The following is a 57,671-nucleotide window of genomic DNA, read 5'->3' as shown; positions in this document are numbered from 1 at the left end:
CCCGCGTCACTGGAGCCGTGAGATGCCCGAAGCAGTCATCGTCTCGACCGCCCGTTCCCCGATCGGCCGTGCCGTCAAGGGCTCCCTGAAGGACCTGCGCCCCGACGACCTCACCGCGACGATCATCCAGGCCGCCCTCGCCAAGGTCCCCGAGCTGGACCCGAAGGACATCGACGACCTGATGCTCGGCTGCGGCCTCCCCGGCGGCGAGCAGGGCTACAACCTCGGCCGGATCGTCGCCGTGCAGATGGGCATGGACCACCTGCCCGGCACCACGATCACCCGGTACTGTTCCTCGTCCCTCCAGACCAGCCGCATGGCGCTGCACGCCATCAAGGCCGGCGAGGGCGACGTGTTCATCTCGGCCGGTGTCGAGATGGTCTCCCGGTTCGCCAAGGGCAGCTCGGACGGCCTCCCGGACACCATGAACCCGCTGTTCGCCGAGGCGCAGGCCCGTACCGCCGCCACGGCCGCGTCCGAGGGCTCCACCTGGCACGACCCGCGCGAGGACGGCCTGGTCCCCGACCCGTACATCGCGATGGGCCAGACCGCCGAGAACCTGGCCCGCGCCAAGGGCGTCACCCGCCAGGACATGGACGAGTTCGGCGTCCGCTCCCAGAACCTCGCCGAGGAAGCCATCAAGAACGGCTTCTGGGAGCGCGAGATCACCCCGGTGACCCTCCCCGACGGCACGGTCGTCAGCAAGGACGACGGCCCGCGCGCCGGCGTCACCCTGGAGGCCGTGGCAGGGCTGAAGCCAGTCTTCCGCCCCGACGGCCTGGTCACGGCCGGCAACTGCTGCCCGCTGAACGACGGCGCGGCCGCCGTGATCATCATGTCCGACACCAAGGCCCGCGAGCTCGGCCTCACCCCGCTCGCCCGGATCGTGTCGACCGGCGTCACCGGCCTCTCCCCCGAGATCATGGGCCTCGGCCCGGTGGAGGCCTCGCAGCAGGCCCTGCGCCGCGCCGGCCTGACCATCGACGACATCGACCTGGTCGAGATCAACGAGGCGTTCGCCGCCCAGGTGATCCCCTCCTACCGCGACCTGAACATCCCGCTGGAGAAGCTGAACGTGAACGGCGGCGCCATCGCCGTCGGCCACCCCTTCGGCATGACCGGCGCCCGCATCACCGGCACGCTGATCAACTCCCTCCAGTTCCACGACAAGCAGTTCGGTCTGGAGACGATGTGCGTCGGCGGCGGTCAGGGCATGGCGATGGTCATCGAGCGTCTGAGCTGAGTCACCGTACGGCCCCCGCGTGACCCCTGAGTGACCGTCACGGAACCCACCGTGACGCCACGGCCCGGTGTTCGAGAAAACTCCGAACACCGGGCCGATTTGTGATCCAATCTCCCCCAGGATGTGACCTATCTCCCTCTGGGGGGATATCGCCGCAGGTCAGCATGGTTATCCAGGCGAACCTGGGGGTCAACGTCCTGTCCGTTTCGTGACGTTACGCACTGACAGCTTGATAGTCCACCCTTCAAGCTGATGTAGGAAGTCGGGGGTCGACTTTGAACCGGGAGTACGTCAGTGAGCGCCATGCCGATCGCCTTGCTGCTCATCACGGCCGCCACGGGCGCCGTGGGCGTCGCTGTCCTGCGCACCCTTCTGAAGCTGCGCCGTCAGGTCGCCGAGCTGCATACCCAGCTTGCCCAGAACCAGGCCGCCGCGATGCGCGCCCTGTTGCCGGCCGCCCGCAGCCATGCGGACGCCGAGCAGATACGGGCCGCCGTGGCCGAGGCACTGGCCGAGGAGCGGGAGCGGGAACTGGCCGAGGCGCGGGCCTTCTGGGCCGCGCAGGAGGCGCGTGACGCCACCGACACTCCGTCGCTGCTGGGCCTGGCGGACGGTGAGCCGTTCCTGCCCCGGCCGAGCGACTTCGTGGGCCTGGAGCCGGTCGCCGAGCCGGCCACGGAGGCCGACGACTTCGGCGGGGGCGCCCCCGCCGACTCGCCGGAGCTGGCCGCGGCCCGCCGTCGTCACCCGTCCCATCCGGACTTCGTACCGGTGCAGTCGCCGGTGGTGAACGACCATGAGCGCACGGTCGCGACGCTGGAGCAGCTGGCCGAGTCCCGGGTCGAGCTCTCCGACGTGCGCCCCGGGCCGCTGGGCACGCTGGACGTCTACGTCTTCGCCGACGGCACGACGCTGTGCATGACGCCGGGGCACCGGGAGACGGCGGAACGGCTGGCTGCGGCACTGAGCGCGGGCGAGACGGCGTACCTGCTGGGCGGGTCGGGGATCTCCGGCGCCTACACGCTGACGTTCGCGTGCGGCGAGGAGAACGTGTACATCCTGGCGGACCGGGTCATAGCGTCGCTGTGATCTGTTGAGGGTGCGCGGTCGGGTGCGGGTGCGTGGGGGTTGCTCGCGCGGTTCCCCGCGCCCCTGAAAGCAGGCGTGGCGTGTCCTTACCCAGGGGCGACCCAGGGGCGACCCAGGGGCGCGGGGAACCGCGCGACCAGCCACGACGGCGCCGCGCCCGAAGCCGCGCCTCAGACCCCCGCCCGCTTCTGCGCCTCTTCCACCAGGCGCACCGCATCCCCCACCTCGGCGTCGCTCTCCAGCACCACCGCCAAGTCGTTCCCGGCCACGGTGATTTGGTCGGCGACGGCGAACATCCCCGCGTCCGGCATCTCCCGGGCCGCACCGCCCGGTTCCTCGACGGCTTGCGCCCAGTCGGCCAACTGCCTGGCCAGCGACAGCGCCTCCGCGGCCGCCCCCCTCTGCAACCGACTCTGCGGCGCCGCCCTCAACTTGTCGGCGAAGTGCTCCACGGCACGGGTAAGAGGCGTCGTATCAACCACGCCGTGAGCGTAACGCCTGACGTCGGCTGTCCTGTCCCGACTGTTGCCAACACGCCAACACTCAGGCACGGTGACGTGAAGGACCGGCCACAACCCCCCTTTGCGCACCGGAGGCGCCGATGTCCCAAGTCTTCTCCGAGGAGACCCATCGCAACATGCTCGCCCGTATCCCCCACTGCACCGGTCGTGAAGTGTCCGACTGGCTGCGTACGGTCGCCGAAGGCCCGTCCCTCTTCCGCTTCGAGGAGAAGGTCAGCTGGCTCCGCCACGAGCACAACCTCGCGTACGGCCACGCGAAGGCGTTGATCCACGAGTACGACCTGAGGAGGGCCGCGCGCAAACTTCTCTAGGCGCGCACAGACGACGAAGGGCCCCGGGGTGCCCGGGGCCCTTCTCGGCTCTCTTACGACCGAAGGTCGTTACCGCTGGTCGTTACCGCTGGTAGAACCTGCTGGTCGCTACCGCTAGTCGTTACTGCTGAAGATCGCCACCAGGCGCAGCATCTCGACGTAGATCCACACCAGCGTCAGGGTGAGGCCGAACGCGGCCAGCCAGGCCTCGTTCTTCGGGGCGCCGTACGCGATGCCGTCCTCGATCTGCTTGAAGTCGAGGGTCAGGAAGAACGCGCCGAGCAGGATCGCGATGATGCCGACGATCGCACCGAGCGGACCGAAGCTGCGCAGCCCGCCGTTCTCGGCGACGCCGAACGCGACCAGCAGCAGGTTGACCGCCATGACCAGCACGAAGGCGATGGCGATGGCCATGCCGACGCGGGCGTAGCGGGCGGTGACGCGGATCCAGCCGGCCTTGTAGACCAGCAGGGTCGCGGCCGTGACCGCCATGGTGCCGAGCACCGCCTGGAACGGGGCGCCGCTCCACTGGCTGTTGTACATCTCGCTGATCACGCCGAGGAAGACGCCCTCGAAGGCGGCGTATCCCAGGATCAGCGCGGGCACCGGGGTGCGCTTGAAGCTCTGGATCAGTGCCAGGACCATCGCCACGATCGCGGAGCCGAAGGCCAGGCCGTAGCTGGTGCTGGAGACCGGCAGCAGGGCCCAGGCGAGGGCCGCGCCGACCGCGACCGTGCCCAGCGTCATCGCCGAGCGCAGCACCACGTCGTCCATGGTCATCCGGCCGGTGGTGGCCGGGGCCTGCGGCGGGGCGCCCTGCTGGACGTCCTGCTGGGCGTAGGGGTTGTTCGCGTACGGGTTCTGCGCGTAGGGGTTCCCCTGTGCGTACCCGGCCTGCGGCGCGGTGTTGAAGCCCGCGTAGCCGTTGTCGCGGCTGAACCCCCGTCGCGAGAAGACCGGGTTACTGCTCCTCATTTCGCTCCTCCATGGCCACGGTGCGCGGCCTTGGCGTCAAGAGTAATGGATTGGCAAAAGAACGACCCTCGTACCTGGGGAGGATCTTTCCCTCGTCGTGCTGCGCAACACGCTACGCGGACCCCTCATTCCCGGCCATGGAGGGCTTCATTCCATGACCGGGTCGCTACACGACCGGAACCGGCCGAAGACGCCTCAGACGTCCAGGGGGAAGCCCGTGTACGCCTCCGCCAGGTCGGTCTCGGCCGCCCGGGAGGAGGCGATCCGGCCGAGCCGGGCCAGCTGGAGCCGGGCGTCGAAGGGGGTGTCCTCGGGGCCGCGGTGAAGCAGGGTGGTCATGTCGTACGAGAACCGCTCGGCCTGCCAGACCCGGCGCAGGCAGGTCGCCGAGTAGGTCTCCAGGAGCTCGGGTGAGCCCGTCTCCCGCTCGTGCACGAGGGCGTGGGCGAGGGTGACGACGTCGCCGACGGCGAGGTTCAGCCCCTTGGCGCCGGTCGGCGGCACGATGTGGGCTGCGTCCCCGGCGAGGAAGACCCGGCCGTGCCGCATGGGCTCATGGACGTACGACCGCATGGGCGTGACCGACTTCTGGGTGATCGGGCCGCGCGCGAGGCGCCAGTCGTCGCCGGTCTCGAAGCGGCGTTCCAGCTCGTCCCAGATCGCCTCGTCGGTCCAGTCCTCGGCGTCCGTGTCGGCCGGCACCTGGAGGTAGAGGCGCGAGACGGACGGGGAGCGCATCGACAGGAGGGCGAAGCCGCGGTCGTGGCGGGCGTAGACCAGCTCGTCGTGGGAGGGGGCGACATCGGCGAGGATGCCCAGCCAGGCGTAGGGGTAGGTGCGCTCGAAGACCCGGGAGAGGGACTCGGGAAAGACGCCGCGGGCCACCCCCCAGAAGCCGTCGCAGCCGACCACGTACGCGCACTCCAGCACGTCCTCCCGCCCTTCGTGCCGGAACCGCACCCGCGGCCGCTCGCCCTCGGCGCCCTCCACCGCCAGCGCCTCCGCCTCGAAGAGCAGCGGGCCGCCCTCCTTGAGCTGGAGGGCGATGAGGTCCTTGCAGACCTCGGTCTGGGCGTAGACCGTCACGGACCGCCCGCCGGTGAGTCCGGGGAAGTCCACGCGGTGGCGCTGTGTCGCGAACCGCAGCTCGATGCCGTCGTGACGCAGGCCCTCGCGGTCCATGCGCTCCCCGGCGCCGGCCGCGCGCAGCACGTCCACGGTGCCCTGCTCCAGGATCCCGGCGCGCTGGCGGTGTTCCACGTAGGAGCGGTCGCGGCTCTCCAGGACGACCGAGTCGATGCCGGCGTTGTGCAGCAGCCGGGCGAGCAGGAGCCCGGCGGGTCCGGCTCCGATGATGCCGACGGTGGTACGCATCGGTCGTTCCTTCCGTGGACGGGGCGTCGTCGCCCGCTTCGGAGACCATGGCGTTCACCGTGGCGGTGTTCGCCTGGTGAAAATAGCTTCACTCAGTTCTCCCGAGTTTCCGTCCGGAGGTATCCCCTGTCAATGGACGCGCCCGAGGTCCGCCGGTGCACGCGACCGGCCGCCCGGCCCGCCGGAGGCGGTGGTGGCCGGGCGGCCGGTGCGCGGAGCGGCGGGGCGGGGGTCAGCGGCCCGGCCAGCCGTCCAGGTGGCGGTGCAGGGTGACGTCGGTGCGCGGGTCGCCCTTCGGGGCGCTCGCGACCGCGTCGTGCAGGACGGTGGTGACCTCGGCGGCGAGCCCGTCGGCCTGCGTGCGCAGGTCGGCGGCGGGCAGTGTGGAGCGGCTCAGCTCGTCGAGCCGGCGGTGGATGTCGGCGAGCTTGCCCCGCGCGGTGGCGTCGAGGAGCAGCGGGTTGGGCGTGGAGACCACGAACTGGTAGGCACCGGCCAGGGTCTGGCAGCCCGTGCACTCCTTGTTGGCGGCGTCGCTGAGGTTCACCGCGTTCAGCCGCGTGTGCTCCCCGGCGACGGTGACGATCTGGAAGGACAGCGCGACCGAACGGCAGTGGTCGTCGGCCGAGCAGCCGGCCGAGACGGCGTTGGCCTGGTTGCGTACGGCGGCGGCGTTGACCTTGCCGAACTGACGGACCGTGAACGAGTCCCGGACCTGGGTGTGGTGCCCGCGGTCGGCGTGGCTGAAGACGTGGTCGGAGGCGACCGCGGCGTGCGGCACGGCGGTGGCCGCCTGTGCGGGCAGGGCGGTGGCCGCCCCGGCGACCCCGGCGGCGAACAGGCCGATCCGGACGGCCCGCCGGGTGAGCGGACCTGAGGTGGTGCGTGGTTTTCGGTGACTGCTCATGGATGCTCCAGTGCTCCTGTGCTTCTGCGGTGGGTGGTTCGGTGGCCGTGCGCCGGCCGGCCGCGTGGTGGTGGCCGTGCGCCGGCCGGCCGCGTGGTGGTGGCCGTGCGCCGGCCGGCCGCGTGGTGGTGGCCGGCGGACCGGCCCGCGCGGTGGCCGTACGACGGCCCGGGGCCGCTCGTCAGGACGTGGCCGGGGCCGGGGAGCTGGGCGCGTCGCTGGCCGGCGGCGGGGACGGGCTGGGCGGAGGGGACACCGGGACGCTCTCCGACGGTGAGGGCGACGGCTCGGGCTCCGTGGTGCCGGTGCCGTCGGACGGCGAGGGCACCGGATCGGCGACCGTTCCCCCGCTGGACGGCACCGGCGACCTGGAGGCACCGCCACCGGGGCCGCCGGGCACCGAGGCGGACGGCGACGCCGAGGCGGACGCCCGGCGCGAGGACTCCGTCGGCGAGGGGCCGGCGCCCGCCCCGGCCGAGGCGGCCGGGGCACCGGCCGCCGGGTCCGACGGGCTGCCGGATCCCGTCGGGCGGTCCGGGGTCGTGGCCCGCCGGGCCGGCGGTGCCTCGGTCGGCACCCCCGGCTGGAGGATCGGCGCGATCGGCGGCTGCTTGGGCAGCGGCTTCGGCGTCACCCCGGAGACCCAGGCGTAGCTGAGACCGGTGAGCCCGGCGAGGGCGAGGGCGCAGACCGCGAGCCGCAGCCTCGGCCGGCCGGCCGTGGTGCGCTTCGCGGCCCGGAAGAGCCGGCCGCCGATCTTCACGGACAGATAGACGACTCCGGCCATCGGGCACAGCAGCATCACGCTGCCGATGGTCCCGACCAGCCCCTCGACGATCTTCCCGTCCACGAACGCCGAGCCGGTGCCGACGAGTTGCTCGGTCAGGGAACGGGTCATGGTGGTGAGGATCCGCGGCAGGTTCCACAGCGCGTACCCGAGCTCGCCGATGATCAGCGGGACCATCGTCAGCACCCAGGTGGCGACGATGGCGCGCGCCGACTTCTTCAGTCCGGCGACCTCCTCGCGGGCCTTGTCCCCCCGCGGCCCCGGCACCAGCGCCAGCAGGATCGGTTTGATCTTGCCGTACAGGTCCGGGACCCCGGCCAGGTCGCCGAGGATGTAGTAGCCGTCCAGCCGTACGGCCGGCATCAGCTGTTCCAGGATCTCGAAGTGCCCGAGGTAGACCGTGGCCAGGAAGAACTGCGCCCCGGTGGCGAAGTAGGCGCCGGCCATGGCCAGCATGAAGACGATGTTGAAGTAGACGCCGCCGAGGTCGGTGCGGAGCCGGCCGGCCCGGCCGATCCGGTAGACGTCGGTGACGTCGGTGTACATCGAGGGCCAGATGAGGAAGAGCCCGCACCCGATGCATCCGGGGCGGGCTCCGCCGTATCTGCACGCGGAGGCGTGGCCGAACTCGTGGAAGACGAGGGAGGCCACGGTGAGCACGAAGACGACCAGGATCAGGACCGGCTGGTCGAGGACCTCCAGGACGGGTTCTATCGCCCCGAAGAACCCGAACAGCCAGACGTCCATGCCGACGGCCGAGGCCAGCACCAGTGCGACCACCACCGGCCGGTGCAGCCAGGCCAGCGAACGGGCGATCTTCGCCGTACGCCGCTCGTTGAAGATCACCCGGTGGCCCTTGAGGGCGAGCAGCAGGTCGGAGCGCGGGGCGTCGACCTCGTCGTCCTCCTGGCCCTCCGGGACCGTCACGCCCAGCGGCTCGAGCTTCTTCTCGACGAGGTAGCGGATGTTCTCCCCGCTGACCTCGCGGCCGAAGCGGGCGCTGACCCGGTGGGCGATGGCCTCGGCATCGCGGACGCCGTCGACCGACGACGCCACCAGGTACAGCAGCCTGGACAGCTGCACGACCTGCCCGTCCCCCCGACGGGCGATGTACTTGGGCTCGGTGAATCCCGACCCCTGGTACTCGCCGTGCAGCCGCAGTCCCGCGCTCAGCCTCGGGATCGGCGACGCCGGGTCGACCACCGGCAGGTTGCCCGTCGCGACCTGCTCGTAGGTGACCGGCCAGCCGCCGGGTCCGGGCACCGGGCCCGTGTCGTACAGTGCGGCGGTCCCGTCTCCGAGCACCGTCATGTGTGGTCTCCCCCCGGATCCCGCATGCAGTTCCCCCCTTGGTGCCTGTCCGGCACCGGCCGCGAGCGCCACCGCCGGGGCGACGGCGGTGGCGCTCCCGGGGACTACTGGGTGACGCTGATCGTCTGCGCGGCCTGCGAGGTGGCGGCCGACCACGCCGAGTGGTCGTTCAGGGCGGCGGACTGGTTGGACGCGTCGATGTTGGCGATGTGCTTGGTGACGTTGACGGTCTTGCCGAAGCTGAACTTCAGGCGGCCGAGGGCCTCACGGCCCGGCAGCAGCTCGGCGGACTCGTTCTCCAGCTCGTTCATGTCCATGCTCATGACGGATGTCCTTTCGTTTCGTGTGCGATGAGGTCGAGGTGGGCGCCGGCGCCGTGCGCCGGGGCGGCGTTACTGGGTGACGCTGATGGTCTGGGCGGCGCCGGAGTCGGCCACCGACCACGACGAGTGGTCGTTCAGCGCGGCGGACTCGTTGTGGGCGCTGATGTTCGCGACGTGCTTGGTGACGTTGACCGTCTTGCCGAAGCCGAACTTCAGCCGGCCCAGGGCCTCACGACCCGGCAGCAGCTCCGCGGACTCGGCCTCGAGCTCATGGGCGTCCATCATGATCGCTTCCCCCTCAGGGATAGACATTTCCGATCGGACCGAGTCAGGTTCCCCCCGGACTCTGTCCAATCTGGTCGGACGAGCTGTCCAACGAGATTGGACACTAGGCCCTCGGAGACCCCCTGCGCAACCCGTTCGAGAAATCACCCTCTCGGCCGATCGCGGCGGCGACCGTAGAATCGGCGCGACATGGCGGACTCCGCAGGCGGCGAGCAGGAAGTGACGGTCAGTGGCCAACGCACTGCAGCAGTTGATCCGTGAGCACCTCGACCGCAAGGGCTGGTCCTACGGTGACGTGGCGCGGCGCGGCGGTATCCCCCGCTCCACCGTCCACCACCTGGCCACCGCCGAGCGGGTGGTCCGCATGCCCCAGACGACGACCCTGGAGGGTCTGGCCAAGGGGCTGGAACTCCCGCTGGAGAGCGTGCGCCGGGCCGCCGCCGAGGCCTGCGGGATCCACGTGTACGACACCTCGCCGGACGCCGGCGCGAACGGCGGCGCCGCCGACCCCGAGGTCGCGCTGCTCATCGCGAGCGTCCAGAAACTGTCGGCGGACGACCGCCGCCACGTCACCGCTCTGGTCGAGTCGCTGCTGGACCGTTCCTCCAGACCCACCAAGGAGCAGTGACCGCCCCCGGGACACCGCCGGACCGACTCCGATCCGTCGGGGGACCGCCGGCGGACCGCTCTCCGAACGCTCTCGGACGCTCTTCCGTCAAGTCGGAAAAAGAATCCAACTCCGCACGAAACCGTCAAGATCCAGGGCTAGTCTCTCGTCCTGCCCGGGACGCGAGAGCCGCACGACCACGGGCTCTCAGGGGGAGATGTGTTGTTCGTGCACGGCGGACCGGCGACGGCCGTGGTCCGGGGACCCGACGGTGAGTCCGTCGTCCTGCTGTCCGGGGAACTGCCCGAGGTGCTCACCGACGCCTCGGTCACCGAACTCCTGGACCTGGCCGCCGCCATCCTGGACGCCGGCGAACTCACCCTCTTCGAGGAGTGCCTGCGCGCGCTGCGCCGCAACGGCACGCGCGCGGGCCGCCGTATCGAGGTGGACGGCGCGGTCCTGACCGTCTACGAGGGATGAGCCGACGCTCCGGGGGACGAGCCCCCGCCGCCCCCGAGAGGGCGCGGGAAGTGCCCGGAACCGGACTTGAACCGGTACGCCCGCGAGGGGCAGCGAGGTTTAAGCTCGCCGTGTCTGCATTCCACCATCCGGGCAGGCCATGGGCTCCGCAACGAGATTCCGAGCCTATCGGGAGGCGTCCCCCGAACAGCGGACGGGCGACCCGATGTTGTCTTATTTTATTGACGTCTGAGGGTGCATCAGCCCCCGGAACGAGCCATCCGCACTTGCCAGTAGCGTTACGCGCGGTGGGTGCGCGCGTACGCGGAATGACGGAATTTCACCGTCCGAACAAGGGGGCTCCACCTGTTCTGACGGCTGGGAACGACCGGTTCCCGGATCTGGTCCGTTCGGCATGAGGGTCCGCCGTCATCCCCAGGTATGACACGGCGGGGTCCCGGTCCCCCCTCGGTCGCCCCCCGGAACCGGAACTGCGGCTGACTACACCGGCCCGTACGGCCGAGACGATGGTGCGGTCCCCATGAACGACGTCGTCCCGACAGGAGCGCCCTTCCGTGTCCACCACACCCTCCCCCAGGCTTCGTCCGGGGGTGCCCCCCGCCGACCGGCGGACCACCTCGGTGGCCGCTCGCGCCACGGAGCTCTCGAAGATCTACGGGCAGGGTGAGACGCAGGTCGTCGCCCTGGACCGGGTCACCGTCGAGTTCCGGCAGGCCGAGTTCACCGCGATCATGGGGCCGTCCGGCTCCGGCAAGTCCACGCTGATGCACTGCGTCGCCGGCCTCGACACCTTCTCCTCCGGTTCCGTGCGGATCGGCGACACCGAACTCGGCACCCTGAAGGACAAGCAGCTCACCAAGTTGCGCCGGGACAAGATCGGGTTCATCTTCCAGGCGTTCAACCTGCTGCCGACGCTGACCGCGCTGGAGAACATCACGCTCCCGATGGACATCGCGGGCCGCAAGCCGGACAAGCAGTGGCTCGACAGCGTCATCCAGATGGTGGGTCTGAGGGACCGGCTGAGCCACCGTCCCTCGCAGCTCTCCGGCGGCCAGCAGCAGCGCGTCGCCGTCGCCCGCGCCCTCGCCTCCCGGCCGGAGATCATCTTCGGTGACGAGCCGACCGGAAACCTGGACTCCCGCTCCGGCGCCGAGGTGCTCGGCTTCCTGCGCAACTCGGTGCGGGAGCTGGGCCAGACGGTCGTCATGGTCACCCACGACCCGGTCGCGGCGTCGTACGCGGACCGCGTCGTCTTCCTCGCCGACGGCCGGGTCGTCGACGAGATGTACCGCCCGACGGCCGAGACGGTCCTGGACTTCATGCGGCAGTTTCCTGGGGGCGCTGACACCAGCGGCTCCGCCGCGCGGCCCCAGACCCCTGAGGTCGACGCGAAGGGCCGGACCAGCTGATGTTCCGCACCGCCCTGCGCAACGTCCTCGCGCACAAGGCCCGGCTGCTGATGACCGTCCTCGCCGTGATGCTCGGCGTGGCCTTCGTCTCCGGCACCCTGGTCTTCACCAACACCATCTCGGACGCCTACCAGAACAGCTCCGCCAAGGGCTTCGCGGGTGTCGACGTCGCCGTACAGGCCAAGTACCAGGATTCGAAGGGCGACAAGGTCGGCAAGACGCCCGACCTCACGCAGGCGGTGCTCGACAAGGCGGCGAAGGTTCCCGGGGCCGCCTCCGCGACCGGGGTGGTCACCGGATTCACGGCCATCGCCGACAAGGACGGCAAGCTGATCGGCGGCGGCTGGCAGTCCGAGGGCGGCAACTACTGGGGCACCAAGGACGGCCGTTACCCGCTGGTCGGCGGCCACGCGCCGAGCGGTGCGAACGAGTTGCTGATCGACTCCAAGACCGCCGAGCGGGCCGGCTACCAGGTCGGCGACACCGTGCGCATCTCGGTGAACGGCCCGGTCCTGACGCCCACCGTCGCCGGCATCTTCACCACCGACGACGGCAATGTCGCGGCCGGCGGCAGCCTCGCGCTGTTCGACACGGCGACCGCGCAGCAGCTGTTCGGCAAGACGGGCACGTACGACGAGATCGACGTGACCGCGAAGTCCGGCACCGCCCAGGCCACGCTGAAGTCCCAGCTGGACCAGGCGCTGCCGAAGCAGCTCGTGGAGACCACCACCGGGCACCAGCTCGCCGACGACCAGGCGAAGGCCATCGCCGCCGGCATGAGCGGCCTGCGCCAGGGTCTGCTGGTCTTCGCCGGTATCGCCCTGTTCGTCGGCACGTTCATCATCGCCAACACCTTCACCATGCTGGTCGCCCAGCGCACCAAGGAGCTGGCGCTGCTGCGCGCGGTGGGCGCCTCCCGCCGCCAGGTCACCCGCTCGGTGCTGATCGAGGCGTTCGTGGTCGGCGCGGTGGCCGGGGTGGCCGGTCTGGTCGCCGGTATCGGCATCGGCGCCGGACTGCGCACGCTGATGGGCTCGTTCGGCGCGACCGTCCCGGACGGCCCACTGGTCGTCAGCCCCGGCACGGTGGCCGCCGCCCTCGCCGTCGGCGTCGTCATCACCATGCTGGCCGCCTGGCTGCCCGGCCGCCGGGCCGCGAAGATCCCGCCGGTCGCCGCGATGAGCGCGCTGCACTCGGCGCCGACCACCAAGTCGCTGGTGCTGCGCAACACGATCGGCGCGCTGTTCTCGGCGGCGGGCGTGACGGTGATCCTGGCGGCGACGACGATGGAGGGCTCCGACGGCCAGGCGCCGATGGGCCTGGGCGCGGTCCTCCTGATCATCGGCGTCTTCGTCCTCACCCCGCTCCTGTCCCGTCCGCTGATCGCGGCCGCCGCCCCGCTGCTGCGCGGGTTCGGCGTCTCCGGGAAGCTGGCCCGGCAGAACTCGGTGCGCAACCCGCGCCGTACCGCCGCGACCGCCTCGGCCCTGATGATCGGCCTGACCCTGATCACCGGCATGACGGTGATGGCGGGCAGCCTGCAGAAGTCGATCGACAAGATGGCGAGTTCGGCGGTCCGCGCGGACTACGTCGTCTCGATGGCCAACGGCAACCCGCTCTCCCCCGACGTGGCGAAGAAGGTCGCGACCGCCGAGGGGGTGACCGCCAGCAGCCCGCTGCGCAACGCGGCGTCCCGGATCGACGGCGACACCGAGTACCTGACCGGCGTCAACGGCTCGGCGATCGGCAAGCTGACCGACCTCACGCTCGACAACGGCTCCTTCAAGGTCGGCGGCTCGGACGTGGTCGTGGACGACGACACGGCCACGTCGCACGGCTGGAAGGCCGGTTCGAGCTTCACCGTGCACTACGAGGACGGCAAGGCGCAGAAACTGACGGTCGCGGGGGTCTACGAGGGCAACGAGCTGATCCGCGGGATCATGCTCGACAACACCGTCCTCACCCCGCACCAGACCGACCCCGCCGACATGCAGGTCATGGTCAAGACGGCGGACGGCGCGTCCGGCGCGGCCAAGGACAAGCTGGAGAAGGTCCTCGGCTCCAACCCGGCGATCAAGGTCCAGGACAAGCAGGACCTGTCCGACTCCATCGCCCATGCGTTCACACTGATCCTGAACATGGTCTACGGCCTGCTCGCGATGGCGGTGATCGTCGCGGTCCTCGGTGTCATCAACACCCTGGCCATGTCGGTCTTCGAACGGCAGCAGGAGATCGGCATGCTGCGCGCGATCGGCCTGGACCGCAAGGCGGTCAAGCGGATGGTCCGGCTGGAGTCCCTGGTCATCTCGCTCTTCGGCGGGGTGCTGGGCCTCGGTCTGGGCGTGTTCTTCGGCTGGGCGGCCGGTCAGCTGGTCGGCGCGAGGATGGCGACCTACGAACTGGTCCTGCCCTGGTCCAGGATGGCGCTCTTCCTGGTGCTGGCCGGACTGGTCGGCGTCCTGGCGGCCCTGTGGCCGGCCCGGCGCGCGGCCCGGCTGAACATGCTGGCGGCGATCAAGTCCGAGTAGCCGCGGACACGGCGAAGGGGCCCCGCACGGTGCGTGCGGGGCCCCTTCGCCGTCCTGCTGGTTCCGGTCGTGGGTGCTACCGGTTCCAGGTCCGGGTGCGCAGCGGCAGCCCCGACGCACCCGACTCGGGGGTCTTGACGGCCAGTACCTGGTTGACGCCGATGCGGTTGCGTTCGAAGGCGAGGGCGGAGGCGGCCATGTACAGCAACCAGACGCGGGCCCGGCCGGGGCTGGTGAGCCGTACCGCCCGCGCCCAGTCGGCCTCCAGGTTGACCACCCACTGGCGCAGGGTCCGGGCGTAGTGCTCGCGGATGGACTCCACGTCCCGCACCTCGAACCCGGCCCGCTCGAGCTGGGTGACGGTGGTGCCGATCGGGGCGAGTTCGCCGTCCGGGAAGACATAGGCGTCGATGAACCGGTCGACCTGGTAGGTCTCCTCGTCGCGCCGCGGCCGTCGGGCGATCTGGTGGTTGAGCAGCCGCCCGCCCGGCTTCAGCAGGGCGTACAGATCACTCGCGTAGTCCAGGTACTTCTCCGCGCCCACGTGCTCGGCCATCCCGATCGACGAGATCGCGTCGTACGGCCCGTCCCTGACGTCCCGGTAGTCCTGGACCCTGATCTCCACCCGGTCCGTCAGACCCTCGTCCGCGACCCGTTTACGGGCGTACGCGGCCTGCTCCTGGGAGAGGGTGACCCCGACGACGCTCGCGCCGTGCTCGCGGGCCGCGTGGATCGCCATCGAGCCCCATCCGCAGCCGACGTCCAGCAGCCGCTGACCGGGTCTCAGATCGAGCTTCCGGCAGACGAGTTCGAGCTTGTCGCGCTGGGCGGTCTCCAGGGTGTCCGCATCTTCGACGGCCCCCCAGTACGCGCACGAGTAGACCATCGACGGCCCGAGGACGATCTCGTAGAAGTCGTTCCCCACGTCGTAGTGGTGGCTGATGGCCTGCTTGTCACTGCGGCGGGTGTGCAGATGGCGGCGTCTGCGCACCTCCTCGCGGGGCGGGGCCGGCGGAACGGGCGGTCCGGCGAGCTTCAGCAGCTCCCGGCCGGCGGCCCGCACCTCGGGGTCGCGCAGGGCCTGGGCGAGGGTACGGTCGTCCTCCCCGCGCTCCCAGATCAGTCCGGAGATCACCGCCAGGGCGCTGTACAGGTCGCCCTCGACCTCCAGATCGCCGGCGACCCAGGCCCGGGCCAGGCCCAGTTCCCCCGGCCTGAACAGCATGTAACGCAGGGCACGGCGGTTGCGGATCACGATCGCCGGAGCGTCCGGCGGTCCGGCCTGTGATCCGTCCCAGGCCCGCAGCCGTACCGGGAGCGGAACTCCCAGCACCTGCTCGGCAACACTCCTCAGCCGCGACGCGGCGTCGGCCATGGCGCACACCTCCAAGACGACGATCCCGGATGCCGGTTACCACGTAAACACCGTGAGGGCAGCAGCGCAGTCCCGCAAAGGAGTTACGACTGGGCAAAATAGTTGTAGCTACCATGCAGTTACCGGGTGCCCGGGAACGCCGAAGGACCTCCCGCACCACGGATGGCGGGAGGTCCTTCGGGTGATTCGGTGACCGGCGGCCGAGGCCGTCAGCAGGCCCTGGCCCAGGAGGCCCTGACCTTGACCCAGGAGGCCTTGACCTAGGAGGCCTTGGCCTTCTCCTCGGTCTTCGACTTGGCGACCGGCGCCGGCTTGGCGGCCTCGTAGAACTCCTCGCGGGGGTTCTCCATGGCACCCAGGGACACGACCTCGCGCTTGAGGAACATGCCCAGCGTCCAGTCGGCGAAGATGCGGATCTTGCGGTTCCAGGTCGGCATCGCCAGACCGTGGTAGCCACGGTGCATGTACCAGGCGAGACGGCCCTTGACCTTGATCTTCGTCTTGCCCAGGACGATCATCGCGACGCCCTTGTGCAGGCCGAGACCGGCGACGGCGCCCTTGTTGGCGTGGCTGTACTCCTTCTGCGGGAAGCCCCGCATACCGGAGACCACGTTGTCGCCGAGGACCTTGGCCTGACGGAGCGCGTGCTGCGCGTTCGGCGGGCACCAGGCGTTCTCGACCCCGGCCTTGCGGGCGGCGACGTCCGGTACCTGGGCGTTGTCGCCCGCGGCCCAGATGTAGTCCGTGCCCTGCACCTGGAGGGTGGGGGCGGTGTCCACGTGCCCGCGCGGGCCGAGCGGCAGACCGAAGCGGGAGAGCGCCGGGTTCGGCTTGACGCCGGCGGTCCACACGATCGTGTTGGAGTCGACCTCCAGGCCGTTCTTCAGCACGACGTGGCCGTCCACGCAGGAGTCCATCGAGGTGGAGAGGTAGATCTCCACACCGCGGCTCTCCAGGTGCTCCTTGCCGTACAGGCCGAGCTTGGGGCCCACCTCGGGAAGGATCTTGTCGGCGGCGTCGACGAGGACGAAGCGCATGTCCTCACGGGACACGTTCTTGTAGTACTTCGCCGCGTCGCGGGCCATGTCCTCGACCTCGCCGATGGTCTCCGCGCCCGCGAAGCCGCCGCCGATGAAGACGAAGGTGAGCGCCTTGCGGCGGATCTCCTCGTCGGTCGTGGAGTCGGCCTTGTCCAGCTGCTCCAGGACGTGGTTGCGCAGGCCGATGGACTCCTCGATGCCCTTCATGCCGATGCCCTGTTCGGCGAGGCCGGGGATCGGGAAGGTGCGGGAGACCGCGCCGAGCGCGATGACCAGGTAGTCGAAGGGCAGCTCGTACGCCTCGCCCACGAGGGGGGCGATCGTGGCGACCTTGCGGTCCTGGTCGATGGTGGTGACCCGGCCGGTGAGGACCTCCGCCTTCGGCAGCACGCGTCGCAGCGGGACGACGACGTGCCGAGGGGAGATGCTGCCGGCGGCGGCTTCGGGGAGGAAGGGCTGGTAGGTCATGTACGACCGGGGGTCGACGACCGTGACGGTCGCCTCGCCGTAGCGCATCTTCTTGAGAATGCGCCGAGCTGCGTACAGGCCTACGTACCCACCGCCTACTACGAGGATCCTGGGACGCTCCGTGGTGCTCATGGCATCGAGTATCCACCCGCCTCAGGGGGGCCGCTCGTGCGCCCCTTCACAAGGTTCCACAGGGGTCGTGCTACACTCCGCCGCCCACGTGACACAGGTCATGGTCAGCGGCGGGAACCCACTTCCGATACGACCCGTTGTCAATGCCGTGTGAGCTGCCCGTCCAGGCTTCCGGGGGCACTGCGGGGGCACCGGATGTCACCCTCACGAGCACCCCCCGGAACCCTCCCGGAACGCTCTCCTGAGCACGCGCTCAGGCCTGTTGAGCCCCCGAACGGGCCAACGGGCCCCCCGGGACCCCCCACCTGCGCGGAATTCCTTGTGAAGAACTTCACGAAGTTTCCCGAGGGGGTCTCATGGCACGGCGTGTCACACCCCCGAAACCCCGCTCACCCGACACCCCCACATGCTCATCCGAGGTGGTCGGATGGGGTGGGTGAGGTGGGTCGAGAGGGGGAGCCGCCGGGCCGGAGGGTCAGGCGACGGACCAGGCGATGCCGTCCAGGATGTCGTGTTCGCTCACCACGACCTCCGTCGCACCCACCCGTTCCATGATCGACAGCAGGACGAGCGCGCCGGCTCCGATGACGTCGACGCGCCCGGGGTGCATGGAGGGGATCGCGGCGCGCTCGGCGTGGGTGGAGTCCAGCAGCCGCTCGGTGATCTCGCGCACCCGGGCGTAGGGGATGCGGGAGTGGTGGATGGCGGCGGAGTCGTACTCCGGCAGGTCCTGGTGGATGGCGGAGAGGGTGGTGACCGACCCGGCCAGGCCGACCAGGGTGTGTGCCTCACGCAGCGGCACGGTCCGCTCCGCGAGGTCGAGGGCACGCTCGATGTCGGCCCGCAGGGCGGCGATCTCGGCCTCGGTCGGCGGGTCGCTGACCTGCCCCTCGTGCACCAGGTGCCGCTCGGTCATCCGTACGCAGCCGACGTCCACGGACCGCGCGGCCCGCACCCGCTCGTCCCCGACCACGAACTCGGTGGAACCGCCGCCGATGTCCACGACGAGGAAGGGCTTGGCGAGGTCGTCGCGGCCCGCCAGCTCCTTCGTCGCGCCCGTGAAGGAGAACTCGGCCTCCTGGTCACCGCTGATGACCTCCGGCTCGACACCGAGGATGTCCAGCACCCCGCGCACGAACTCGTCGCGGTTCTCGGCGTCCCGGGAGGCGGAGGTGGCCACGAACCGCAGCCGCTCGGCGCCGTACTCCTTGATGACGGCCGCGTACTCCCGGCAGGCCGCGAACGTCCGCTGCAGCGCCTCCGGCGCCAGCCGCCCGGTCCGGTCGACCCCCTGCCCGAGCCGCACGATCACCATCCGCCGGTCCAGGTCGACGAGCTCGCCGGTCTCCGGGTTCGCGTCGGCGACGAGCAGCCGGATGGAGTTGGTGCCACAGTCGATGGCGGCGACGCGGGTCACTTGTCGTCCTCCTGGGCCGGCCGGAAGGAGAACCATCCCTTGCCGTCCTCCGTCGTCTCCGTCTGCCACCCCGCGCCCGTCGGCGGCCCCGCGGGCGTCACGCAGGCCCCCTTGGCCCACCACTCGGGCAGCATGGCGATCGCCTCGTCGCCCAGCGGGTTCACGCCGGGCCCCGCCGCCAGCGAGTGCGCCACCAGCACGTGGAGGCACTTCACCCGGTCCGGCATCCCGCCGGCGCTCGGGAACCCCGTCAGCTCCTCGATCTCGTCCCGGCGCCGGATGTAGTCCTCGTGCGCGGCCCGGTACGCCGCCGCCAGCTCCGGGTCGCTCTCCAGTCGCGCCGTCATCTCCTTCATCACGCCGTTGGCCTCCAGGGTGCCGATGGCGGACGCGGCCTTGGGGCACGTCAGGTAGTACAGCGTCGGGAACGGCGTGCCGTCCGGCAGCCGCGGCGCGGTCTCCACGACGTCCGGCTGCCCGCACGGGCACCGGTGCGCGATCGCCCGCAACCCGCGCGGCGGCCGCCCGAGCTGCTGCTGGAAGGCCTCGACGTCGGCGTCGGTCGGCTCGGTGCGCGGAGTGGAGGGCGGAGGCGTTTGCATGACTGTGTTCTGTGTGGCTTTCTGTCGGTTCACTGGTCGGACGCGTCGGACTTGTCGACGCCGTCCCAGACGTTCGCGTACCAGGGCCGGTCGGCCGCCCCGAGGTAGGCGTGGGCCTGCTTGGCGGCAGCGGGGTCGATCACGATGTACCCCGTCTCCCCCGGCATCACGTAGTGCAGCCGCTCCCGGATCTGCTGCTCGGCGTACGCGTCGTCCTGCCACCGGGCCTTGACGTCCCGCAGCTGCTCGACCCGCTGCCGGGCCTGCTGCTGCTGGCGTTCCTGGTCGGCGATCTCGGCGCGCTGGGAGACGTACTGCCGCATCGGATACGCGAGCGCGACGATCATCGTGCACAGCACGATCGCGAGCAGCGCGGCGCGGCCGGTGAGCCGGGAGCGACGGGCCTGCCGCTTGGTCTGGGAGCGGTAGACCCGGGCCGCCGTCTGCTCGCCGAGCAGCTTCAGCCTGGTCGCGGTGGAGAACCGGTCCCGGTCCTTCACGGCCATGTCCCCGCCTCCCGTTCACACGCGCGTACGTCCCCGCACACGGTACGGGACCGGTACGGGGACGTACGTACGACTGGCGCAGCCTTGACCCTTAACGGGTCAGCGACCCCTGGGTCAGCCCTTGAAGCGCGGGAAGGCGCTGCGGCCGGCGTACACCGCGGCGTCGTCGAGGATCTCCTCGATGCGCAGCAGCTGGTTGTACTTGGCGACGCGCTCGGAGCGGGCCGGGGCGCCGGTCTTGATCTGGCCGCAGTTGGTGGCGACGGCGAGGTCGGCGATGGTGACGTCCTCGGTCTCGCCGGAGCGGTGCGACATCATGCACTTGAAGCCGTTGCGCTGGGCCAGCTCGACGGCGTCCAGGGTCTCGGTGAGCGAGCCGATCTGGTTCACCTTGACGAGCAGGGCGTTGGCGGCGCCGTCCTCGATGCCGCGGGCGAGGCGCTCCGGGTTGGTGACGAAGAGGTCGTCGCCGACGATCTGCACCTTGTCGCCGAGCTTGTCGGTGAGGACCTTCCAGCCGGCCCAGTCGTCCTCGAACAGCGGGTCCTCGATGGAGACCAGCGGGTAGGAGGCGACGAGCTCCTCGTAGTACTCGGTCATCTCGGCGGCCGAGCGGGACTTGCCCTCGAACTCGTACTTGCCGTCCTTGTAGAACTCGGACGCGGCGACGTCGAGCGCAAGGGCGATCTGCTCACCGGGGACGTAACCGGCCTGCTTGATCGCCTCCAGGATGAGGTCGAGCGCGGCGCGGTTGGACTCCAGGTTCGGGGCGAAGCCGCCCTCGTCGCCGAGGCCGGTGGCCAGGCCCTTGCCCTTCAGGACCTTCTTCAGGGTGTGGTAGACCTCGGCACCCCAGCGCAGCGCCTCGGAGAAGGACTCCGCGCCGATCGGGGCGATCATGAACTCCTGGATGTCGACGTTGGAGTCCGCGTGCGAGCCGCCGTTGAGGATGTTCATCATCGGGACGGGCAGCAGGTGCGCGTTCGGGCCACCGAGGTAGCGGAACAGCGGCAGGTCGGACGCCTCGGAAGCGGCGTGCGCGACGGCGAGGGAGACGCCGAGGATGGCGTTGGCGCCGAGCGAGCCCTTGTTGTCGGTGGCGTCCAGGTCGAACATCGCCTGGTCGATCAGGCGCTGCTCGGTGGCGTCGTAGCCGACCAGCTCCGGGCCGATCTGCTCGATCACGGCGAGGACGGCCTTCTCGACGCCCTTGCCGAGGTAGCGGTTGGGGTCGCCGTCACGGAGTTCGATGGCCTCGAAGGCACCGGTGGAGGCGCCGGACGGGACGGCGGCACGACCCGTGCTGCCGTCGTCGAGGCCGACCTCGACCTCGACCGTGGGGTTGCCTCGGGAGTCCAGGATTTCCCGGGCTACGACGACGTCGATGGACGGCACGAGCATCTCCTTCTTGGGATGTGACGCTGGTTGTGCGGGCGCACGCGAGCCTTGTCGGCCCTTGCTCAGCCTTGCGACTAGAGCCTAACCGTCCCGGGGCCGTCGGCCGGCACGACCGACCGACCCTTGGACACACAGACGGTACTCATTGTTCATGCACGGAACAAAGGGGGGCCCGATGAAGAACGGAAGAAGAGCGGGTCAAGAGGAAGACCGCCGGAGGACGCGCGAGGACCGCGCGAGGACCGCGCGAGGACCGCAAAGAGAAACCCCGCTCCGGTGCGTACGGGGGAGAACGCACCGGAGCGGGGGCCCGTGGGGGACGGGGGGTGACCCTCACGTGCTCCTCAGTATGAGGAGCACGGCTGTGTGGGCGCTGTGGTTCAGCTGGGCGCCACGTATTGCTTCGTACGACTTCGGGAGCGGCCCGTCGCCCTACTTGAGGTGCAGCTGCTGGCCCGGGTAGATGAAGTCGGCGTCGTCGACGATGTCCTTGTTCAGCTTGAACAGCGCCTGCCAGCCGCCCTTGACCTTGCGCTTCTCCGCGATCGAGCTGAGCGTGTCGCCCTTGACAACCTTGTACTCGCCGTCGCCCTTCTTGACCTTCTTGCCGGTCGGGGTGGTGACGGTCTTCTTGGCGGCCGGACGCTCGGCGGAACGGGAGGCGGCCTGGGTGTCGGCGGTACGGCTGCTGGTGCCGCTGCTCGAAGAGGAGCTGGAGGAGCTGGAGCTGGAGGAGCTCCCGGTGTAGGCGGCGCCGGACAGGCCCGTGCCGCAGACCGGCCAGGCGCCCTTGCCCTGCGCGGCGAGGACCTTCTCGGCGATCTCGATCTGCTGCGCCTTGCTGGCCTGGTTGGCCTGCGCGGCGTACTGGGTGCCGCCGTACGCGGCCCAGGTGGAGGCGGAGAACTGCAGACCGCCGTAGTAGCCGTTGCCGGTGTTGATGGCCCAGTTGCCGCCGGACTCGCACTGAGCGACGGTGTCCCACTCGGAGGCGGTGGCGGCGGAGGCGGTGCCGGACGCCATCAGCGGTGCGGCGATGGCGACACCGGTGACACCGGCGAGCGCGGCGACACGGGTGGCCTTGGACGGACGACGGTGCTTGCCCTTGCCGGAAAACAGCATGACGGATCCCCTCACCGACGCCTGCGAGGTGAGCTGTCGGGTTCGGGCCGGTTGAGTTGCCCGGCCGCGCACCTCACGGTGCGCGGCTTCACCCCGAGCCGGACACGGCAGTCTCAACTACCGGTCCCGGCGCTTACCTTGGGTCCCCCGCTCCTGCCTACGGCGCTTGACGCGACGACTGTTCCCGGGCAGCCGCTGGCAGGACTCGGCGTTGCGACGGCCGGGGCTCGTGGTGACGAGCGGCCTTGACCGTAAACAGACGATCAGGTGAATTTCAAAGATGATCAGGGCTTCTGAGACTCATCCCACACTTTCACCAAACCGGACATTTGGCTTCGAAGTAGGGCGGCACGAAGGGCCAACTCCCGCTGCTTCTAGTCCGTTTCGTTGCTGAGTTTCAGGGTCTGACCGGGGGCGATGTCATTCGGGTCGGCGCCGATGTCCGCCTTGTTGGCGGCATAGAGCGCACGCCATCCGCCGTCGAGGTCAAGGGAGTCGGCGATGGAGGCGAGGGTGTCGCCGTCCCGGACGGTGTAGGTGCCGGCGTCCCGGGAGGCGTGACGGCCGGAAGAAGTCACACTCTGACCGTTTGTCACGCTTTCGTCCGCCGAGTCACCGCGGTGCTTGCCGCCGCTGCTGACCGCCCCCGTGTCGACCAGATCCCAAGAGCTGCCCGTCTGCCATGAATTGTCCGAGTCATCGGCTTCGGGCACCACGGGGTTCTCGTTCGCCTTCGAGGCGCCGGAGCCCTTGGATCCCGACGTGTCCGCCTTGGCGGAGTCGGTGGGGGTGCCCGTGCCGGAGTCGTCGCCCGCACTCGGGGACGGGGTGGCGGAGCCTGTGGCACCCGAGGAATCCGACGAGGAGTCGGACAGGCCGGAATCCGAAGAACCGGATGAATCCGAAGAACCAGATGAAGAGGAGGAATCCGACAGCCCGGAGGACGAGTCGGAGGAGCCGGACGTGTCGCCCGAGCCGTCGAGGCCCGTGTCGACGTTCACCGAGGCGTCGTCCGAGGAGAGGCCGGCGATCAGGGCACAGGTCCGCCAGGGCTTGGTGCCCTGGTCGGCGAGGATCTTCTCGGCGACGGCGATCTGCTGCGAACGGCTCGCCTGGTCCGGTGTGTCGGCGTACTCCTGGCCGCCGTACTCGTCCCAGTCGTCCTGGGACATCTGCAGGCCGCCGTAGTAGCCGGTGCCGGTGTCCATGCTCCAGGAGCCGCCGCTCTCGCACTCGGCCACCCTGTCCCAGGTGCTGCCGTCGGCCGCGTTGGCGCTCGCCGCGCCGAGGAGCGGGATGGCGATGGCCGAGCCGGTCACGCCGGCCGCGACGAGAAGAGCCGGAGCCTGACGGGGGCGACGGTGACGACCGTTCCCGGAGAGCATGCGGAAACCTTTCGAGCGACAGCGGTGACCGGCGCGACGGGTCCCGCTGGGGCGCCGCACTGATGGGTGAACGTATAGGCAGACGATCACTTGTCACAAGTTAATGCCGCGCAGATCACGTGAAGATCACAGAGTTGAACGCCGGTCATCTTTGCCGGTGAAGGGCCGTGCGGGGCGCCGGCGGGAGGCCGCGCGGGTGCCGGTGAGGGCCGGCGGGGCTCATCGGCCGCAGGGGCTCATCGGCCGTCGGGGGTGAACTGCACGGGGAGCGTGCGCAGTCCGCGCATGATGAGGCCGCCGCGCCAGCGCAACTCGCTCTCCGGCACCGCGAGTCGCAGGTCCGGGAGACGGGTGAGGAGGGTGGCGAGCGCGGTCTGCCCCTCCAGGCGGGCGAGCGGGGCGCCGAGGCAGTAGTGGATGCCGTGGCCGTAGCCGAGGTGCTGGTTGTCCCGCCGTGCCAGGTCGAGCGTGTCCGGCTCGGCGAACCGCTCCGGGTCCCGGTCCGCGGCGGCGAGTACGACGAGGACCGGGTCACCGGGTGCGATGCGCTGCCCGCCGATGCCGAGCGGCTCGGTGGCGAACCGCCAGGTGGCCAGCTCCACCGGCCCGTCGTAGCGCAGGAGTTCCTCCACACCGGTCTCCAGCAGCCCGCGCTCGCCGGCGGCCAGGGAGTCCTGCAGGCGACGGCGCTGTTCCGGGTGGGTGAGCAGGGCGTACGTCCCGTTCCCGATGAGGTTGACCGTCGTCTCGAAGCCGGCGAACAGCAGGATGAAGGCCATGGCGGCGGCCTCGTTCTCGGTGAGGTGCTCGCCGTGGTCGGAGGCGCGGATGAGCCCGGAGATGAGGTCCTCGCCGGGGGCCGGCTCGGCGGACAGCGCCTCCCGCTTCCGGTGGATCAGCTCGGCCAGATATCCGCGCATCTTCTTCACGGACCGCGCGACCCCGCCCCGCGGCCCTCCGCCGTGCCGGATCATCATGCCGGCCCAGTCCCGGAAGTCGTCCTGGTCCTCGCGCGGGACGCCCAGCAGGTCGCAGATGGCGTAGATGGGGAGCGGGAAGGCGAACTCGTGGATGAGGTCGGCCTCGCCCCGGTCCGCGAACCCGTCGATGAGCCGGTCGGTCAGCTCCTGCACCCGGGGCGCGAACTCGGCCACCCTGCGCGGTGTGAACGCCTTGCTGACCAGCCGCCGCAGCCGGGTGTGGTCCGGCGGGTCGATGTTCAGCAGATGCGTCATCAGCTCGGCCTTGCGCTCCCCGGGGATCCCGGTCTTCCCCTTCGCGTGCGCGGGCTCGTCGTGATGGGCCGGGTTCTTGGACAGCCGGGGGTCGGCGAGCGCCTGCCGGGCGTCGGCGTAGCGGGTGACCAGCCAGGCCTCGACCCCACTGGGAAGCCGGGTGCGGTGCACGGGCGCGTGCTGCCGGAGCCAGGCGTAGGCGGGATAGGGGTCGGCGGCGAACTCCCAGGTGAAGAGGGAGGGGGCGGCGGTGCTGCCGTCGGGGCGGGTGGTGCCGTCGGGGGCGGGCTGGTGGGTCACTCCTTGACGGTATCCGGTGCGTGCCGCGGGGGTACGGTTCGCTCCGCCAAGGTCCTCTCCGCGAGGTAGTGGCCCCGCTCAGCAGCTCTTCGGTACCACTGCAGCGCCTCCTTCTCGGCTCCCCTGCGGGCCAGCAGACCGGCCATCTGAAACGCGGCTTCGCTGCTCCCGAGGGCGTCGGCCTCACGGAAGAGTCTCTCCGCCTCCTGCTCCTGTCCCTTCGCCTTCAGACGGCTTCCGAGGTTCACCCTGGCCCCGACGTACTCTGCCGCGGCGGACCGGCCGAACAGTTCCTCCCATTCGGGGTCGTCCTTGTCCATGCGGTACAGCAGCAGTGCCAGGCCGTTCATCGCACGCGCGTCTCCCTGCTCGACGCCACGCCGGAGCCAGCTCTCGGCGGTCTTGAGGTCGCCTGTGCCGAGGTACAGGTTCGCGAGGTCGAAGGCGGCTTCCTGATGGCCCCTGTCGAACGCCCGGAAGTACCAGTGCCGCGCTTCGGGCCTGTCGCCCCGACCCGTCAGCATCTGCCCCAGCCGATGTGCCGCCGCCCCGTCCCCCGCCTGCGCCGCCCGCCGCAACCACCTCTCCGCGCGGTCCCGGTGCAACCGCCCCGCCTCCCGGGCCGCCGAGACGCTGCCGCCCTCCGCCGCCGCCTCCAGGTGGCGAAGCGCCGCCTCCTCGTCCCCGGCCGCGAGCAGCCGCACAGCCAGTACCTCGGCCGCCTCCGGATGCCCGGCCTCGGCGGCCCGGCGCAGCAGTTCCGCGTTCTCCTCTCCGTCGACCCGGCCGGCGAAGGCGTACATCGCCGCCGTGTCCCCCTCCTCGAACCGCGGCTGCAGTGCGGCCCGGGCCGCGTCGAGGACGGCCCCGCGGTCGAACGGGGCGTCGGCCTCCGCCGCATCCAGCAGCGTCCACCACACCTCGTCCGGCACCGGCTCCAGGTCGCCCGACCTCAGCGCCTCCGCCACCAGCGCCCCGTACGCCCGCCAGGTGCCCTTCTCGTCGCCCTCCACCAGCAGTCCCGAGACACCGAACAGCGGTGCCGTCGCCCAGGCGAACGCCTCCTCGAACGGCTCGCGCTCCTCCGCCGCGTACCGCCGCCGGACCGCCTGGAGCAGTGCGACCGGCACCGCCGCCGTGACCCCGCACCGGGCGAGATCGACCGCCGCCCTGACCAGCAACTGGCCGCCCGGATGCTCCAGTTGGGTGCCGATCCGGCGCCATTCGTCGAAGAGCAGATGCCCGATCGCGAAGTACGAGGCGGCGCCCTCGCGGCCGCTCCACAGGAACGCCGGGTAGGCGCGGGGATCACGCCGGTGCCCCGCCAGCCGCTGCAGTTCTCCCTCGCTCCACTCCCGTGGCACCTCGACGGTGCGCGCCATGGCCACGACCCGGTCGCCGGGTTCGGTCCCGGCCCGGCGCCGGTAGTACTCGTCCGCCGGCATCGTGCCGATGACGACCACGCCGAGGGTCGTGAGCCGCCCCAGCAGCCGCGGGCCGAGCCGCCCGTCACCGAGGTGGTCGGTGAGGTCGTCGAGCCAGACGACGGACCGGCCGTGGCCGCCTTCCGGCTCGGTGAGAAGTACGCGCAGGTCCTCGCCGGGCTCCGGGATGTAGAGCACGGGGTCCGGTAAGGACTGGACGCCGTGCCATGCCGAGTACGACTTGCCGACGTACGGTTCGCCCAGGATCAGTACGAGACCGGGGTGATCCAGTTCGGCGCGCAGCCGCTTGTCGCAGTCGCGCGGGATGTACGGCGGGACCTCCGGCAGGCCCGGCACGCGTCGCGTCGGACGGACCCCGAACTCCAGCGGGGCGACCTCGTCCGCGGGACGCCAGGCGATCGATACGGGCACGCTCCCGTAGTGGTGGTGCTGCACGCCCACTACCTGGTCCTGGAAGGTGGCGCTGCGGAAGTCGACGTGGTCACCCGCGCCCTGCGGGCTGTCGGGGGCGGGTGACGCCGCCGGATCCGTCGGCCCCTCGGAGTCGGCCGCCCCCGTCCCCTCGGGCACGTCCGTATCCGCGTCCGGCCGCCGGCGGTCCTCCTCCAGCGCGGCCCGCAGTCGGGCGGCCCGCAGCGGGTCCGTGTTCAGTTGGTTCCGCAGGCGGTGGAACCAGCCGGTCTCGATCTCGCGCGTCGCCGCGCTGCCGCGGTTTCTGAGCCGGTGCCAGTCCACGACGAGACGCCCCTCGATCCTGCTGCCTCCCGGAGCGTCGAGAAGGCAGAGCAGAAAAGGGAAGTCCGCCATCGCCGGGGGCCGCGAGCCCTCCTTGAGCACCGCCAGGCCCCGGACAACCGTCCGCGCGCCCGCCCACGCCACATCGTCGACCCCGGTATCCACCGCGTCCCCCTTTGAGCCCGAGCGTCGCCGCTGGATCCACGGTACTCACCCGCGGCCGCTCCCCGTGCGGACGGGACGATCTCAGTGGCCCTCCGTCTCCCTGATCGCGTCCCGGTAGGCGCGGCCCGCCGCCCGCAGTGCCGCCTCCGGGTCGACGCCTTCCGCCTCGGCCCGTACCGCCAGCGCGAGCAGGTCGTACCCGATGCCCTCCACTTTGGGCAGCGGTACCTCCAGCCCGGCCGTCCGCACCCGGGAGGAGAGCTTCGCCGCCAGCGCGAGGCCCGGCTGGCCGAGAGGTATCCCGTCGGTCACCGAGTCGCGGCGCTTCTCCGCCGCCTTCGTGCGCAGCCAGTGCTCCTTGACCTCCTCCGGCGTCGAGGCGCTCTCGTCGCCGAAGACGTGCGGGTGGCGGCGGATGAGCTTCGCGACGATGCCGCCCGCCACGTCGTCGATCGAGAAGGGAGCGTCCGGGTCCTCCTCGGCGATGCGGGCGTGGAAGACCACCTGGAGCAGGACGTCCCCCAGTTCTTCCCGCAGATCGTCGCGGTCGCCGTCCTCGATCGCCTCGACCAGTTCGTACGCCTCCTCGATGGCGTACTTCGCCAGTCCCTCATGGGTCTTCCGGGAGGACCAGGGGCACTCGGCGCGGATGCGGTCCATGACCTGGACGAGGTCGAGGAGGCGGGCGCCGGGCAGGTCGTAGGAGGCGGGGAGCAGCTCCAGGTCGGGCATGGCGACACGGCCGGAGCCGGCGAGGCGGGCCAGGCCGTCGGTGAGGGCCGGCTCGCCCTCGCCCGTCGCCACGACCACCACCGTCCGGCCGCCGGCGCACGCGTCGACCAGTTCCTGGGCGGTGGGGGCGGCCTCGTCCACGGCTGTCCCGGCCTCTCGCAGGTACGGCAGCTGCGGATGCGCGCCGTCCGCGCACAGCACGCGGTCCGCCGAGCGCAGCGCCTGCCAGGCGGGCCAGGACAGCAGGCCGGGGGCGACGCGGTGGCTGGTGGTGAGGAGGATGATCCGGCCGGTGTCGGGGGCGGTAGGAGCGGGAGGTTCCGGGCTGGTGGTGTTCACGATCCGAACGTAACGCACTCGCCCCGCCGGCCTCGGGCGTTGTCCACAGGGCGGGGATGATCAAGTGATCGTATGACCGCTCGCGTCAGCCTCGCCTGCCTCACTCCGCCCGTCGAGCCGGCCTGCACCACGCCGTGCGCTGCCCTGCGCCGTGGCCCGCCCCCCGCCGTCCCCCGCCCTACGCCGTCGCCTGGGTCCCCGCCGACGTGACCTCCCGCACCCACGGCGTCTTCGCGTCCACCCGGCTGCTCTTCTGGACGTCCCAGGCGCCGTAGCGCGGGTTGAGGTCGACGTGGAGTTCCTGGGACGCCTTGGACAGGGCCTTCCAGAAGGCGGGCTGGGTGGTGTCGGTGCCGAGCTGCTGGGCGAGTTTCTGGGCCTCCAGCTGGAGGCGGAGGTTGTCGTCCAGGCGCTTGGGGGCGATGCCGTACTTCTGGAGCCAGGCATCCTGGAGCCCCTTGGAGCCGCCGGCCTGCTGTTCGAGGCCGGTGCGCATCCGCTGGATCTCCTTGCGGGTGACGCTGATGCCCGCGTCCTGGGCGGCCCGGTGCAGCACCTGGTCGAGGACCATGTTGTGCAGGGTGTCCCGGGTGAGGCTGCTGGTGGCGGCGAGGACCTGCTGGTACTGCTGCTCGTCCGGCACCGCGGAACGCTGCGCCTGGCGCACCTCGTTCACCCGGGTCTCCAGCTGGGCGACGGTGATCCGCTGGCCGCCCACCACGGCCGCCGCGCCCGGGTGCGCGTCGCTTCCGCAGGCGGTGAGGAAGGGGACCGCGGTGGCGATCGCGGCGGACAGGACGAGCGCGGTGCGACGGCGGCGGTGCAAGGATGCCTCCCGAGGAGATTGTGCGACGGTGCACAAAGTCTTGCGGTGATCGATGGTAGGCAGTGGGCAAGCTCTGGCCAACCCATTCGACCAACGATTCACACGCGCATCCGGCACCGCCGCGCCACCCTCCGCAAGGGTTTGCGGCTCGGTCCGCGGGTTTTCGCGGGGCGCCCCGCGCTCAGCCCGTGATCGCCACCGGGGCGTCCCACGCGTCACGGTCCACCGTGATCGTGTAACCGCCGCGCGTCTCCTTGCTGTTCACCATGTACTGGTGCGCCCGGCTGTGCCCGGTGAACTGGGTCGCGCCGAACGGCCAGTCCGCGGTGGTGGTGTTGTTCTTGTCCCACAGCGCGTACCAGAGGTTGCCCGGCAGGTCCGTCTTGTCCTTGGCGTTCGCGATCGCCTTGGCGCTGGAGCTGGTGAAGCCGTAGAAGCCCGCACGGTAGGTCTTCGCGTGCAGCTGCTTGTCGAAGGCGCGCACATAGGTGAGCACGGCGTTGTTGCACGCCGTGTTCGTCGTGTCGTACGCCTCCATGTCCAGGTAGACCGGGCTGCCCGCCTTCATGCCGAGGGCGGCGGCCTTGGCGACCGCGTCGGTGGCGTCGCTCGTGCCGAGGGAGGCGGCGTTGGCGGTGGTCATCTTCTCCGGGTTGGAGCCGCTCTGGCAGGACGGCTGGGCGCCGACGTAGAGCGGGATGAGCTTCCAGCCGACCGCGGAGACGGACTTGACCCAGGAGGCGGTGAGGTTGGGCTGGGCACAGCCGCGGTTCTTGCCGCCTATGTAGACGGCGGCGGCGCCGTAGAGGCCGCCGTGCCAGGCCTTCATCGCGGCCAGCGAGGGCGCGGTGCAGGTGTCGAAGGCGCGGCCGGTGTACGTCTTCTGCGCGGGCCAGGTGGTGGCCGCCATGGAGGCCTGCGCGGCGATCCCGGCCCCGGCGACGACCGCGGCCCCCGCGACGCCCCAGGCGATGTATCTGCGCTTCTTCGACTGCCGATGGCTGGACATGCGGAACCCCACCCTTGTGTGTGCGCTGTCAAGAAGAGACATTGTGCAAGAAGAATCGAGGAGGCCCGACCACGGTCTGCCGGACGCGAGGGCTAACGCCGCACCTGCCCCAGCCACTGCAGCGTCCGCCGGACCTCGCCCGCCATGGGGTGGCCGGGCCCGTGCAGCCGTTCCACGTCGAACAGCAGCCGGGTGAGTGTGTCCTGCGCGGCCGGCCGGTCGCCGAGCGCGAGCAGCAGATGCCCCATCCGGCGGCGCACGTCGTGCGCGAGCTGCGGATCCCCGGCCACGTACTGGTTCTCGTAGTACGGCAGCAGCGCGCGGTACTCGGCGAGCGCCGCGGCCGGTTCACCGAGCTGTTCCAGGCACTGGGCGGTGTCGTAGCGGAAGCGCAGGGACTGCGGGTCGGCCTGGCCGGCCTCGGCGGCGCGTTCGTCGGCGAGCCGGCGCAGTTCGGGCAGCGCGCGCCGGTACTGGCCGTCGTCCATGAGGGTGGCCGCGTACTGCTTGCGCAGGGTGCGCACGACCGTGGAGCGCTCGCCGTGCTGGTCGGCGGCGACCGGCAGGATCGCGCCCAGGATGTCGACGGCCTGGGTGATGCGCCCCTCCCCGAGCAGCCGCTTGACCTCGTCGACGGCCGCGGCGACCTCGGGTCTTTCCGGTACGGCGGCCACGGGGGCGGCGGGCTGGGGCGCGGGCATCCGCGCGCGGTCCGGCCAGGGGGCGTGCGGGCGCAGGAAGGGGCGCGTGGGGTCCAAGGGCGCCCCGGTGTGCATGCCACGCGCGGGCAGCAGCGGGACGAGGTTCTCGTACACGTCCTGCGCCGAGGCGGGCCGGTGCTGCGGGTCCTTGGCGAGCAGCCGCAGCACGAGCGCCTCCAGCGGCTCGGGCACCTCGGGGCGGACTCGCCGCACCGGCACCGGCTGCTCGTACAGATGCCGGTGCAGCACGCCGAGCGAGGTGGAGCCGGCGAACGGCACCTCCCCGCTGAGCAGTTCGTGCAGCAGCACCCCGAGCGCGTACAGGTCCGTGTACGGCCCGACCGCGCCGCCCATCGCCTGCTCGGGCGCCATGTAGGCGGGCGAGCCGATGGGTGTTCCGGTGTGGGTGAGGCGGGTGGTGTCGGTGTCCATCACGGAGGCGACACCGAGGTCCAGGACGGTGATGGTGCCGTCCTGCTTGACCATCAGGTTGCGCGGCTTGAGGTCGCGGTGGACGATCGGCACGGCGTGCACGGCGCTCAGCACGGCGCACAGTTGCGCGGCCACCGATACCGCCCACGGCCACGGGTACGGATCGTGCTCCGCGAGGTGCCCGGCGAGGTCGGTGCCGTCCACGTACTGCATGACGAGGAACAGTTCCTCGCCCTCGGTGCCCGCGTCGTGCACGGTGACCAGGCCGGGATGGTCGACCTGCGCGGTCACCCGGCACTCCCGCAGGAACCGGCGGCGCAGTTCGTCGGCGTCCGCGCCCGCCACCTTGTCGGGGCGCAGCAGCTTCACCGCCACGCGCCGGTCGAGCCGCTGGTCGTAAGCCGTCCAGACCTGGCCCATGCCGCCCTGCCCGATGAGCGTGGACAGCTGGTAGCGGTCGGCGACGACCCGTCCTGTCGCCACGGTCACCTTCCGCCCTCGTTGCGGCCGTCGTGCTGGCGCAGATAGTCACTGAGTTCGTCGAGCTCGGCACGCACCTGCTCGATCCGCGCGGGCGCCGGACGCTGGGGCGGCGCGGGTATCGGGGGCTGGGCGAGCGGCGGCCGGGGAACCGGGGGCACGGTGTGCGGGGGCGGGGTGCCCAGGGGCGTCGTCGCCGTGGTGTACGGGGAGGCGGGGGGCGGGTAGCCGTACCTCTGCGCTGCCGTCTGCGCCGCGTACGCCTCGCGCTGCCGCTGGAAGTGGCGTATGTCGGCGGCGAGGTAGTAGACGACCGCGGCCAGGAGCGTGCCGAACAGCAGCGTGACCCCCAGATAGCCGCCGGGCGTGTGCACGTCGTCGCCGGGTTCGGTGGCCAGCAGCACGATGCTGAGGACGTCGGCCGCGGCCCCCGCCACCAGCAGACCGTAGTCCGCCGATCTGCGGGTCACCGTGGCCAGCCGCAGCAACATCACCCAGGCCAGGAAGCCGGCACTGAACACCCCCATCGCCACGAACACCACGCGCAACAGGACCAGTACTGCGTCGTGCGGCGGCCGCTGCACCGGCTGCGCATGGCCCTGGCCTTGCATGATCGCTCCTGTATTGCCTGAAATAGGGCGTACGTGCCCGCCCGGTGCGTCCGCTTGCGGACACACCGGGCGGGCGGTGGTCGCTTCGAGCATATGGCCCGACACCGACGCGCGGTCCGGGTTGTATCGAACCGTTGTGTGCCGAGCGCGGAGCGCGGACGCCCACGCCCCGGCGCGGGCCGTCGAAAATGAATCAGTGGGCCTGGAACCGGGACGGCGCCTTGGTCGGATTGCCGCCCGCGGGGAGCTTCTGGCCGGGGCAGGTGGCGAGGACCTTCTTCATCGCGGACTTCTCGGCGGCGGTGACCCACAGGCCGTACTTCTTCTTCACGGCCACCTGCGCGGCGACGTAGGTGCAGCGGTAGGCCTTGTCGGGCGGCAGCCAGGTGGCCGTGTCGCCGTCGCCCTTGCCGCGGTTGGCGCTCGCGTCGACGGCCAGCAGGTTGAGCGGGTCGTTGGCCAGGGCTATGCGCTTGCTGGCGTCCCAGTACTTGGCGCCCTTCTGCCAGGCGTCCGAGAGGGCTACGAGGTGGTCGATGTCGACCAGGCTGCGGCCGCGCTTGTAGGTGACGTCCTTGCCGGAGTAGGGGTCCGGGTCCAGCACGCCGGAGGAGACCTTGCAGTCCCCGTCGGTGAACTTCACCTCCTTGAGGTCGCGCTTGAGTATGTCGTCCCGGGTGTCGCAGGAATTGGAGTCGGTGTCCGCCCAGGCGGAGCCGAACTTCTCCCGGGTGTAACCGGTCTTCGGTGCCCGGCCCTTGACGGTCAGCGCGTCGGCGGCGGTCAGCGCCGCTCCCCCGCCGCCCGCGCCCTGGGCTCCCGGACTCCCCTTGTCCTGCAGGTCCTTGCAGCCGGTCACGGCGAAGATCACGACGACAGCGATGACCGCCCCGTCCCTCAGACGCGCCACGTGCGCCCCCTCTTCTTTTTTTCCGCCTCCACGTGGGCGGATCTCTCCTGGCTCACGGTAGCCGTCGCACGGTTCACGCCGAATGGGATCGAAAAGGGCGAATAATAACCAACTCGCTCTTATCGAAACCACTTTGACGTAGCGGGAGAAGCCCGAGCGGTACGCCTTCGCGCCCGCTCACACCACGCCGCAGCCGTACGCCGTACCGCACGCCTTGCCGGTCCGCGGCGCGCCAAACCGCCTGAAGCGGGCGCCGTGCCGCGTCAGTGCGGGAGCGGCGGTCCGAAGGTCGCGGTGGCGGTCGCGTCGACGGCGAGGTCCGGTGTGCAGGGGCTGTTGACGCCGGTGCAGGCGCTCGGCCACCCCTTCAGGAGAAACCGGCGTCGGTGATGGCCGCGGTCAGGGACAACTCCTCGGCCGTGTCGTCGAACTCGCGGTTCCACGCTCCCGGGACCGAGGGTCCTACGAGCCCAGCACCGACGCCAGGAACTCGCCGACCCAGCTCAGCAACTCCCGCCCCACCAGCGGCTTTCCGCCCACCTTCGCGGTCTTCGGCCGGGGCACCAGCACCTGGTGGGCGGCCGGCTTGATGACGGTCCCCGGGTACAGGCGCTTGAGCCGCAACTCCTGCGATTCGCGCAACTCGACCGGAGCGAAACGGATGTTGGTCCCCTGGAGCACGATCTCGCCGACCCCGCACGCGCGGGCGAGCATCCGCAGCCCGGCGACGAGGAGCAGGTTCTCCACCGGCTCGGGCAGCTTGCCGTAGCGGTCGGTGAGTTCCTCGCGGACCGCCTTGATGTCCTCCTCGGAGTTGGCGGAGGCGATGGACCGGTAGGCCTGCAAGCGCAGCCGCTCGCCGGGCGCGTAGTCGTGCGGGACGTGCGCGTCGACGGGTAGCTCGATCTTGACATCCAGCGACGGCTCTTCCTCGATCTCCCCGGTCTCCAGCTGCCGCCGGTAGTCCGCGACCGCCTCGCCGACCATCCGGACGTACAGGTCGAAGCCGACGCCCGCGATGTGACCGGACTGCTCGCCGCCGAGCAGGTTGCCGGCGCCCCGGATCTCCAGGTCCTTCATCGCCACGTACATGCCGGCGCCCATCTCGGTGTGCTGGGCGATGGTGGCCAGCCGCTCGTGCGCGGTCTCGGTGAGCGGCTTCTCCGGCGGGTACAGGAAGTACGCGTACCCGCGCTCCCGCCCTCGGCCGACCCGCCCGCGCAGCTGGTGCAGCTGGGAGAGGCCGAAGGTGTCGCCGCGTTCGACGATCAGGGTGTTGGCGTTGGAGATGTCGATGCCGGACTCGACGATCGTCGTGGAGACGAGGACGTCGAACTTCTTCTCCCAGAAGTCGACGACGACCTGTTCCAGCGCCGACTCCGACATCTGGCCGTGGGCGGTGGCGATCCGCGCCTCGGGGACGATCTCGCGGAGGCGGGAGGCCGCGCGGTCGATGGACTCGACCCGGTTGTGGATGTAGAAGACCTGGCCCTCGCGCAGCAGTTCGCGGCGGATGGCGGCGCCGATCTGCTTCTCCTCGTACGGCCCGACGAAGGTGAGCACCGGGTGCCGTTCCTCCGGCGGGGTGGTGATCGTGGACATCTCGCGGATACCGGTGACCGCCATCTCCAGGGTGCGCGGGATCGGGGTCGCGGACATGGTCAGCACGTCGACGTTGGCGCGGAGCTTCTTCAGCTGCTCCTTGTGCTCGACGCCGAAGCGCTGCTCCTCGTCGACGATGACCAGCCCGAGGTCCTTGAACTTGGTCTCCGCGGAGAACAGCCGGTGGGTGCCGATGACGACGTCGACCGCGCCCTCCTTGAGGCCCTCCAGGGTGGCCTTGGCGTCGGTGTCGGTCTGGAAGCGGGAGAGCGCCTTCACGCTCACCGGGAACTGCGAGTACCGCTCGGAGAACGTCCCGAAGTGCTGCTGCACCAGCAGGGTGGTGGGCACGAGGACGGCGACCTGCTTGCCGTCCTGTACGGCCTTGAAGGCGGCCCGGACCGCGATCTCGGTCTTGCCGTAGCCGACGTCGCCGCAGATCAGGCGGTCCATGGGGATCGACTTCTCCATGTCCTCCTTGACCTCGGCGATGGTGGTCAGCTGGTCGGGGGTCTCCGCGTACGGAAAGGCGTCCTCCAGCTCGCGCTGCCAGGGCGAGTCGCCGGCGAAGGCGTGGCCGGGGGCGGCCATCCGCGCGCTGTAGAGCTTGATCAGGTCGGCGGCGATCTCCTTGACTGCCTTCTTGGCGCGCGCCTTGGTCTTCGTCCAGTCCGCGCCGCCCAGGCGGTGCAGGGTGGGGGCCTCGCCGCCGACGTACTTGGTGATCTGCTCCAGCTGGTCGGTGGGGATGTAGAGCCGGTCGCCGGGCTGGCCGCGCTTCGCGGGGGCGTACTCCACGACCAGGTACTCGCGGGTGGCGCCCTGCACGGTGCGCTGCACCATCTCGATGTAGCGGCCGACGCCGTGCTGCTCGTGGACGATGTAGTCGCCCGCCTCCAGGGTGAGCGGGTCGATGGTCTTGCGGCGGCGGGCCGGCATCCGGGCGCCGTCCTTGCCGGCCGCCTTCTGCCCTGACAGGTCGGTCTCGGTGAGGACGGCGATTCTGAGCGCCGGGTCGACGAAGCCGTAGTCGATCGAGCCGCAGGAGACATGCACGACCGAGGGGGTCAGCTCGCCCAGGTCGACGTCCAGCCGGGCCGCGATGCCCTCGCTGCCGAGCACCTCGACGGTGCGGGAGGCGGGGCCGTGGCCCTCGGTGACGTACACCGTGCGCCAGCCGTCGGCGAGCCAGCCCTTGGTGTCGGCCAGGGCCTTGGCGGTGTCGCCGCGGTAGGTCTCCGGGGCGTGCATGCCGAGCTTGAGGGTGTCGGCGGACCCCGCCGCGTCAGCGGCGTATGTGAACGACTCGTCGGCGGCGAACGGCGACACCGACCACCACATCATGTCCCGCTCGCGCGCGCGGTCGCGGACGTCCGCGATGGACCACAGGGAGGCCGCGTCGACGTCGATGGGCGCCTCGCCGCCGCCCGCGGTGGCCGCCCAGGAGGCCTGCAGGAACTCCTGGCTCGTGGCCACCAGGTCGGCGGCGCGGGTGCGGACCCGCTCCGGGTCGCAGACGACGGCCATCGCGCCCTCGGGCAGTACGTCGAGCAGCAGCTCCATGTCGTCGACCAGGACCGGGGCGAGGGACTCCATGCCCTCGACCGCGATCCCCTCGGCGATCTTGTTCAGCAGCTCGCCCAGCTCCGGGTGCTGTTCGGCGAGGGCACGCGCGCGTGCCCGGACGTCGTCGGTGAGCAGCAGCTCGCGGCAGGGCGGCGCCCACAGGCCGTGCTCGGCGACCTCCAGGGAGCGCTGGTCGGCGACCTTGAAGTAGCGGATCTCCTCGACGTCGTCGCCCCAGAACTCGACGCGCAGGGGGTGTTCCTCGGTGGGCGGGAACACGTCCAGGATGCCGCCGCGCACGGCGAACTCGCCGCGCTTCTCCACGAGCTCCACGCGCGCGTACGCGGCGGCCGCGAGGGCTTCCACGATGTCGTTCAGATCGGCGCTCTGTCCGGTGCGCAGCGCCACCGGCTCCAGCTCGCCGAGGCCCTTGACCTGCGGCTGGAGCACGGACCGCACGGGCGAGACGACGACGGAGACCGGGCCGGTCTCGGGGTCGTCGGGGCTCGGGTGGGCGAGACGGCGCAGCACGGCGAGGCGGCGGCCGACGGTGTCGCTGCGGGGGCTGAGCCGCTCGTGCGGGAGCGTCTCCCAGGAGGGGTACTCCACGACGCCCTCGGAGGGCAGCAGTGTGCGCAGGGCGGCGGCCAGGTCCTCGGCCTCGCGGCCGGTGGCGGTGACCGCGAGCACGGGGCGGCCGGTCTCGCGGGCCAGGGCGGCGACCGCGAAGGGGCGGGCCGCAGGGGGGCCGACCAGGTCGACGTGCATGCGGTTGCCGTCCGCGGCCGCCTTGATCGCTTCCGCGAGTGCGGCGTCCTTGACGACGACGTCGAGCAGACCGTGCAGGCTCATTCAGGGCGGCTTTCGTTGGGGGGGGTGGGCAACGCGAAGTGCCCGGCGCGGGCTGCGACCGGGGGGTCTCCAGCGTACGACGACGCGTCGGCGTGTGCCGGGGCTGTGGATAACCTCCGTCGCCCGGTGCGGCACCGCGCGTCCTGGTGGCCGTACCAGGGGGCTCCGCTCCCGGGCCCCCGAAGCCTGCGCCCGGCCGCCACCCGGCTCGGTCGGTTGAGCGGCGGGCTCGGCAGGACACACACCCGGCGCCGGAGAGTCCCCCAAGACTCTCCGGCGCCGGGCCATCCCCCGCAACCCCCGTATGCGGTGGTCTCTCAGTCGGTCCCGTCGGTCCCGTCGGTCCCCGTGGGTGACGACGGTGCCGTCGGTGACGACGGTGCCGTCAGTCCGTCGCGATCGCGTTCAGGACGTTCATGCGGCCCGCCCGGAACGCCGGGACCAGTGCGGCGAACAGGCCCACGAAGGCCGAGCCGAGGAAGACCCCGATGATCGTCGGCCAGGGGATCTCCAGGACCTTCAGGCCCTGCAGGGCGAGCAGCTTCTGGGCGGTGGCACCCCAGCCCATGCCGAGCCCCAGGCCCAGCAGGGCGCCGAAGAGGGCGATCACGACGGACTCCATGCGGATCATCCGGCGCAGCTGCCGCCGTGACAGACCGATCGCCCGCATCAGGCCGATCTCCCTCGTCCGCTCGACCACCGAGAGCGCCAGGGTGTTCACGACACCGAGGATCGCGACGATGATCGCCAAGGCGAGCAGCCCGTAGATCAGGTTGAGCAGCTGGCCGATCTGGTCCTTCAGCGCGTCCTTGTAGTCGGTCTGGTCACGCACGGTGTACTGCGGGTAGTCGTGCAGTGCGCTCTTGAGCGACTTGTAGGCGCTGTCCTGCTGCCCGTCCTTGGCGGTGGCGAAGACCAGGTCGTCGAGCGGCATCTTGTCGGCCGGCACGTACTTGGCGAGCGTGGCGATCGACATGTACTTGGATCCGGCGTCGATGAGACCGTCGCTGCTAGTGATCGCCCGGACGGTCAGCCGGGCCGTCCGCCCCTCCTTGAACTTGAGGGTGATCTTCGAGCCGAGGTGGATGCCGTGCGCCTTCGCGAACTTCTCGTGCACGGACATCGAGTCCGGCAGATAGGCGTCCGCGAGGTTTCCGGCGACGGTCTTGGTGCGCAGGTCGGTCGCGTACGTCGGGTCGGCCGCCGTGATGTCGGTGTCCTTGAGCGTCTTGCCGTCGGGGGTGGTGTAGTCGGCCTCGGTGACCCGGTACTCGGTGACCCGCGCGAGCCCCTGGGTGTCCTTGACGGCCTTGACCGCCTGCGGGGTGATCCGCTGGCCGCTGTCGGACTGGATGATGAAGTCCGTGCCGACGGTCTTGTCGAGCTGGTCGGTGGCGGAGGCGACCATGGAGGAGCCGACCACCGAGAGGCAGGCGACCAGCGCGAGCCCGATCATGAGGGCGGCGCCCGTCGCACCGGTACGGCGCGGGTTGCGCAGCGCGTTGCGTTCGGCCATACGCCCCACGGGGCCGAACATCCGCAGCAGGACGGCGCCCAGGACCCGTACGACGGCGCCCGCGAGCAGCGGGCCGATGACGACGAACCCGATCAGCGAGAGCACGATGCCGAGGCCCAGCCAGGCGGCGCCCTGCGACGCCTTGTCGGCTTCCGCGGCCAGGTAGAGGCCGAAGCCGCCGCCGGCGGTCAGCAGGAGGCCCAGCAGGGCGCGTACGACGCCTGCCCTGGCGTCGGCGGGGGCGCCCGCGTCGCGCAGCGCGGCCATCGGGGAGACCTTGCCGGCCCGCCGCGCGGGCAGGTAGGCGGCCAGGACGGTGACGACGACCCCGAGGACCAGGCCGAGCACCGGGGTCGTCCAGGCGACCGTCAGATCGCTGGTCGACAGGTGCATGCCTATCGAGCCCATGAGCTTCATCAGCGCGACCGCGATACCGACGCCGGCGCCGACCCCGAGGACCGAGCCGACCACACCGAGCAGCAGCGCCTCGACGAGCACGGACCGGTTGACCTGGCCGCGGCTGGAGCCGATGGCCCGCATCAGGCCGATCTCGCGGGTGCGCTGGGCGACCAGCATCGAGAAGGTGTTGATGATCAGGAAGATGCCGACGAGGAAGGCGATCCCGGCGAAGCCGAGCATCGCGTACCTCATGACGTTCATGAAGCCCTCGACGTCCTTCTGGTTGGCGTCGGCGGTCTCCTTGGCGGTCTGCACCTGGTAGCCGGCGCCGAGTTCGCCGGTCACGTTCTTCTTCAGCTGCGCGTCGGTGACACCGGACGCGGCCGTCACGTTGACGTTCGTGAAGACACCGCTCTGCCCGACGAGCGTGCGCTGCGCGGTCTCCGTGTCCAGGTAGAAGATCGCCGCACCGGGGTTGGTGACGGTGAAGTCGGCGATGCCGGAGATCGTCGCGGTGTGCGTGCCGACCGCGCTGATCACGCCGATCTCGTCGCCGAGCCCGAGGTGATGCTTGTCGGCGGTGTCGGCGTCCACCATGATCTGGCCGGAGTTCGCCGGCGCCGCACCGGAGGTGATCTTCATGGTGCGGGCGTCGTTGGAGTTCCAGCTGCCGACGATGGTCGGCGCCCCGCTGGACGGCGACAGGCTGTCCTTGTCGGCGTCGACGACGGTCACGGACGTGGAGAAGACCGTCCCCTCGGCCGCCTTGACGCCGTCCGCCGCACGGACCTTGGTGACCACCGAGGCCGGCATGACCGGCGGCCTGCCGTTGTCGGAGGTCGTCTCGCCGGTGTCGGAGGCACCCTTGGCGCTGACCGTCACATCGGACGAGGTCGCCGCGAACAGCTTGTCGAAGGTCGTGTTCATCGTGTCGGTGAACACCAGCGTGCCGCACACGAACGCCACCGACAGCAGCACGGCGACCGCGGACAGGGCCATGCGTCCCTTGTGCGCGAAGAAGTTGCGCATGGAGGTCTTCATGACGGTCATGACGTACGCCCCCGCGCGTCGAAGTCCTTCATGCGGTCCAGGACGGTCTCCGCGGTCGGCTTGAACATCTCGTCGACGATCCGGCCGTCGGCGAGGTAGAGCACACGGTCCGCGTAGGAGGCGGCCACCGGGTCGTGCGTGACCATCACGATCGTCTGTCCCAGGTCGTCGACGGAGCGGCGCAGGAAGCCGAGGACCTCCGCGCCCGCACGGGAGTCGAGGTTTCCGGTCGGCTCGTCACCGAAGATGATCTCGGGGCGCGCGGCGAGGGCGCGCGCCACGGCCACGCGCTGTTGCTGACCGCCCGAGAGCTGCGTGGGACGGTGCTTGAGCCGGTCCGCGAGCCCCACGGTGCCGACCACGCGCCCCAGCCACTCCTTGTCGGGCTTGCGCCCGGCGATGTCCATGGGGAGCGTGATGTTCTCCAGCGCGTTGAGCGTCGGCAGCAGGTTGAACGCCTGGAAGATGAACCCGATCCGGTCCCGGCGCAGCTTCGTGAGCTTCTTGTCCTTCAGGCCCGTGATCTCGGTCTCGTCCAGGTAGATCTGACCGCTCGTCACGGTGTCGAGTCCGGCGAGGCAGTGCATCAGGGTGGACTTGCCGGACCCCGAGGGGCCCATGATCGCGGTGAACTGCCCCCGCGCGATGTCCACGTCGACATGGTCGAGAGCGACGACACGGGTCTCTCCGGACCCGTACGCCTTGACGACCTGCCGCGCCCGTGCGGCAACGGCCGTACGCCCTCCAGTACCCCCGTGCCTGGGAATGGTCACAGCCGATGTCACGGTATGTCTCCTAAGTCGGTCAGCGAATGAACGGCGCGGTGCCGCCCTCTGATGCGAAGTGTTTGGAAGCGTTCGGTACGACGACGAGTCTCGCGGTGTGCGGCGTTGCTCCGCGCTGGTGCGAAGCCCCGTCTTTCCCGGGGGGTAAACCCCACCCCCGCCGGTTCCATCAACCGCCCCCCGGCGGCGTAAAGCCAGGTTAAGGACGACAGGGGTGCCGTCTCCTCCTCCGACGGTACGAACCCTCCCCGAGCCGTCGTACGGAGAACCCCCTAGGGGAAGTCCACCGCCGGGTGGAGCCCTTCTCCGGGTCCGGCTCCACCCTCCGGTGCAGTCAGCCTCCCCCCTCTCCTCGCGTGAGGGTCAAGTGGATGCGCACTCCCGCCAGGTCGGGGCGGATGGGAGGCTGTCGCACGCGACATAGATGCAAGGGGAACGCATAGGGAGGGGATCCGGCGTGGAGAACACCAGAGGTGCGATACGCGCGGCCGGACGCGATGCCGGGACGGGCAAGACGATCGGCGCCTCGGTGTTCGGCGCGATCGCCAACGGGGTGCTCGCGGCCCACCTGGGCGGCGCAGGCGACCTCGACTCCGTCACGCGCGCGCTGGACGACGGAACCGCCCCCGAGTGCACCCGCCACGCGATCGCGGACGCGGTCCACGCGGTGTACCTCGGAGCGGCGTGCGCGGCCGCACTGGCGTTTCTCGTCCTGCTGTTCGTGGCACCGCGACGCTTCCCGGTCCTCACGGACTGACACCTGACCCTGCGTCAACACGATCCCCGAGAACCGACTCCCACCCCCCGGTTAACACGGGTAACACCCGAGGTCAGACCCCCTCCCGGCCAGTAAGCGCATACCGGTCGGCCAGTTGGCGAAAAACACCGCGAGTCCCGGCTACTTGCGAGTAGGGTGCGTGACCCCGCTCCCTCCTCTCCCTGCGGTCCGCCGCCACGGACCCGAGCCACGCAAGGAGCACCGGGATGTCCCAGGACCCTTCCCCGCGCGACCCGTCGTACCTCACCTACCCCTGGCAGCCGCTGCCGCCGGAGCCGCCGGCACCCCGTCATCTGCCGCACCGGGAGCCGGTCGGCCACCACAGCGACCTGCGGCTGCTGCGCGGCGCCTACCGCCTCCAGCGGCGCACCGCGACCCTCACCGCACTCGGCTACTTCACCCTGTTCCTGGTGCTGTCCGCGTTCGCCCCCCGCATGATGACGAGCACGGTCGCCGACGGCGTACCCGCCGGCCTGCTCCTCGCCCTTCTCCAACTGCCCGTCACCTGGCTGGCGATCGCCCTGTACGAGCACACCGCGCGCCGCCACGTCGACCCCCTCGCCGACCGCATCCGCAGAACGGCCGAACTGGACGCCAGGCGAGGAGCCGTACGGTGACCGGCTTCAGCGACTCCGCGCAGTCCATGTCCCTGGTCGCCTTCACCGCCGTCGCCACGCTCACCCTCCTGCTGTGCGTGCTGACCGGCCCGGACCGCGACGACCTCGACGCGTTCTACACCGGCTACGGCTCCCTCTCCCCGCTGCGCAACGGCCTGGCCATCGCCGGCGACTACGTCTCCGCGGCCACCGTCCTCGGCACCGGCGGCGTGATCGCCCTGTGCGGCTACGACGGAGTCGTCCTCGCCCTCAGCACGGCACTGTCGCTGTTGCTGCTGATGTTCCTGCTGGCCGAACCACTGCGCAACGCGGGCCGGTTCACCATGGGCGACGCGCTGGCCCGCCGGATGCCCGGCCGGTGCGTACGGATCACGGCGTGCGCGGTGACCATCGCCGCCCTGCTGCCACTGATGCTGGTCCAGCTCGCCGGCGCCGGCCAGCTGATGGCGTTCATCCTCGGCTTCTCCGACGAGTCCGTGCAGACCGGCTGCGTCATCGGACTCGGCGCGCTGATGATCAGCTACGCGGCCATCGGCGGCATGAAGGGCACCGCCCTCATCCAGATCCTGAAGATCGTGATGCTGCTCGGTTCCGGCACGGTGGTCGCCCTGCTGATCCTGCACCGTTTCGACTGGGACCCCGGCGCGCTGCTCGCCGCGGCGGCCCGGGGCAGCGGCGCCGGAACCGCCTACCTGCACTCCGGACTCCAGTTCGCCGCCGGGCCCAACCCCCGGCTGGACATGATCAGTTCGGAACTGACCATCGTCCTCGGCGGCGCCTGCCTGCCCCACATCACCATGCGCATGTACACCGCCGCCGGCGCCCGCCAGGTCCGCCGCTCGATGTCCTGGGCCGTGTCGAGCGTCGCCCTGTTCGTCCTGATCATCAGCGTCATCGGCTTCGGCGCCACCGCCCTGGTCGGCCGTACCGCCATCACCGCCGCCGACCCGCAGGGCAACACCGCCTATCTGCTGGGCTCCCGCGCGGCGTTCGGAACCGACGTGTCGACGGCGGGGACCCTGCTCTTCACCACCGTCACCACGGCGATCTTCCTCACCCTGCTCGCCTCCGTCGCCGGCATGATCCTCGCCTGCGCCAACTCCCTCGCCCACGACCTCCTCGCGACCCGCGCCCAGGAGACACCGGCCCGGCGCGAGATGAAACTCGCCCGCGTCTGCGCGCTCGCCATAGGAGTCCCCACGATCCTCCTGGCGACCCTGGTCCAGCACCACAGCCTGCAGCCCCTGGCCACCCTCTCCTTCTGCCTCGGAGCCTCCGCCCTCGCCCCCGCCCTGGTCTACGGCCTCTTCTGGCGCCGCTACACCCGCACCGGCCTGATGTGCACCCTCCTCGGCGGCACCCTCACCGTGCTCCTCCTGATGCCGGGCACGAACCTGGTCTCCGGCTCGCCGGGTTCCGCCTTCCCGCACGCCGACTTCAACTGGTTCCCCTTCACCACCACCGGCATCGTCTCCATCCCGGCCGGCTTCCTCCTGGGATGGCTGGGCACGGTCGCCTCCGGCCGGCGCGGGGCGGCGGATCAGCGCCGGCAGTACGAGGCGGTGGAGGGCTGGATCCTCGCGGGAGCCGGGCGCCGGGGGGCTTGAGCGGAGCGGGCGCGGTGGGTCGGGCTGAGCTGGGCCCGGCGTGCAGCGGGGGGCGAGGCGCTATTCGGCCGTCGCGCGCCCCGTCAGGGTCATGAGGCTGTCGCGCATGTGGTCCATGTGCGCCTGTACGTCGTCCCAGGTCTCCCCGTGCTCGCGCAGCACACGCTCGGTCTCCCGCGCGATGCGCTCCTCCCGGACCCGCGCCTCCGCGAGGATCTCCTCGGCACGCACCCGGGCCGCCTCCTGGGAACGGTGCTGCCACTCCTCCGCCTCGCCCAGGGCCCGCTTCGCCTCGGACAGGGCGGCCTCCGCGCGGGCGATGCGGTCGGCCATCTGCGCATCGGCCTCGGCGGCGCGCGCGGCCTCCTCGTCCTCCGCCGCGATCCAGCGTTCGGCGTGCTCCTTGGCCTGCTCGGCGAGCATCCCGGTGGTGCGCTGCCGCACCTCGCGCAACGCCGCGAGGGCCTCGCCGCGCGCCTCCTTCACCTCCAGCCGGGCGCCGATGCGGATCTCGTCGGCCTCGGCGCGCGCGGCGAGAAGCAGCTGGCGGGCGCGTTCCTCGGCGTCCGCGCGGAGCGCGTCCGCCTCTTCGCGGGCCGCACAGAGCTCGTTCTCGGCGCACGTCTCTGCCTGCACGACCCCGTCGGTCAGAGCGCGCCGGGCGTTGTCGCGGACGGCCGACGCCTCGTCCACCACGAGCCGGAACACCCGCTGCGCGCGGTCTCCGAGTGTCTCGTAGGTCTGGGGCGGGAGCTGCTCGACGACGGCCCGCATCCGCACGGCCTCCGCCTCCATGTCCTTGGCGAGCACGGTGAGCCGCGCGGCACGCTCCCACGCGGCGTCCCTGTCCTGCGAGAGCGCCACCAGGAACGCGTCGACCTGCTCGGGGCGGTACCCACGCCCCCGGACGGTCACGAAGCCGTACGGCGGCATCGATGCGCTGCTCACCCTGGAACCCCTCTCCGCCGGACCCGCACGAAATGATGATTTCGCGCACATCTTGATGGATAGGGCGTAAGTGTTCATAACGCGACACTCCGCAGACATGTCACGGCCGGAGCGCCATGCGTCGTATCGAGGCCCGCGAGAGCACCAGGGGGCGTGAAACGCACTGCCGCGCGCCCCGTGGTCGCGGTACCGGCTCAGCGCCGCAGCCCGACCCGATCCCGGGCCAGGACGTGCACACGCGCAGGGGGCCGGCCCGGTCACCCGACCGGACCGGCCCCCACCGGTCGTACGTACCTACCGCCGCGTCACAACAGGCCGTCCCACATCTGCTCCAGCAGCACCGACCACCAGCTCTCCGGCGAACCGAGCGCCGCGGGGTCCAGGGAGGCCAACTGGGCCTGGAAATCGACGGTCCAGCGACCCGCCTGCTCCTGGTTCAGGCCGAACCTGAGCCGCCACATCCGGCCCAGCAGCGCCAGGCAACGCGCGAACTCCGGCAGCCCTGTGTTGACGAACTGCGGCGGCACGGACCCCCCGCCCGGCCCCGCCTCCACCGGCACGGCCACGATGTTGGCGGTGCCGTACTGCACACAGATCGCCTTGCCGAAGTCGGTGCCCATCACGAGGTACGACCCCGCGTCCGGCGCAGGCTGCACCCCGCGCTCCTGCGCCAGCTCCGCCAGCGTCGGCACCGGACGGCCCGGCTGGGCCTGTGCCCAGAAGAACGGCCCCATGTCCAGCGGCAGTCCCGCCGCGACCAGCGTGTGCGCCACGATCGGCGGCACACCCTGCCGCGACACCGCCGCCTGCTCGAACCGAAACACGCCCGGCCCGAACGCCGCTCCCAGCTCCTGCGCGATCGCCTCGGGCGGGATCGGCGGCGCCGCCTGGACCTGCGGCAACGGCGCCCGCACCGGCGCGGGCCGCGCGGGACCCGCCGCCACCTGGTGCAGCTCACCCTGGTGCGCCAGCAACTGCCGCATCCCCTGCTGCCGGCTCGCGTGATCCGTCCCGTACGGCGCGATGCTCGCGAGCCGCGCCTGCGGCCACTGCTCCCGGATCATCCGCGCGCAGTAGGCACCCGGCAGCTCGCACGACTCCAGCTCCGTGTGCAGCTCCAGCACCTGGTCCGGCGGCACGTTCATCGCCCGCAGCTCGTGGTAGATCTGCCACTCCGGGTGCGGCGTTCCCGGCGCCGAACGCCGGATCAGCTGCTGTTCCGAACCGTCCTGCGCGCGATAGCGCAGCACCGCCTGGTAGCCGGGGCCCACGGTCGGCTGGCCCTGCTGCGGGTAGCCGTACGCCGGCGGCTGCTGCCCCGGCACGGGCTGCCCGGGCGGCGGCATCGCACCGGCCGGCGTCGGCGGCGGCATCTGCGGGGCGCCCGGCGGCATACCGGGGGCGCCTGGGGCAGCGGGTACGCCGGGGGCGGGCGGGGGCAGCGGCGCGCCCGGGGCGCCCACCGGAGGCGTGGCCAACACGGTCTCCGCGTGGTGGACCGCCTCGCGCGCACCACCGGCGGAACTCTGGGCACCGGGCGCGGGAGGCACGCCAGGGGCGCCTGGGGCTGGCGGTGCGCCCGGGGCGAAAGGGGCACCGGGGGCGTGCGACGGCGGCGGTGCGCCGGGCGCCGGGGGTACACCCGGGGCGCCCGGTGCTCCAGGAGCGCCGGGCGGATTCGGCACGCCCGGGGCCCCCGGGGGCTGAGGCGCGCCCCCTCCCATTCCGCTCGGGTCGGCCAGCATCGTGGCCGACCGATGGACATCGCCGGGGGGCGTGCCACCCGGAATGCCCGGCGCACCGGGCGGCTTGGGGGCGCCCGGCGGAGTCTGCGCGCCCGGCGGAGTCTGCGCGCCCGGCGCCTGCGCCGGACCCCCAGGCCGCTCGGGCCCCAACGCCGACACCATCTGCGTCGGCGCATACCCGCCCGCCGGCGCACCCGGTGCACCCGGCGCGGGCGGCTGAGGCGCGCCCCCCGGGCGTGCGCCCGGCGTTCCCGGGGCGCCCGGCGGCGGAGGCGGCGCACCGGCCGCACCGCGCGCCTTGCGCGGAGGAGGTGCGGCCCGGCTCGTCGCGGCGTCCGCTATGTCACTGGCGTTCGGCGCCAGCGGGCGGCTCGGCGCGGCCGGACCCGCCGGAGGCCGGGGCGCGCCGGGAGCACCGGCCGGCGGCTGCGGGTAGCCGTAGCTCGGGGCGGCGGGGCTCTGCGGATAGCCGTAAGAAGGCGCGGGCGGAGCCGCGGGCGCCGGCGCAGGTGCCGACGCTCCTGGCGCGGGCGTGCCCGGACCCGCCGCCGGCCCCTGCGGGTAGCCGTACGTCGGGGCGCCCGGCGGAGGCGGCGGAGGCGTGCTGCCCTGCGGCGCGCCGGGCGCGGCGGCCGCACCGTGCGCCCCGGGTGCACCCGGCACCCCCGGCGCACCAGCAGCTCCGGGCGCCCCCGACGCACCACCCTGCCCGCCCCGCACGCCCTGCGCGCCGTGTGCGCCGTGTGCGCCCTGCACACCCGGCGTGCTCGCGTCGTCGAGCGCCGGAGACATCGCCGTGCGCGGCAGTTGGCTGCCCCCCGCCATCAGCGCCGTCTCGGCGTCCCCCAGCGCACCGTCGTCGGAGTCGCTCAGCGGCGGCGCGAACACCGTCGCGGGCAACGGCACGGAACGGTCCTCACCGGCATCGGCGTTCGTATCGGTGCCCGCCCAAGGGGTCGCGCCGGCAGGCACGTTGGGCACGCCCGGCGCACCAGGTGCTCCCTGCGCCCCGGCGCCCGCCCCCGCACCCACTCGGGCACCACCCGCGCCACTCGCGCCACCCGCACCCCTCGCATCGCCCCCGGCCGCCGGCCAGGAAGCCCCACTACCCCCTGCCGGACCAGCCCCCGCACCAACCCCACCGGCACCACCGGCCCCACCGGCACCTGCCGGCACCCCCGCCTGCGTCTCCGCAAGCCCACCGGAACCCATCCCCGACCCCACACCGGAACCCGCCCCGGCCCCCACACCTGAACCCACCCCGGACCCCGCACCCGCCCCGCCGGCCGCCGCCCCCTCGCCCGACGCCCCGTCACCCCCCGATCGCTGATCCGGAATACCCAGCTTGTCCGCCGCCTCCTGGAGCCACTCCGGCGGGCTCAACAGGAACGAGGTCTGGTTCAGGTCGACCCGTGCCGCGGGCGCCGGTACCGCGTCGGCGACCTCCGCCTCACGGCCGTACTCCTCCTCGTACCGGCGGATCACCTCGCCCACCGGCAGCGCCGGCCACAGCGTCGCGTCGCCGCTGTCCCGGGCGATGACCAGCCGCTGCCCGCCCGCGTCCGAACGCGGGCCCTCCGCACGGTCCTCGCCCCACACCACGAACCCGAGGCCGAACTCCCGTACCCGCACCTCACGGTGCTGGTACGCCGGCACGTCCCCGTTGATCCACTCCTCCGCGCGCTCCTGCGCCTGCGCGAACGTCACCATGCCGAAACTCACTCCCCCGAGCCAACAGAGACGGCACGGGCGAAACCGCCGTCCACCATCAGGTTCGCCACCGTCTCCAGCTCCGGCGGGGAACCCGCCAGCCGGGACAGGAACACGTCGAAGTCCTCACCGCAGGGCAGCAGCAGCCGCTCCACCCGCTCGGCCGGCGACCACGACGGATCCACGTCGCGCACGTCGTCGTACGCGCAGAACCACACCGAGCCGAGCCGGTCGCCCTTCACCTTCACCGCCAGCAGACCGCCCTGCACGAAGCACACGCCCAGGTAGTCCTTGGTCAGGTGGTCGCGCAGGCATTTGTTGACGTACACGAGGTCGTTGACCGCCGCCTCGTCGCGGACCGTGAAGAAGGGCTGGTCGAGGAGGAGACCGAGTTCGGCGTCCAGCGCCGTACCCACCGGCGCGCACCCGCCCGCCGCCTTCAGGAAGGAGCGGTACGCGCCCGGCAGCCGGTAGCCGAGGTCCTCCTCGACGCCCTGCACCTGCGACTCCGACACCGCCACGCCCGACTTGGGCAGCCCCACATGGGCCGGGCGCGTCTCCTGCAACGGACGCGTGCCCCGCTTGCCCTGGTCCACCCGGGCCGTCGCCACCCCACCGTGATGCCGCAGCAACGCCTTCACCTCGACCGGGACCAACTCCAGCCGCCGTGACCCGGCCACGTGATGCCACGTCCAGCCGTGCGGCGTCGCCACCGCCGGCACCGTGTCCCACAGTTCATGACCCGAGGCGGACAGCACGGCGTTCGCCGACACATAGTCCGTCAGCCGCAACTCGTCGACGCCGAAGCCCTCCGGCGGGTCCGCGATCTCCGCCGCCGCGCGCGCGTAGGGAGAGAAATCGGGGTAGCCATGCTCGTCGACACGTACCCCTCTCGGGTGACGTGCCGCCCGGACCGGATCCGGGAAATGCACGACCTGCCCGGCGTAGGCCGAGTTCGGCGGCACGGCTTGTCCCCCGGCCTGGCGGCTGGGCGGTGCCCCCAGCCCGAGCCGACCTGTCGTCATGACGGTTGCCCCCTGCGGCACTCTGTACGAACCGAAACCGCACCCCAAAGCGCGCAACGGCCCGTATCCGGCTGTCTCTCCCACGTCCCAGACGCGTCGACCGCGCCCATCGCGGTGCCGACAGCCTATGCGGTACGCGAACCCCGGTCACCGGGCCTCCGCTTCCGTGACCAGCCGTCACCCTGACGTGACAGCCTGCCCAAACCCGGGCGTGTCGCACCGCCCCAGCTTCCGCACCCGCCACGGGATTTGGCAGTCTGTGACTTTCGGGGGGATGCCCGGGAGGGGAAGACGATCATGAACGTCGCACAGACGGGACCGCACACCGCCATGCCCGGCGCCCATCACAGCGCCACCAACGGCGACCCCCGCGTCGGCTGGAGCAGCACCGAAATACCGCCCGCGCCCGCCCTCCGGCACCGCCGCGACGGCATCCTGCCCACCGTCGCCGCCGCCCTCTCCGTCCGCGGCGCCACCCTCACCGGCACCGCGGCCCGCGGCGACCAGCCGCCCCCGCTGCACCCCCTGGTCCAGGAGTTCCTCGACACCCTGCCCAGCGGACAACGCGACCGTTTCACCGGCCGCTGCGCCGAGGCCATCCTCATCTCACGGCACATCGCCTCCGCCGACAGCGCCCGCAGCAAACGAGCCACCCGCAAACCCATGACCAACGGCGAAGCCCGCAAAGCCCTCAAGCAGGCCAAGCTCACCGCCCGCCGCATACGCGAGGACGGCGACCCCCTGCACGGCAGCTTCGCCGCCCCCTGCCGGGCCTGCGCCGCCCTCACCGCCCACTTCGGCGTCCGCATCGTCGACCCCACCGCCACCGACGGCTGACGCACACCCCCACCCGCGCAGCCCCCCATACCCCCCACGCAACACACCGCACCCGCACCCGCACCACACACGAACTAAGGTCAGATGCACCCCGACCGCACCTCCACCACCCGCTTCTCCGTGCCCGTCGACGCCGCTCTGCGCGCCGCCGGCTGGCAACCCGGACGCTGGGACATAAAACAGGCCGAGGTCTGGGCCGACGCCCTCCGCGAGTACACCTCACCCGCCGGGCACCGGCACACCGTCTTCCCGGCCGCCGTAGAAGCCTGGGCCGAATTCGGCGGCCTGCACATCACCCCCACCGGGCCCGGCCGCCAGATCGCCCCCGCCACCCTCCACCTCGACCCCCTGCACGGCCTGTACCTCGCCCGTACCCTCGGCGACCTCGGCCGCGCCCTGGACACCGAGGTCTGCCCGCTGGGCGAGGAGACCGAGACCCACTCCCTGCTCGCCATCGACGCCGAGGGCCGCGTCTACACCCTCGACCACACCGGCGACTGGTACGTGGGCCCCGACATCGACCACGGCCTGACCACCCTCATCGCAGGCGTCGAACCCCAACGCCTCACCACCCACGCCTGACCGGCACCCACCCCCCGGACCGCTCACGCACCCACCGGACCGCTCACGCACCCACCCACCCACAGCAACCCCTCACCCACCTACGACACCCACCCACCACACCCACCCAGGACATCCACCCACGACAACCACTCACGACCCGACAACCACTCACGACACCCACCCACAACACCCACCCACAACACCCGCGCACAACACCCGCTCACGCCGCCGGAATCACCGCCGACACCCGGAAACCCCCCGCGTCCGTCGGCCCCGACACGAACACCCCGCCGAGCCCCAGCACCCGCTCGCGCATGCCCACCAGACCGTTGCCGCCGGACGGCAGTCCCGCCGAGGCCGCCGACGCCGGTTCCGGCGGTGGCTCGTTCTCCACCTGCATCGCGATCTCCGCCACCCGATGCGCCAGCCGGACATGTGTCTTGGCGCCCGCCGCGTGCTTGTGGACGTTCGTCAACGCCTCCTGCACCACCCGGTACGCCGTCTGCTCCACCTCGACCGCGTACGACCGCGCATCCCCCTCCACCGACAGATCGACCACCATCCCGGCCGCCGCCGACTGCCCGATCAGCTCCTCCAGCTCCGACAGATACGGCCCCTCCTCCTCGGCCACCCGCGAAGCCGCCACCGCGGCGGCCACCCCCACCACGGCCAACGGCAAGACCGCCGACGCCGGCGCCGTACGACGCCGGTCGCCGTCCCCGGAGCGCAGCACCCCCAGCATCTCCCGCAGCTCCGTCAGCGCCTGGCGCCCCATGTCGCCCACCAGCGCCGCGTTCCTCACCGCCTTCTCCGGGTCCTTCCGTGCCACCGCCTGCAACGCCGCGGCGTGCACCACCATCAGGCTCACCCGATGCGCGACGACGTCGTGCATCTCCCGCGCGATCCGCGTCCGTTCCTCGCCCCGCGCCCACTCCGCACGCTCCTCCGCGCGCTCCGCGAGCAACTGGAGCTCCCGCTCCAGGCTGTCCGCGCGCTCCCGCAGGCTCTCCATCAGCCGCCGCCGCGCGCCCACGTAGAGGCCCAGCAGCACCGGAGGCGCGGTCAGCCCGAGCGAGGTGGCCAGCGCCGCGAACGGCACGAACCAGTCCCCGAGCGTCAGATCCCCCCGCGCCATGCTCTGCCGCACCCGCACGAACGTCACGATCAGCGTGCCCAGCAGCGTCATCCCCGACAGCGCCACGATGATCCGGCGCGGTACCTCGGCCGCGGCGAGTGTGTAGAGGCCGACGATGCCCATCAGGAAGCCCATCTGGGCCGGCGTGATCGCGATCGACACGAGTACGACGGCGATCGGCCATTTCCTGCGCAGCAACAGAACCGAACCGGCCAGCAAACCGAACACGATCCCGGCCGACACCGGAACCCCCGCATCCCGTGCGAACGGGATCCCCTCGGCGCCGCACTCCAGCGCCGACACCAGCGCCAGCCCACCGTCCAACGCCGCACTACGCCACCGCGACCACCACCACGGCCCTGCCAAGGCCGTCGCGCGGTCTGCCCCCGTCGTGGTCATGCGTCCAGCCTACGGGCGCGAGGGTGGGCTTTTCCGGTGAGTTTCGTCTACTCGCCTACACCACCCTCCGTAACCGAACAACACCGAAACCCACCGGTATCCCTCGAACTGCCGAACCACGCCCGTTCGAGGCCGGAATCGATCAATCCGGCCAGACAGCATGCGGACGGCGAGTGCACGGTCGACGCGTTCACCGTCGACGCGTGCACCGTCGACGCGTGCACCGTCGACGCGACGGAGGTTCGTAACGGCAGAGCGGCGACCAGTAAAGCCGCAAAGCCGAAGCCGCAACGCGGCGAAGGTGCCGCGGTAAATGTCCTGAAGGGCGCCGACTTGTATCGTCGCATGGAAGGCGCCTGGTACGGCATAGTAGGAGGCGCCACTCGACGACCTGACTAAATGTCCGGTTCAGTCGACATATTCCCCCGTGGTGTAATTGGCAGCACTGTGGCTTTTGGTGCCATCTGTCCGGGTTCGAGTCCTGGCGGGGGAGCCGCACTCTTTCCGGCCCTGACCGCTGACAGTCCCGTCAGGGCCCACTCTCATGTCCCCCACGAAACGCCCCGGTATCCTGCGGATGTCACCCCCACCCGTCCAAAAGCCGAAGGGCAACTCCGTGAGCGCCATTCGCCCGGCAGCCGTCGTCGTTCTCGCAGCGGGTGAGGGCACCCGTATGAAGTCGGCCACACCCAAGGTCCTGCACGACATCTGTGGCCGTTCCCTGGTGGGCCATGTGCTCGCCGCCTCCCGTGAGTTGAACCCCGAGAACCTGGTCGTCGTCGTCGGGCACGCCCGCGAGCAGGTCGGCGCGCATCTCGGTGCGATCGACCCCGCCGTCCGTACGGCCGTGCAGGAGCGGCAGAACGGCACCGGGCACGCGGTGCGGATGGCGCTGGAGGAGCTGGGCGGCGTGGTCGACGGGACCGTCGTGGTCGTCTGCGGGGACACCCCGCTGCTCACCGGCGAGACCCTCGCCCGGCTCGCCGGGACCCACCACGCCGACGGCAACGCCGTGACCGTGCTGACCGCCGAGGTCCCGGACGCGACGGGTTACGGCCGTATCGTGCGCGACGACGCGTCCGGCGCGGTGACGGCCATCGTCGAGCACAAGGACGCCTCCGACTCGCAGCGGGCGATCCGGGAGATCAACTCGGGTGTGTTCGCGTTCGACGGGCAGCTGCTGGCGGACGCGCTGGGGAAGGTCCGCACGGACAACAGCCAGGGCGAGGAGTACCTGACGGACGTGCTGGGGATCCTGCGCGAGGCCGGGCACCGGGTCGGTGCGTCGGTCGCCGCCGACCACCGCGAGATCGCCGGGATCAACAACCGGGTGCAGCTGGCGGAGGCCCGCCGGATCCTCAACGACCGGCTGCTGGAGCGGGCGATGCTGGACGGCGTCACGGTCGTGGACCCGGCGACCACCTGGGTCGACGTGACGGTCACCTTCGAGCGGGACGTCATCGTCCACCCGGGGACGCAGCTGCAGGGCTCCACGCACCTCGGCGAGGGCGCCGAGGTCGGGCCGAACAGCCGGCTGAAGAACACCCGGGTGGGCGCCGGGGCGCGCGTGGACAACACGGTGGCCGATTCCGCCCATGTCGGTCCGAACGCGTCCGTGGGACCGTATGCCTATCTGCGGGCCGGGACGCGGCTGGGGGCCAAGGGCAAGATCGGCACCTATGTGGAGACCAAGAACGCCTCGATCGGGGAGGGGACCAAGGTTCCGCACCTCTCCTATGTCGGCGACGCGACGATCGGCGAGTACTCGAACATCGGCGCGGCGAGCGTGTTCGTGAACTACGACGGTGAGAGCAAGCACCACACCACCGTCGGGTCGCACTGCAAGACGGGTTCGGACAACATGTTTGTGGCGCCTGTCACGGTCGGGGACGGTGCATACACCGCCGCCGGGTCTGTGATCACGAAGGACGTACCGCCCGGTTCGCTGGCCGTGGCCCGCGGTCAGCAGCGGAATATCGAGGGCTGGGTGGCCCGGAAGCGTCCGGGGAGTTCGGCGGCGAAGGCCGCCGAGGCGGCTTCGCGGCAGGGCGCGAGCGAGGACTGACCGGAAACAGGTGCGCCGAAGACGTCGTACCGTGATAAGTGCACACCCGCACCTAACCAGCTGTTTCGGCCTCTTGCGCCCGGCGCAGAGGTCGCTGGACATCCAGCTGTACGGCTGAGACACCTCTGAGGAGACAGTGCTGTGACCGGGATCAAGACGACCGGCAAGAAGAAGATGATGTTCTTCTCCGGCCGCGCCCACCCCGAGCTTGCCGAGGAGGTCGCCCACCAGCTGGGTGTCGGGGTCGTACCGACCAAGGCCTTCGACTTCGCCAACGGCGAGATCTACGTCCGTTACCAGGAGTCGGCGCGCGGTGCCGACTGCTTCGTGATCCAGAGCCACACGGCTCCGATCAACCAGTGGATCATGGAGCAGCTGATCATGATCGACGCGCTGAAGCGTGCGTCGGCGCGTTCGATCACGGTGATCGTGCCGTTCTACGGTTACGCGCGGCAGGACAAGAAGCACCGGGGCCGTGAACCGATTTCGGCGCGGCTCATCGCCGATCTGATGAAGACGGCGGGTGCGGACCGGATCCTGACCGTGGATCTGCACACGGACCAGATCCAGGGGTTCTTCGACGGTCCGGTGGATCACCTGTTCGCCCTCCCGCTGCTCGCGGACTACGTGGGCACGAAGGTGGACAGGGACAAGCTGACGATCGTGTCCCCGGACGCCGGCCGGGTGCGCGTCGCCGACCGCTGGTGCGACCGGCTCGGGGCGCCGCTGGCCATCGTGCACAAGCGCCGTGACAAGGACGTGGCGAACCAGGTGACCGTCCACGAGGTCGTGGGCGAGGTCGAGGGCCGGGTCTGCGTCCTGGTCGACGACATGATCGACACCGGTGGCACGATCTGCGCGGCGGCGGACGCCCTGTTCGCGCACGGCGCCGAGGACGTGATCGTGACGGCGACGCACGGTGTGCTCTCGGGTCCGGCGGCGGACCGGCTGAAGAACTCGCGGGTGAGCGAGTTCGTGCTGACCAACACCCTGCCGACGCCGGGCGAGCTGGGCCGGGACCTGGACAAGATCACGGTGCTGTCGATCGCGCCGACGATCGCGAGCGCGGTGCGCGAGGTGTTCGAGGACGGTTCGGTGACGAGCCTCTTCGACGAGCAGTGAGCGGTGCTTCGTAAGCACCGTGCAGTGAGGTTTCTGCACAGGGCGCGGGGCCCTCATCGCCTGCGCTGAAGATCCTTTTGGTGCGGCCTCCCCCGCCGAGTAGACTGCACAAGTTGCTCGGCGAGGGAGGCCGTACCTGTTTTCGTACAGGTGTCGGCGGTCCGTTATCGACGCGCTCTTCGTAGCAGGCCGTTCGTGGCCGGGTGACCACGTCCGTATCTACTTCTACGAGGAGTGATCACCATGTCCGAGGTGAAGATCAGCGCCGAGTCGCGTACCGAGTTCGGCAAGGGTGCCGCCCGCCGTATCCGTCGTGACAGCAAGGTCCCCGGTGTCCTGTACGGCCACGGTTCGGACCCGATCCACCTGACCCTCCCGGGCCACGAGCTGCTGCTCGCGCTGCGTACCCCGAACGTCCTGATCTCCCTGGACATCGACGGCAAGTCCAACGAGCTGGCGATCCCGAAGTCCGTGGTGCGCGACCCGATCAAGGGCTTCCTGGAGCACGTCGACCTGCTGCTGGTCAAGCGCGGCGAGAAGGTCAACGTCGAGATCCCGGTGCACACCGAGGGCGAGCTGGCCCCGGGCGGCAACCTGCTGGAGCACGTGCTGAACGCGCTGCCGGTCGAGGCCGAGGCCACCCACATCCCCGAGTCCGTCTCCGTCTCCGTCGAGGGCCTGCAGGCCGGCGCCTCCATCCTCGCCAAGGACATCACCCTGCCGTCCGGCGTGACCCTGGCCGTCGAGGACGACGCGGTCGTCCTTCAGGTCCTGGCCGCGCAGGCCGAGGAAGCCGCCGAGGGCGAAGAGGGCGAGTCGGGCGGGGAAGTCGCCGAGGCCTGATCCTCACCCTCGTTTCATCGTTCGTCAGCCGCTGCTCCCTCCCGGGAGCGGCGGCTGGCGCGTATCAAGGAGACATGGACGTGACCACCCCCGCAGCCGCCAACGCCCCTTGGCTGATCGTCGGCCTCGGCAACCCCGGACCGGAGTACGCGATGAACCGGCACAACGTCGGTTTCATGGTCGCGGATCTGCTCGCCGGGCGGATCGGGGGGAAGTTCAAGCGGGCCGGCAAGGCGCAGGCGCAGGTCGTGGAGGGGCGGCTCGGGGCGCCGGGTCCGGGGAGCCGGCGGGTGATCCTGGCCAAGCCGATGTCGTTCATGAACCTCTCCGGCGGCCCGGTGAACGCGCTCCGCGACTTCTACAAGGTGCCGGTGGCGAACATCGTCGCCGTCCACGACGAACTGGACATCGACTACGGCGTGCTCCGGCTCAAGCTCGGCGGCGGCGACAACGGCCACAACGGGCTGAAGTCGATGACCAAGGCGATGGGCGCCGACTACCACCGGGTGCGGTTCGGGATCGGACGCCCTCCGGGTCGTATGCAGGTCGCGGACTTCGTACTGAAGGACTTCTCCTCGGCCGAGCGCAAGGAACTGGACTATCTCGTGGACCGGGCGGCCGACGCCGTGGAGGCACTGGTCACCGAGGGACTGGAGCGGGCACAAAGCTCGTACAACTCCTGACTTGTCCCGCACCGCAGTTGACCGGCCGTAGGGAGATGGCCAATGATCCCGGCCATGCCTGCTGCCTCGGTCCCCTCCTCCCGTACGTCTTCGGTCGCCGCCCTGCGGCTCGGCCGGGTCGTGTCGATGGGCGCGGTCGCCGTGCTGATCCTGGTCGGCGGGGTGTGGGGCTCCTGGGGCACGGCGCAGGACGTGATGCTGACCAAGGGCAAGGAACGGGGCACGGTCGAGGTGACCGCGTGCGGTGCGGACACCTGCACGGGCCCGTTCACCCCGGTCTCCTCCGGCGCCTCCGCACGCTCCCGGGT

Annotated in this window: 46 protein-coding genes, 2 tRNA genes, 1 pseudogene and 1 riboswitch (1 of these 50 only partly in view); of the genes and pseudogenes, 18 read left to right on the top strand and 31 right to left on the bottom strand. The window is 71.1% G+C overall.

Going from position 1 to position 57,671, the window contains the following annotated elements:
* Positions 1–22 precede the first annotated feature (22 nt).
* Both AB0N16_RS30640 and AB0N16_RS30635 read left to right on the top strand, forming a co-directional pair.
* A complete protein-coding gene (locus tag AB0N16_RS30640; protein ID WP_365802269.1) occupies positions 23–1,243 on the top strand; it encodes an acetyl-CoA C-acetyltransferase in 1,221 nt (406 codons plus the stop codon).
* A 294-nt stretch (positions 1,244–1,537) separates the two neighbouring features.
* Positions 1,538–2,332, top strand: a complete 795-nt coding sequence (locus AB0N16_RS30635; RefSeq protein WP_365802267.1) for a hypothetical protein — start codon at positions 1,538–1,540, stop codon at positions 2,330–2,332.
* Between the two features lie 170 nt (positions 2,333–2,502).
* Here the strand turns inward: AB0N16_RS30635 and AB0N16_RS30630 are convergent, their stop codons facing one another.
* A complete protein-coding gene (locus tag AB0N16_RS30630) occupies positions 2,503–2,814 on the bottom strand; it encodes a hypothetical protein (protein ID WP_365802265.1) in 312 nt (103 codons plus the stop codon).
* A gap of 119 nt (positions 2,815–2,933) precedes the next feature.
* Here AB0N16_RS30630 and AB0N16_RS30625 point away from each other — a divergent pair, with 119 nt between their 5' ends.
* Complete coding sequence (locus tag AB0N16_RS30625; RefSeq protein WP_351706537.1) at positions 2,934–3,164, top strand: DUF4287 domain-containing protein; 231 nt, start codon at positions 2,934–2,936, stop codon at positions 3,162–3,164.
* 114 nt (positions 3,165–3,278) lie between these two features.
* On the opposite strand, the gene AB0N16_RS30620 is transcribed toward AB0N16_RS30625, so the two are convergent.
* The 6 genes from AB0N16_RS30620 to AB0N16_RS30595 form a co-directional block, all read right to left on the bottom strand.
* A complete protein-coding gene (locus AB0N16_RS30620) occupies positions 3,279–4,139 on the bottom strand; it encodes a Bax inhibitor-1/YccA family protein (RefSeq protein ID WP_365802263.1) in 861 nt (286 codons plus the stop codon).
* Positions 4,140–4,334: 195 nt separating this feature from the next.
* Positions 4,335–5,513, bottom strand: coding sequence for a 4-hydroxybenzoate 3-monooxygenase (locus tag AB0N16_RS30615; protein ID WP_365802261.1), 1,179 nt, complete (start codon positions 5,511–5,513; stop codon positions 4,335–4,337).
* A gap of 232 nt (positions 5,514–5,745) precedes the next feature.
* Positions 5,746–6,420: a hypothetical protein gene (locus AB0N16_RS30610; RefSeq protein ID WP_365802259.1), complete on the bottom strand. Its 675-nt coding sequence runs from the start codon at positions 6,418–6,420 to the stop codon at positions 5,746–5,748.
* Positions 6,421–6,601: 181 nt separating this feature from the next.
* On the bottom strand, positions 6,602–8,518 hold the full coding sequence (locus AB0N16_RS30605) for a hypothetical protein (protein ID WP_365802257.1): 1,917 nt from the start codon (positions 8,516–8,518) through the stop codon (positions 6,602–6,604).
* 104 nt (positions 8,519–8,622) lie between these two features.
* Positions 8,623–8,841: a hypothetical protein gene (locus AB0N16_RS30600; RefSeq protein ID WP_351738817.1), complete on the bottom strand. Its 219-nt coding sequence runs from the start codon at positions 8,839–8,841 to the stop codon at positions 8,623–8,625.
* Positions 8,842–8,910: 69 nt separating this feature from the next.
* Positions 8,911–9,126 (bottom strand): hypothetical protein, encoded by a 216-nt coding sequence (locus tag AB0N16_RS30595; RefSeq protein ID WP_207921928.1) that lies wholly within the window; start codon positions 9,124–9,126, stop codon positions 8,911–8,913.
* 229 nt (positions 9,127–9,355) lie between these two features.
* Here AB0N16_RS30595 and AB0N16_RS30590 point away from each other — a divergent pair, with 229 nt between their 5' ends.
* Positions 9,356–9,754, top strand: coding sequence for a helix-turn-helix transcriptional regulator (locus AB0N16_RS30590; RefSeq protein ID WP_365802254.1), 399 nt, complete (start codon positions 9,356–9,358; stop codon positions 9,752–9,754).
* 198 nt (positions 9,755–9,952) lie between these two features.
* Positions 9,953–10,213, top strand: coding sequence for a hypothetical protein (locus AB0N16_RS30585; RefSeq protein WP_365802252.1), 261 nt, complete (start codon positions 9,953–9,955; stop codon positions 10,211–10,213).
* Positions 10,214–10,264: 51 nt separating this feature from the next.
* Here AB0N16_RS30585 and AB0N16_RS30580 read toward each other — a convergent pair.
* A tRNA-Leu gene (locus AB0N16_RS30580) sits at positions 10,265–10,347 on the bottom strand.
* Between the two features lie 456 nt (positions 10,348–10,803).
* On the opposite strand from AB0N16_RS30580, the gene AB0N16_RS30575 reads away from it, so the two are divergent.
* Together AB0N16_RS30575 and AB0N16_RS30570 are read left to right on the top strand one after the other, a co-directional pair.
* On the top strand, positions 10,804–11,622 hold the full coding sequence (locus tag AB0N16_RS30575) for an ABC transporter ATP-binding protein (RefSeq protein WP_365802433.1): 819 nt from the start codon (positions 10,804–10,806) through the stop codon (positions 11,620–11,622).
* Entirely contained in the window at positions 11,622–14,150 is a 2,529-nt protein-coding gene (locus AB0N16_RS30570) for an FtsX-like permease family protein (protein ID WP_365802250.1), read from the top strand. The genes AB0N16_RS30575 and AB0N16_RS30570 overlap by 1 nt, the downstream gene beginning before the upstream one ends.
* A 76-nt stretch (positions 14,151–14,226) precedes the next feature.
* Here the strand turns inward: AB0N16_RS30570 and AB0N16_RS30565 are convergent, their stop codons facing one another.
* From AB0N16_RS30565 to AB0N16_RS30475, 19 genes are all read right to left on the bottom strand, one after another.
* Positions 14,227–15,525 carry a cyclopropane-fatty-acyl-phospholipid synthase family protein gene (locus AB0N16_RS30565; protein ID WP_365802248.1) on the bottom strand — a complete coding sequence of 433 codons (1,299 nt, stop codon included), beginning with the start codon at positions 15,523–15,525 and terminating at the stop codon, positions 14,227–14,229.
* A gap of 260 nt (positions 15,526–15,785) precedes the next feature.
* Positions 15,786–17,165, bottom strand: coding sequence for an NAD(P)/FAD-dependent oxidoreductase (locus AB0N16_RS30560; protein ID WP_365802246.1), 1,380 nt, complete (start codon positions 17,163–17,165; stop codon positions 15,786–15,788).
* 475 nt (positions 17,166–17,640) lie between these two features.
* On the bottom strand, positions 17,641–18,582 hold the full coding sequence (locus AB0N16_RS30555; RefSeq protein ID WP_365802244.1) for a Ppx/GppA phosphatase family protein: 942 nt from the start codon (positions 18,580–18,582) through the stop codon (positions 17,641–17,643).
* Complete coding sequence (locus tag AB0N16_RS30550; RefSeq protein WP_365802242.1) at positions 18,579–19,184, bottom strand: DUF501 domain-containing protein; 606 nt, start codon at positions 19,182–19,184, stop codon at positions 18,579–18,581. Before AB0N16_RS30550 ends, AB0N16_RS30555 begins: the two co-directional genes overlap by 4 nt.
* A gap of 29 nt (positions 19,185–19,213) precedes the next feature.
* Positions 19,214–19,690 (bottom strand): septum formation initiator family protein, encoded by a 477-nt coding sequence (locus AB0N16_RS30545; protein ID WP_362570012.1) that lies wholly within the window; start codon positions 19,688–19,690, stop codon positions 19,214–19,216.
* A gap of 114 nt (positions 19,691–19,804) precedes the next feature.
* A complete protein-coding gene (gene eno, locus AB0N16_RS30540) occupies positions 19,805–21,091 on the bottom strand; it encodes a phosphopyruvate hydratase (RefSeq protein WP_365802240.1) in 1,287 nt (428 codons plus the stop codon).
* Between the two features lie 429 nt (positions 21,092–21,520).
* Positions 21,521–22,210: a transglycosylase family protein gene (locus AB0N16_RS30535; RefSeq protein WP_365802238.1), complete on the bottom strand. Its 690-nt coding sequence runs from the start codon at positions 22,208–22,210 to the stop codon at positions 21,521–21,523.
* Between the two features lie 3 nt (positions 22,211–22,213).
* Positions 22,214–22,385, bottom strand: a riboswitch (cyclic di-AMP (ydaO/yuaA leader).
* A gap of 199 nt (positions 22,386–22,584) precedes the next feature.
* Entirely contained in the window at positions 22,585–23,595 is a 1,011-nt protein-coding gene (locus tag AB0N16_RS30530; protein WP_365802236.1) for a transglycosylase family protein, read from the bottom strand.
* A 236-nt stretch (positions 23,596–23,831) separates the two neighbouring features.
* Positions 23,832–25,130, bottom strand: a complete 1,299-nt coding sequence (locus AB0N16_RS30525; RefSeq protein WP_365802234.1) for a cytochrome P450 — start codon at positions 25,128–25,130, stop codon at positions 23,832–23,834.
* A complete protein-coding gene (locus AB0N16_RS30520; protein WP_365802232.1) occupies positions 25,127–27,475 on the bottom strand; it encodes a tetratricopeptide repeat protein in 2,349 nt (782 codons plus the stop codon). Before AB0N16_RS30520 ends, AB0N16_RS30525 begins: the two co-directional genes overlap by 4 nt.
* An 81-nt stretch (positions 27,476–27,556) precedes the next feature.
* Positions 27,557–28,546 (bottom strand): nucleoside triphosphate pyrophosphohydrolase, encoded by a 990-nt coding sequence (locus AB0N16_RS30515; protein WP_365802230.1) that lies wholly within the window; start codon positions 28,544–28,546, stop codon positions 27,557–27,559.
* A 178-nt stretch (positions 28,547–28,724) separates the two neighbouring features.
* Entirely contained in the window at positions 28,725–29,372 is a 648-nt protein-coding gene (locus tag AB0N16_RS30510) for a SurA N-terminal domain-containing protein (RefSeq protein WP_365802228.1), read from the bottom strand.
* Between the two features lie 181 nt (positions 29,373–29,553).
* On the bottom strand, positions 29,554–30,381 hold the full coding sequence (locus AB0N16_RS30505; RefSeq protein ID WP_365802226.1) for a glycoside hydrolase domain-containing protein: 828 nt from the start codon (positions 30,379–30,381) through the stop codon (positions 29,554–29,556).
* Positions 30,382–30,473: 92 nt separating this feature from the next.
* Positions 30,474–31,961, bottom strand: a complete 1,488-nt coding sequence (locus AB0N16_RS30500; protein WP_365802431.1) for a protein kinase — start codon at positions 31,959–31,961, stop codon at positions 30,474–30,476.
* Positions 31,962–31,999: 38 nt separating this feature from the next.
* Positions 32,000–32,605 (bottom strand): hypothetical protein, encoded by a 606-nt coding sequence (locus AB0N16_RS30495; protein ID WP_365802224.1) that lies wholly within the window; start codon positions 32,603–32,605, stop codon positions 32,000–32,002.
* A gap of 193 nt (positions 32,606–32,798) precedes the next feature.
* Entirely contained in the window at positions 32,799–33,515 is a 717-nt protein-coding gene (locus AB0N16_RS30490; protein ID WP_365802222.1) for an HNH endonuclease family protein, read from the bottom strand.
* Between the two features lie 462 nt (positions 33,516–33,977).
* Positions 33,978–37,535, bottom strand: a complete 3,558-nt coding sequence (mfd, locus tag AB0N16_RS30485) for a transcription-repair coupling factor (RefSeq protein WP_365802220.1) — start codon at positions 37,533–37,535, stop codon at positions 33,978–33,980.
* Between the two features lie 385 nt (positions 37,536–37,920).
* Entirely contained in the window at positions 37,921–40,500 is a 2,580-nt protein-coding gene (locus tag AB0N16_RS30480; RefSeq protein WP_365802218.1) for an FtsX-like permease family protein, read from the bottom strand.
* Positions 40,497–41,285, bottom strand: a complete 789-nt coding sequence (locus tag AB0N16_RS30475) for an ABC transporter ATP-binding protein (RefSeq protein ID WP_365802216.1) — start codon at positions 41,283–41,285, stop codon at positions 40,497–40,499. Before AB0N16_RS30475 ends, AB0N16_RS30480 begins: the two co-directional genes overlap by 4 nt.
* Before the next feature lie 505 nt (positions 41,286–41,790).
* Here AB0N16_RS30475 and AB0N16_RS30470 point away from each other — a divergent pair.
* The 3 genes and pseudogenes from AB0N16_RS30470 to AB0N16_RS30460 form a co-directional block, all read left to right on the top strand.
* Positions 41,791–42,042 (top strand): annotated as a pseudogene (locus tag AB0N16_RS30470) (MFS transporter); the annotation flags it as partial.
* 227 nt (positions 42,043–42,269) lie between these two features.
* Complete coding sequence (locus tag AB0N16_RS30465) at positions 42,270–42,680, top strand: DUF485 domain-containing protein (protein WP_365802214.1); 411 nt, start codon at positions 42,270–42,272, stop codon at positions 42,678–42,680.
* A complete protein-coding gene (locus AB0N16_RS30460) occupies positions 42,677–44,287 on the top strand; it encodes a cation acetate symporter (protein ID WP_365802212.1) in 1,611 nt (536 codons plus the stop codon). The genes AB0N16_RS30465 and AB0N16_RS30460 overlap by 4 nt, the downstream gene beginning before the upstream one ends.
* 60 nt (positions 44,288–44,347) lie before the next feature.
* Here AB0N16_RS30460 and AB0N16_RS30455 read toward each other — a convergent pair whose 3' ends face one another.
* The 3 genes from AB0N16_RS30455 to AB0N16_RS30445 all read right to left on the bottom strand — a co-directional run bounded on the left by AB0N16_RS30455 (position 44,348) and on the right by AB0N16_RS30445 (position 49,715).
* Positions 44,348–45,220: a cellulose-binding protein gene (locus AB0N16_RS30455; RefSeq protein ID WP_365802429.1), complete on the bottom strand. Its 873-nt coding sequence runs from the start codon at positions 45,218–45,220 to the stop codon at positions 44,348–44,350.
* A 320-nt stretch (positions 45,221–45,540) separates the two neighbouring features.
* Positions 45,541–48,690, bottom strand: coding sequence for an SUKH-4 family immunity protein (locus AB0N16_RS30450; protein ID WP_365802210.1), 3,150 nt, complete (start codon positions 48,688–48,690; stop codon positions 45,541–45,543).
* A gap of 8 nt (positions 48,691–48,698) precedes the next feature.
* Entirely contained in the window at positions 48,699–49,715 is a 1,017-nt protein-coding gene (locus AB0N16_RS30445) for an SMI1/KNR4 family protein (protein ID WP_365802208.1), read from the bottom strand.
* Between the two features lie 297 nt (positions 49,716–50,012).
* On the opposite strand from AB0N16_RS30445, the gene AB0N16_RS30440 reads away from it, so the two are divergent.
* Together AB0N16_RS30440 and AB0N16_RS30435 are read left to right on the top strand one after the other, a co-directional pair.
* Positions 50,013–50,552, top strand: coding sequence for a YwqJ-related putative deaminase (locus AB0N16_RS30440; RefSeq protein ID WP_365802206.1), 540 nt, complete (start codon positions 50,013–50,015; stop codon positions 50,550–50,552).
* An 84-nt stretch (positions 50,553–50,636) separates the two neighbouring features.
* Entirely contained in the window at positions 50,637–51,134 is a 498-nt protein-coding gene (locus tag AB0N16_RS30435) for an SUKH-3 domain-containing protein (protein ID WP_365802204.1), read from the top strand.
* 202 nt (positions 51,135–51,336) lie between these two features.
* Here AB0N16_RS30435 and AB0N16_RS30430 read toward each other — a convergent pair whose 3' ends face one another.
* Positions 51,337–52,650 carry a histidine kinase gene (locus tag AB0N16_RS30430; protein WP_365802202.1) on the bottom strand — a complete coding sequence of 438 codons (1,314 nt, stop codon included), beginning with the start codon at positions 52,648–52,650 and terminating at the stop codon, positions 51,337–51,339.
* 421 nt (positions 52,651–53,071) lie between these two features.
* On the opposite strand from AB0N16_RS30430, the gene AB0N16_RS30425 reads away from it, so the two are divergent.
* The 6 genes from AB0N16_RS30425 to AB0N16_RS30400 form a co-directional block, all read left to right on the top strand.
* Positions 53,072–53,143, top strand: a tRNA-Gln gene (locus tag AB0N16_RS30425).
* Positions 53,144–53,266: 123 nt separating this feature from the next.
* Entirely contained in the window at positions 53,267–54,715 is a 1,449-nt protein-coding gene (gene glmU / locus AB0N16_RS30420; protein WP_365802200.1) for a bifunctional UDP-N-acetylglucosamine diphosphorylase/glucosamine-1-phosphate N-acetyltransferase GlmU, read from the top strand.
* Between the two features lie 141 nt (positions 54,716–54,856).
* A complete protein-coding gene (locus AB0N16_RS30415) occupies positions 54,857–55,837 on the top strand; it encodes a ribose-phosphate diphosphokinase (protein ID WP_351706657.1) in 981 nt (326 codons plus the stop codon).
* A 243-nt stretch (positions 55,838–56,080) separates the two neighbouring features.
* Positions 56,081–56,680, top strand: coding sequence for a 50S ribosomal protein L25/general stress protein Ctc (locus AB0N16_RS30410; RefSeq protein ID WP_365802198.1), 600 nt, complete (start codon positions 56,081–56,083; stop codon positions 56,678–56,680).
* 74 nt (positions 56,681–56,754) lie between these two features.
* Complete coding sequence (pth, locus tag AB0N16_RS30405) at positions 56,755–57,363, top strand: aminoacyl-tRNA hydrolase (protein WP_365802196.1); 609 nt, start codon at positions 56,755–56,757, stop codon at positions 57,361–57,363.
* A gap of 42 nt (positions 57,364–57,405) precedes the next feature.
* On the top strand, positions 57,406–57,671 hold the 5' portion of the coding sequence (locus tag AB0N16_RS30400; protein WP_365802194.1) for a hypothetical protein. The gene runs 244 nt beyond the window's last position; 266 of the gene's 510 nt are visible here — the first part of the coding sequence; its start codon is at positions 57,406–57,408; its stop codon lies off the right edge, out of view.

This window comes from Streptomyces sp. NPDC051105, from assembly GCF_040682795.1.
In the GTDB taxonomy this organism is placed as follows: Bacteria; Actinomycetota; Actinomycetes; order Streptomycetales; family Streptomycetaceae; genus Streptomyces.
The sequence above is the reverse complement of the archived record's forward strand: the minus strand, read 5'-3'. Positions and strand labels throughout refer to the sequence as shown.

Excerpts from the sequence above, each read along its gene's own strand:
- AB0N16_RS30495 (WP_365802224.1), bottom strand. The coding sequence starts at position 32,605 with ATGCAAGGCCAGGGCCATGCGCAGCCGGTGCAGCGGCCGCCGCACGAC.
- AB0N16_RS30455 (WP_365802429.1), bottom strand. The coding sequence starts at position 45,220 with ATGCCGCCGTACGGCTTCGTGACCGTCCGGGGGCGTGGGTACCGCCCC.
- AB0N16_RS30440 (WP_365802206.1), top strand. The coding sequence starts at position 50,013 with ATGAACGTCGCACAGACGGGACCGCACACCGCCATGCCCGGCGCCCAT.
- AB0N16_RS30620 (WP_365802263.1), bottom strand. The coding sequence starts at position 4,139 with ATGAGGAGCAGTAACCCGGTCTTCTCGCGACGGGGGTTCAGCCGCGAC.
- eno (WP_365802240.1), bottom strand. The coding sequence starts at position 21,091 with ATGCTCGTGCCGTCCATCGACGTCGTCGTAGCCCGGGAAATCCTGGAC.
- AB0N16_RS30505 (WP_365802226.1), bottom strand. The coding sequence starts at position 30,381 with ATGTCCAGCCATCGGCAGTCGAAGAAGCGCAGATACATCGCCTGGGGC.
- AB0N16_RS30605 (WP_365802257.1), bottom strand. The coding sequence starts at position 8,518 with ATGACGGTGCTCGGAGACGGGACCGCCGCACTGTACGACACGGGCCCG.
- AB0N16_RS30545 (WP_362570012.1), bottom strand. The coding sequence starts at position 19,690 with ATGGCCGTGAAGGACCGGGACCGGTTCTCCACCGCGACCAGGCTGAAG.
- pth (WP_365802196.1), top strand. The coding sequence starts at position 56,755 with ATGGACGTGACCACCCCCGCAGCCGCCAACGCCCCTTGGCTGATCGTC.
- AB0N16_RS30640 (WP_365802269.1), top strand. The coding sequence starts at position 23 with ATGCCCGAAGCAGTCATCGTCTCGACCGCCCGTTCCCCGATCGGCCGT.
- AB0N16_RS30410 (WP_365802198.1), top strand. The coding sequence starts at position 56,081 with ATGTCCGAGGTGAAGATCAGCGCCGAGTCGCGTACCGAGTTCGGCAAG.
- AB0N16_RS30615 (WP_365802261.1), bottom strand. The coding sequence starts at position 5,513 with ATGCGTACCACCGTCGGCATCATCGGAGCCGGACCCGCCGGGCTCCTG.
- AB0N16_RS30535 (WP_365802238.1), bottom strand. The coding sequence starts at position 22,210 with ATGCTGTTTTCCGGCAAGGGCAAGCACCGTCGTCCGTCCAAGGCCACC.
- AB0N16_RS30450 (WP_365802210.1), bottom strand. The coding sequence starts at position 48,690 with ATGGTGACGTTCGCGCAGGCGCAGGAGCGCGCGGAGGAGTGGATCAAC.
- AB0N16_RS30430 (WP_365802202.1), bottom strand. The coding sequence starts at position 52,650 with ATGACCACGACGGGGGCAGACCGCGCGACGGCCTTGGCAGGGCCGTGG.
- AB0N16_RS30595 (WP_207921928.1), bottom strand. The coding sequence starts at position 9,126 with ATGATGGACGCCCATGAGCTCGAGGCCGAGTCCGCGGAGCTGCTGCCG.
- AB0N16_RS30600 (WP_351738817.1), bottom strand. The coding sequence starts at position 8,841 with ATGAGCATGGACATGAACGAGCTGGAGAACGAGTCCGCCGAGCTGCTG.
- AB0N16_RS30610 (WP_365802259.1), bottom strand. The coding sequence starts at position 6,420 with ATGAGCAGTCACCGAAAACCACGCACCACCTCAGGTCCGCTCACCCGG.
- AB0N16_RS30560 (WP_365802246.1), bottom strand. The coding sequence starts at position 17,165 with ATGAGCACCACGGAGCGTCCCAGGATCCTCGTAGTAGGCGGTGGGTAC.
- AB0N16_RS30550 (WP_365802242.1), bottom strand. The coding sequence starts at position 19,184 with ATGCAAACGCCTCCGCCCTCCACTCCGCGCACCGAGCCGACCGACGCC.
- AB0N16_RS30435 (WP_365802204.1), top strand. The coding sequence starts at position 50,637 with ATGCACCCCGACCGCACCTCCACCACCCGCTTCTCCGTGCCCGTCGAC.
- AB0N16_RS30480 (WP_365802218.1), bottom strand. The coding sequence starts at position 40,500 with ATGACCGTCATGAAGACCTCCATGCGCAACTTCTTCGCGCACAAGGGA.
- AB0N16_RS30625 (WP_351706537.1), top strand. The coding sequence starts at position 2,934 with ATGTCCCAAGTCTTCTCCGAGGAGACCCATCGCAACATGCTCGCCCGT.
- AB0N16_RS30445 (WP_365802208.1), bottom strand. The coding sequence starts at position 49,715 with ATGACGACAGGTCGGCTCGGGCTGGGGGCACCGCCCAGCCGCCAGGCC.
- AB0N16_RS30570 (WP_365802250.1), top strand. The coding sequence starts at position 11,622 with ATGTTCCGCACCGCCCTGCGCAACGTCCTCGCGCACAAGGCCCGGCTG.
- mfd (WP_365802220.1), bottom strand. The coding sequence starts at position 37,535 with ATGAGCCTGCACGGTCTGCTCGACGTCGTCGTCAAGGACGCCGCACTC.
- AB0N16_RS30565 (WP_365802248.1), bottom strand. The coding sequence starts at position 15,525 with ATGGCCGACGCCGCGTCGCGGCTGAGGAGTGTTGCCGAGCAGGTGCTG.
- AB0N16_RS30465 (WP_365802214.1), top strand. The coding sequence starts at position 42,270 with ATGTCCCAGGACCCTTCCCCGCGCGACCCGTCGTACCTCACCTACCCC.
- AB0N16_RS30530 (WP_365802236.1), bottom strand. The coding sequence starts at position 23,595 with ATGCTCTCCGGGAACGGTCGTCACCGTCGCCCCCGTCAGGCTCCGGCT.